This is a genomic window from Streptomyces sp. NPDC049040 (assembly GCF_043197715.1).
GTDB lineage: Bacteria > Actinomycetota > Actinomycetes > Streptomycetales > Streptomycetaceae > Actinacidiphila.
The window spans coordinates 1-57,671 of sequence record NZ_JBICTO010000030.1 but is presented as its reverse complement, the minus strand read 5'-3'; the positions used below and the strand labels follow the sequence as shown (position 1 = coordinate 57,671).

General features: G+C 72.3%; 43 protein-coding genes (1 of these 43 running past the window's edge). 24 read left to right on the top strand and 19 right to left on the bottom strand.

All coding sequences use genetic code 11. The features are described 5' to 3' along the window. Positions 1-105, top strand: partial view of a peptidoglycan-binding protein gene (locus ACGFMP_RS36000; protein WP_393678138.1) — the 3' portion only. Its footprint begins 1,026 nt before the window's first position; 105 of the gene's 1,131 nt are visible here — the last part of the coding sequence; the start codon falls outside the window, past its left edge; its stop codon occupies positions 103-105. A gap of 57 nt (positions 106-162) precedes the next feature. Here the strand turns inward: ACGFMP_RS36000 and ACGFMP_RS35995 are convergent, their stop codons facing one another. Together ACGFMP_RS35995 and ACGFMP_RS35990 are read right to left on the bottom strand one after the other, a co-directional pair. Then, complete coding sequence (locus ACGFMP_RS35995) at positions 163-2,610, bottom strand: polysaccharide lyase family 4 protein (protein ID WP_393678136.1); 2,448 nt, start codon at positions 2,608-2,610, stop codon at positions 163-165. A 430-nt stretch (positions 2,611-3,040) separates the two neighbouring features. Further along, entirely contained in the window at positions 3,041-3,886 is an 846-nt protein-coding gene (locus ACGFMP_RS35990; protein WP_393678134.1) for an NAD-dependent epimerase/dehydratase family protein, read from the bottom strand. A 658-nt stretch (positions 3,887-4,544) separates the two neighbouring features. Here ACGFMP_RS35990 and ACGFMP_RS35985 point away from each other — a divergent pair. The 6 genes from ACGFMP_RS35985 to ACGFMP_RS35960 all read left to right on the top strand — a co-directional run bounded on the left by ACGFMP_RS35985 (position 4,545) and on the right by ACGFMP_RS35960 (position 10,891). Then, entirely contained in the window at positions 4,545-5,690 is a 1,146-nt protein-coding gene (locus ACGFMP_RS35985; protein ID WP_393678132.1) for an enolase C-terminal domain-like protein, read from the top strand. A 178-nt stretch (positions 5,691-5,868) separates the two neighbouring features. Continuing rightward, positions 5,869-7,179 (top strand): ABC transporter substrate-binding protein, encoded by a 1,311-nt coding sequence (locus ACGFMP_RS35980; RefSeq protein ID WP_393678130.1) that lies wholly within the window; start codon positions 5,869-5,871, stop codon positions 7,177-7,179. A gap of 45 nt (positions 7,180-7,224) precedes the next feature. Next, positions 7,225-8,193 carry a carbohydrate ABC transporter permease gene (locus ACGFMP_RS35975; protein WP_393678128.1) on the top strand — a complete coding sequence of 323 codons (969 nt, stop codon included), beginning with the start codon at positions 7,225-7,227 and terminating at the stop codon, positions 8,191-8,193. Continuing rightward, positions 8,190-9,086: a carbohydrate ABC transporter permease gene (locus ACGFMP_RS35970; protein ID WP_393678126.1), complete on the top strand. Its 897-nt coding sequence runs from the start codon at positions 8,190-8,192 to the stop codon at positions 9,084-9,086. The genes ACGFMP_RS35975 and ACGFMP_RS35970 overlap by 4 nt, the downstream gene beginning before the upstream one ends. 4 nt (positions 9,087-9,090) lie before the next feature. Further along, positions 9,091-9,765, top strand: coding sequence for a DUF624 domain-containing protein (locus ACGFMP_RS35965; RefSeq protein ID WP_393678125.1), 675 nt, complete (start codon positions 9,091-9,093; stop codon positions 9,763-9,765). After that, positions 9,758-10,891: a Gfo/Idh/MocA family protein gene (locus tag ACGFMP_RS35960; RefSeq protein WP_393678123.1), complete on the top strand. Its 1,134-nt coding sequence runs from the start codon at positions 9,758-9,760 to the stop codon at positions 10,889-10,891. The genes ACGFMP_RS35965 and ACGFMP_RS35960 overlap by 8 nt, the downstream gene beginning before the upstream one ends. A 39-nt stretch (positions 10,892-10,930) precedes the next feature. Here the strand turns inward: ACGFMP_RS35960 and ACGFMP_RS35955 are convergent, their stop codons facing one another. Beyond that, a complete protein-coding gene (locus ACGFMP_RS35955; protein ID WP_393678121.1) occupies positions 10,931-11,548 on the bottom strand; it encodes a sigma-70 family RNA polymerase sigma factor in 618 nt (205 codons plus the stop codon). Positions 11,549-11,622: 74 nt separating this feature from the next. Here ACGFMP_RS35955 and ACGFMP_RS35950 point away from each other — a divergent pair, with 74 nt between their 5' ends. After that, entirely contained in the window at positions 11,623-12,456 is an 834-nt protein-coding gene (locus ACGFMP_RS35950; RefSeq protein WP_393678148.1) for an alpha/beta fold hydrolase, read from the top strand. A gap of 86 nt (positions 12,457-12,542) precedes the next feature. On the opposite strand, the gene ACGFMP_RS35945 is transcribed toward ACGFMP_RS35950, so the two are convergent. Further along, positions 12,543-16,631: a beta-galactosidase gene (locus ACGFMP_RS35945; protein ID WP_393678146.1), complete on the bottom strand. Its 4,089-nt coding sequence runs from the start codon at positions 16,629-16,631 to the stop codon at positions 12,543-12,545. A gap of 483 nt (positions 16,632-17,114) precedes the next feature. Here ACGFMP_RS35945 and ACGFMP_RS35940 point away from each other — a divergent pair, with 483 nt between their 5' ends. Beyond that, positions 17,115-19,136 (top strand): NPCBM/NEW2 domain-containing protein, encoded by a 2,022-nt coding sequence (locus tag ACGFMP_RS35940; protein WP_393678120.1) that lies wholly within the window; start codon positions 17,115-17,117, stop codon positions 19,134-19,136. Between the two features lie 142 nt (positions 19,137-19,278). Here ACGFMP_RS35940 and ACGFMP_RS35935 read toward each other — a convergent pair whose 3' ends face one another. The 5 genes from ACGFMP_RS35935 to ACGFMP_RS35915 all read right to left on the bottom strand — a co-directional run bounded on the left by ACGFMP_RS35935 (position 19,279) and on the right by ACGFMP_RS35915 (position 25,090). Continuing rightward, positions 19,279-21,093, bottom strand: coding sequence for a lamin tail domain-containing protein (locus ACGFMP_RS35935; RefSeq protein WP_393678118.1), 1,815 nt, complete (start codon positions 21,091-21,093; stop codon positions 19,279-19,281). A gap of 300 nt (positions 21,094-21,393) precedes the next feature. Next, on the bottom strand, positions 21,394-22,347 hold the full coding sequence (locus tag ACGFMP_RS35930; protein WP_393678145.1) for a DMT family transporter: 954 nt from the start codon (positions 22,345-22,347) through the stop codon (positions 21,394-21,396). Positions 22,348-22,454: 107 nt separating this feature from the next. Further along, complete coding sequence (locus ACGFMP_RS35925; protein WP_393678116.1) at positions 22,455-23,342, bottom strand: LysR family transcriptional regulator; 888 nt, start codon at positions 23,340-23,342, stop codon at positions 22,455-22,457. Positions 23,343-23,467: 125 nt separating this feature from the next. Beyond that, entirely contained in the window at positions 23,468-24,010 is a 543-nt protein-coding gene (locus tag ACGFMP_RS35920; RefSeq protein ID WP_393678114.1) for a hypothetical protein, read from the bottom strand. Positions 24,011-24,112: 102 nt separating this feature from the next. After that, the gene (locus ACGFMP_RS35915) at positions 24,113-25,090 is read right to left on the bottom strand and encodes a hypothetical protein (protein ID WP_393678112.1); all 978 of its coding nucleotides are present in this window, start codon (positions 25,088-25,090) and stop codon (positions 24,113-24,115) included. Between the two features lie 126 nt (positions 25,091-25,216). Between ACGFMP_RS35915 and ACGFMP_RS35910 the strand changes: the two genes are divergently transcribed. Beyond that, on the top strand, positions 25,217-25,765 hold the full coding sequence (locus ACGFMP_RS35910) for a phosphoribosyltransferase family protein (RefSeq protein ID WP_393678110.1): 549 nt from the start codon (positions 25,217-25,219) through the stop codon (positions 25,763-25,765). A gap of 87 nt (positions 25,766-25,852) precedes the next feature. Beyond that, positions 25,853-27,199 (top strand): BTAD domain-containing putative transcriptional regulator, encoded by a 1,347-nt coding sequence (locus tag ACGFMP_RS35905; RefSeq protein WP_393678108.1) that lies wholly within the window; start codon positions 25,853-25,855, stop codon positions 27,197-27,199. A 46-nt stretch (positions 27,200-27,245) separates the two neighbouring features. Here the strand turns inward: ACGFMP_RS35905 and ACGFMP_RS35900 are convergent, their stop codons facing one another. The 3 genes from ACGFMP_RS35900 to ACGFMP_RS35890 all read right to left on the bottom strand — a co-directional run bounded on the left by ACGFMP_RS35900 (position 27,246) and on the right by ACGFMP_RS35890 (position 30,333). After that, positions 27,246-27,809, bottom strand: coding sequence for a glycoside hydrolase family 76 protein (locus tag ACGFMP_RS35900; RefSeq protein ID WP_393678106.1), 564 nt, complete (start codon positions 27,807-27,809; stop codon positions 27,246-27,248). Between the two features lie 170 nt (positions 27,810-27,979). After that, a complete protein-coding gene (locus ACGFMP_RS35895) occupies positions 27,980-28,807 on the bottom strand; it encodes a glycoside hydrolase domain-containing protein (RefSeq protein WP_393678104.1) in 828 nt (275 codons plus the stop codon). Between the two features lie 221 nt (positions 28,808-29,028). Next, on the bottom strand, positions 29,029-30,333 hold the full coding sequence (locus ACGFMP_RS35890) for an MFS transporter (protein WP_393678102.1): 1,305 nt from the start codon (positions 30,331-30,333) through the stop codon (positions 29,029-29,031). A gap of 169 nt (positions 30,334-30,502) precedes the next feature. Here ACGFMP_RS35890 and ACGFMP_RS35885 point away from each other — a divergent pair, with 169 nt between their 5' ends. After that, positions 30,503-31,042, top strand: coding sequence for an ArsR/SmtB family transcription factor (locus ACGFMP_RS35885; RefSeq protein WP_393678100.1), 540 nt, complete (start codon positions 30,503-30,505; stop codon positions 31,040-31,042). Between the two features lie 17 nt (positions 31,043-31,059). Further along, on the top strand, positions 31,060-32,361 hold the full coding sequence (locus ACGFMP_RS35880; RefSeq protein ID WP_393678143.1) for an MFS transporter: 1,302 nt from the start codon (positions 31,060-31,062) through the stop codon (positions 32,359-32,361). Between the two features lie 126 nt (positions 32,362-32,487). Here the strand turns inward: ACGFMP_RS35880 and ACGFMP_RS35875 are convergent, their stop codons facing one another. Then, positions 32,488-33,363: an SGNH/GDSL hydrolase family protein gene (locus ACGFMP_RS35875; RefSeq protein WP_393678098.1), complete on the bottom strand. Its 876-nt coding sequence runs from the start codon at positions 33,361-33,363 to the stop codon at positions 32,488-32,490. A 347-nt stretch (positions 33,364-33,710) separates the two neighbouring features. Further along, positions 33,711-33,908 carry a hypothetical protein gene (locus ACGFMP_RS35870; RefSeq protein WP_393678096.1) on the bottom strand — a complete coding sequence of 66 codons (198 nt, stop codon included), beginning with the start codon at positions 33,906-33,908 and terminating at the stop codon, positions 33,711-33,713. Positions 33,909-34,071: 163 nt separating this feature from the next. On the opposite strand from ACGFMP_RS35870, the gene ACGFMP_RS35865 reads away from it, so the two are divergent. The 3 genes from ACGFMP_RS35865 to ACGFMP_RS35855 all read left to right on the top strand — a co-directional run bounded on the left by ACGFMP_RS35865 (position 34,072) and on the right by ACGFMP_RS35855 (position 36,630). Next, positions 34,072-34,332: a hypothetical protein gene (locus tag ACGFMP_RS35865; RefSeq protein ID WP_393678094.1), complete on the top strand. Its 261-nt coding sequence runs from the start codon at positions 34,072-34,074 to the stop codon at positions 34,330-34,332. Positions 34,333-34,868: 536 nt separating this feature from the next. Next, positions 34,869-35,963, top strand: a complete 1,095-nt coding sequence (gene rsgA / locus ACGFMP_RS35860) for a ribosome small subunit-dependent GTPase A (protein ID WP_393678092.1) — start codon at positions 34,869-34,871, stop codon at positions 35,961-35,963. Positions 35,964-35,982: 19 nt separating this feature from the next. Next, positions 35,983-36,630, top strand: a complete 648-nt coding sequence (locus ACGFMP_RS35855) for a 4'-phosphopantetheinyl transferase (RefSeq protein ID WP_393678090.1) — start codon at positions 35,983-35,985, stop codon at positions 36,628-36,630. Between the two features lie 101 nt (positions 36,631-36,731). Here ACGFMP_RS35855 and ACGFMP_RS35850 read toward each other — a convergent pair whose 3' ends face one another. The 4 genes from ACGFMP_RS35850 to ACGFMP_RS35835 are packed head-to-tail and all read right to left on the bottom strand — an operon-like array spanning position 36,732 to position 39,862. Then, positions 36,732-37,943: a cytochrome P450 gene (locus ACGFMP_RS35850; RefSeq protein WP_393678088.1), complete on the bottom strand. Its 1,212-nt coding sequence runs from the start codon at positions 37,941-37,943 to the stop codon at positions 36,732-36,734. Next, the gene (locus tag ACGFMP_RS35845) at positions 37,940-38,827 is read right to left on the bottom strand and encodes a diiron oxygenase (protein WP_393678086.1); all 888 of its coding nucleotides are present in this window, start codon (positions 38,825-38,827) and stop codon (positions 37,940-37,942) included. The genes ACGFMP_RS35850 and ACGFMP_RS35845 overlap by 4 nt, the downstream gene beginning before the upstream one ends. A gap of 34 nt (positions 38,828-38,861) precedes the next feature. Beyond that, a complete protein-coding gene (locus ACGFMP_RS35840; RefSeq protein WP_393678084.1) occupies positions 38,862-39,599 on the bottom strand; it encodes a hypothetical protein in 738 nt (245 codons plus the stop codon). Continuing rightward, positions 39,596-39,862: a hypothetical protein gene (locus tag ACGFMP_RS35835; RefSeq protein WP_393678082.1), complete on the bottom strand. Its 267-nt coding sequence runs from the start codon at positions 39,860-39,862 to the stop codon at positions 39,596-39,598. The genes ACGFMP_RS35840 and ACGFMP_RS35835 overlap by 4 nt, the downstream gene beginning before the upstream one ends. Positions 39,863-40,662: 800 nt before the next feature. On the opposite strand from ACGFMP_RS35835, the gene ACGFMP_RS35830 reads away from it, so the two are divergent. From ACGFMP_RS35830 to ACGFMP_RS35795, 8 genes are read left to right on the top strand one after another with little or no spacing between them, the layout of a single operon-like run. Continuing rightward, on the top strand, positions 40,663-41,376 hold the full coding sequence (locus ACGFMP_RS35830; RefSeq protein WP_393678080.1) for a hypothetical protein: 714 nt from the start codon (positions 40,663-40,665) through the stop codon (positions 41,374-41,376). A 43-nt stretch (positions 41,377-41,419) separates the two neighbouring features. Further along, positions 41,420-45,850, top strand: a complete 4,431-nt coding sequence (locus ACGFMP_RS35825) for an amino acid adenylation domain-containing protein (protein WP_393678078.1) — start codon at positions 41,420-41,422, stop codon at positions 45,848-45,850. Continuing rightward, positions 45,847-50,439: a condensation domain-containing protein gene (locus ACGFMP_RS35820; protein ID WP_393678076.1), complete on the top strand. Its 4,593-nt coding sequence runs from the start codon at positions 45,847-45,849 to the stop codon at positions 50,437-50,439. The genes ACGFMP_RS35825 and ACGFMP_RS35820 overlap by 4 nt, the downstream gene beginning before the upstream one ends. A 15-nt stretch (positions 50,440-50,454) precedes the next feature. Continuing rightward, entirely contained in the window at positions 50,455-52,035 is a 1,581-nt protein-coding gene (locus tag ACGFMP_RS35815; protein WP_393678074.1) for a GNAT family N-acetyltransferase, read from the top strand. Further along, positions 52,032-53,450, top strand: coding sequence for an MFS transporter (locus ACGFMP_RS35810; protein WP_393678072.1), 1,419 nt, complete (start codon positions 52,032-52,034; stop codon positions 53,448-53,450). The genes ACGFMP_RS35815 and ACGFMP_RS35810 overlap by 4 nt, the downstream gene beginning before the upstream one ends. Before the next feature lie 35 nt (positions 53,451-53,485). Continuing rightward, the gene (locus ACGFMP_RS35805; RefSeq protein WP_393678070.1) at positions 53,486-54,514 is read left to right on the top strand and encodes a 3-oxoacyl-ACP synthase III family protein; all 1,029 of its coding nucleotides are present in this window, start codon (positions 53,486-53,488) and stop codon (positions 54,512-54,514) included. Further along, positions 54,511-56,391 carry an HAD-IIIC family phosphatase gene (locus ACGFMP_RS35800; RefSeq protein ID WP_393678068.1) on the top strand — a complete coding sequence of 627 codons (1,881 nt, stop codon included), beginning with the start codon at positions 54,511-54,513 and terminating at the stop codon, positions 56,389-56,391. Before ACGFMP_RS35805 ends, ACGFMP_RS35800 begins: the two co-directional genes overlap by 4 nt. Next, entirely contained in the window at positions 56,384-56,641 is a 258-nt protein-coding gene (locus tag ACGFMP_RS35795) for an acyl carrier protein (RefSeq protein WP_393678066.1), read from the top strand. The genes ACGFMP_RS35800 and ACGFMP_RS35795 overlap by 8 nt, the downstream gene beginning before the upstream one ends. 18 nt (positions 56,642-56,659) lie before the next feature. On the opposite strand, the gene ACGFMP_RS35790 is transcribed toward ACGFMP_RS35795, so the two are convergent. After that, on the bottom strand, positions 56,660-57,487 hold the full coding sequence (locus ACGFMP_RS35790) for a GNAT family N-acetyltransferase (protein ID WP_393678064.1): 828 nt from the start codon (positions 57,485-57,487) through the stop codon (positions 56,660-56,662). Between the last annotated feature and the right edge of the window lie 184 nt (positions 57,488-57,671).

The following is a 57,671-nucleotide window of genomic DNA, read 5'->3' as shown; positions in this document are numbered from 1 at the left end:
CAGTCCATGCAGCACCTGCACGGCCTCACCCCTGACGGCAAGGTCGATCTCAGCACCTGGTGCGCCGTGGTCGGCGGCTCGGTGCGGGAGGCGTTCTGCCGCTGAGCGGGTGGCCGCCGGGTGGCCCCGTCAGGTCCTGACGGGGCCACCCGGCGGCGCGGCTCAGTGCCCAGGCCGGCCGGCCGCGGTGGTGCGGGTGCGGCCGCCGTCGGCGGTGATGCCGAACTCCAGCGCCCCTGAGCCGCCTGGCGGGCGGCTGCCGTGCGTCCGCACGGTCACCGACGCGGATCCGCCGGGCGGGATGGAGGCGGCCACCGGCACCGGGAAGGCATTGGGGTCGGCCCCGTCCACCGCGGGGCGCTCGTCCGCCCCGTGCCGCCCGCCGGACCAGTCGACCGCGTCGAGGCGCACGTCATGGGCGGGGCCCGAGCCGTGGTTGGCGACCTCCACCCGCCAGCTGCTGGTGCCGCGCGACGTGCCAAGACCGGTCACCTTGCCGGTCAGCCGGGCCGGCCTGGCCGGCTGCGTGCCGTCCACCTCGAGGACGATGGTGTCCCACCCGAATCCGCCGGACGGCGGGTTCGGCTGCGGGGTGCCGGACGCGCCGCCGTCGCCGGTGGTGAAGGTGATGGTGTTGTCCCCCGCGGTCAGCAGCGAGGCGGGGAAGGTCAGCACCGCGAGCCGCGGGTAGCCGCTGCGGTCGGCCTGCCGGGCGATGGTGGAGTCGTTGTGGTTCGGCAGCGAGCCGACGACGCCTGCGGCTGTGCCGTTGACCGTGACCACGGGCGGCTTGCCCGACTGCATGGAGGAGGACACCGTCAGGTGGGCGGTGCCGTCCAGCGGCGCGTCCAGCGGGAAGTGCACGGTCCAGACCCCTGAGCCGACCTGGGCGTAGTACCAGCTCTCGGGCTCCCAGTCCTTGCCGATGGTGAAGGAGAGGTTCAGCGGGATCTGTCCCGGCTTGAAGTAGTCGCGCGGGCTGGGCCTGACCGGCGACTTGGTGGCGAGCGCGAACTCCCCGCCGGTGCGGTCGGCCCTGCCGATCTGCCACAGGAAGGTGGAGTGCCCGACCGGGGACCAGGTGATCGTGCCGAGGTTCTGCTTGCGCCCGCGCACCGAGACACCGGTCTGCTTGTACTGGTCGGTGATCGAGCCGTCGGCGGCGAAGACGTAGAGGGTGTACGTGCCGGCCTCGGTGGTACCCGGCTGCCAGGCGGGCGGCACGCCGGGGATGGTGAAGTTGCCGTTCTCGTCGGTCTTCACGAAGTACGTCGCCTCGTGGATGGTGTAGACGTCGTCGACGTCCTGCGTGCTGAGCAGCGCCCACAGGCCGGCGGCCGGGCGGCCGTCGGCGATGCGGATCCTGCCGGTGACGGTGGTCCGCTGCTCCGGGGCCGGGTACAGCGGGTCGCTGACCCACGCGGATCCGGCGCGGTTCTCCTCGATCTCCTGCCGGGCGACGCGGGCGGCCTCGTCGATCACGTCGTCCGGCCTGTCCGGGTCGCCGACCGTGACGTAGTTGAACCACGGCCCGTACAGCCGCCGGTAGCCCGCGGGCAGGTTGTAGCCGGGCAGGCCGTAGTGGTTGGGCGAGAAGTAGTTGAGGATCAGCGCGTCCTGGTGGATCGCCAGGTCCTGGCGCTGCGGCCCGACGCCGTAGAAGCCCGCGAGGGTCTGGTCGGACACTCCGCCCAGCGGGGTGAACCACACGCCGAAGCCGTTGCCGAAGTGGCCGAACATCGGGTTCTCGTAGTGGTAGAGGCTCCAGTCGTACTTCGTGTAGACGTCGCCCGCCTTCGTGCCGCCCGCGTTGCTCTCAGGGGACGGCAGGTCGGGGTTGTTGACGCCGTCCACCAGCCAGGTCTCGTCCCCGACGCTCTTCTGGGTGGCGAGATAGGCGTACGTGGGCTGCTGGCCCTTGCCGCGCTCCCAGTTGTAGCAGTGGTCGAGGAGGCTGCGGTCCCAGCGGGTGTTCATCCGGATCTCGTTGATCGCGGTCGCCGCGGTGGCGCTGAGGATGTTGTAGCCGTACAGGCCGCGCTTGCCGGTCCGCATGACCAGGTGGTGCTCGTGGCGCAGCGGCGCGCTCGTCAGGTCGACGAACGCGACCTCCACCAGGTCGCGGGTCACCCGCACGACCCTGACCTCGCCGCAGACGAGGCGGGACTTGCCGCCCCCGGCGTCCACGTAGAAGGAGTGCTGCCGGTCGGGGTCGCGGGGGTCGACGCCGTTGAGGTTGTGCGCCAGTTCGGTGCCGTCGACCACCACGGAGGTGGCCGTGATCGACGTGTCGGTCCAGCCGGTGACGACTCCCCCGGCCGCGTCGTCCCGGCCGAAGGTGAAGCGCACCAGGCCGTTGTCCAGGACGACCTCCTCGGCCTCGGCCGGGAAGGCGTAGCTGCCGACCTCGGCGGGCTTGCCGTTGACCAGCAGCGTCACCCGGTCACCGTGCCCGGCGCCGTGGCCCGCGTTGTGTGCCGCGGCGGCCGCCGCCTGCCCGGCGGGCTCCGCGGACGCGGTGCCCTCGCCGGCCAGGACGGTCGCGGCGGCGCCTGCACCGATGAGACCGAGCGTGGATCGACGAGTCAGTTGGCTTTCTTGCCAGGACATCAAGGCTCCTCATGCTGCAAGGACGATGGGAACTCGAAGGGCAGGGCGTCGACCCCGGTAGGGGCGCACGGCGGCGCGGGGCACGGCTCTGCCACGATCGCCGGATTCGGCGATTGAAACGTAGCAAGCGCTTTCAGGCGACCAAGCTAGCGAGTGGGTCCACGGAAGGGAAGAGGCGTGCCGCAAGATCGATCGACCGGCGCGGCCCGGCACCTCCGCGGACGACGCCGGCGGCGGGGTCGCGGCAGGCAGCCGACCACGGTCGCCCCAAAGCCCAGGTCAGATGGCCTTCTTGCGCGCCGCACCGCGCGCCCGCGCGAGCGGAGGGGGTGAATCCGCTCCGCGCCCGGCACGGCGGCAGCCGCGCTCGCAGCGATGCGGAGCGGACCCGAGGGACCTGAAATTTATTGAATCGGTTGAAGTCCGCGGTCTACCGCGGACCCTCCGCGGTGCACGGCGTCCCCGCAGCGGGCGCGGCGGGGAAGGAGCCGCCGACGGTCTCGCCGCGCGGATCGGGCGCCGCATCGGCTCCGGCGAGGGCCGGGGCGAACACCTCGGCGTCGTCGCGGGGGTGGTAGCCGAGCGCGTCACCGCCCTCGGCCGACCACCAGCGCCGGGTGTTCGCCGACACGCCCCACACCGGCCTGCAGCCGGTGACCGGTGCCCGCAGCGTGGCCTCCACCAGCCGGCAGAAGTCGGCGGGCGACAGCCAGGTCGAGAGCATCCGGGGCGAGGTCGGCCGCTCGAAGCAGGAACCGATCCGCAGCAGCACCACCTCGATCCCGTACCGGTCGGCGTAGAAGCCGCCGAGCGCCTCCATCGCCGCCTTGGTCACCCCGTACAGCGAGTCGGGGCGGCATTCGACGTCGTCGGGCAGCAGCCCCGCGGGAGGCCTGGGGTGGAAGCCCACCGCGTGGTTGCTGCCGGCGAGCAGGACCCGGCGGACTCCTGCTCCTGCGGCGGCGTCCAGCAGGTTCCTGGTGCCGCCGACGTTGACCGGGATCAGCAGGTCGCGGGTCGCGGCGACGTTGTTGGAGACGCCGCCCAGGTGGAGGATCGCGTCCACGCCTTCGCAGGCGGCGGCGGTCGCCGCCGGATCGGTGACGTCCAGCTCCCGCCGTTCGGTGCCGGGCGCCTCCCCCGGCCCCCGGCCGGCGCCCGCGGCGGGCGGCACCGTGACGTCCGTCAGCCGCAGCGTCCAGCCCTCGGGCGGGCGGCGCTGCAGGAATCCGCCCAGCAGCCCGGCGGCTCCGGTGACCAGCAGGGTGCGTCGCATGGTCCGACCTCTTTCTTGTGGTGCGGGTGTGGCGGTGGAGGCTGCCGGGTTTTCCTGACGGTCCGGACGCCGCCGGGCCGGCCGCCGCGGTCCCCCGGCGACGGTCCGTCACGGTCCGGCGCGCGCCCGGGTTCCCGGGAACCCGCCCCCGGCGGCGCCCCCGATGCCGCGCGTGGGCCGTACTCGGGCCGGGACGAACGCGCCCCGGACGGAGGGCCGGAAGCGGCGGACCAGCCACGACGGGGACGGCGGCACGCCGCCGGCGCGGGTGGCGGCGCCCCGGTTGCGGGGACCGGACCACCCGTCGGTGAACAGCCTCTGCATCGATTCATAGCGCATCGATACGTTCGCACACCGGTGGATCCGGTTCGCGTCGAGGTCCGGTCGGCGCGCGCCACCGCCCGGCAACCGCATCAACCCAGCCTGCGCGGCCTACGCCCCGGTCAGACGGCAGTCGGCGAGTACGGATACCAGACACCCGGATCCTGTCGCACCTCTCGACGTAAGGGGCTCGTCCGTTGCAAAATCGATTCAACGCAGCCTATTGACGTTGCCGACGGAGTCCCCGTAGCGTCCCAACGCATCTAGAGCGATGAACTACGTTCACATGGACGAAATGAGGGGCGCTATGGTGTCCGGTATAGCTCCCACCCAGGTCGTGGCTGTATCAGCCCAGCTGTTCCGTACGACGACCAAGTTGGCGATCGACTCCGATGGGCACGCTCACCCCGGTGACCAGCGGAGCGTGAACCGGGTCCTGCTCACCCTCACCGACAGCGAGGGGAACCAGGGCCGTTGCCTGGCCGACGCGGCCCACGTCGGCGAGGACCAGCTGGGCAGGCACGTACGCCCGGTGCTGCTCGGTCAGGACCCCTTCGACCGCGCCCGGCTGTGGCAGGAACTCGCGCGCCGGCAGCGCGGCAGCGCGGGCACGCTGAACGACCGCACGCTCGCCGCGGTGGAACAGGCCCTGTGGGACCTGGCGGGGCGCCGCCTCGGGCTCCCGGTGTGGAAGCTGCTCGGCGGCATGCGCGACCGGGTCCCCGCGTACGGCAGCACGATGTGCGGCGACGAGATCCCTGGCGGCCTGGCCACCCCCGAGGACTACGCCGCGTTCGCGGAGAAACTGGTCGCGGACGGCTACCACGCCATCAAGCTGCACACCTGGATGCCGCCGGTGTCCTTCGCGCCCAGCGTGGCGATGGACATCAGGGCCTGCGCCGCGGTCCGCGAGGCGGTCGGCCCGGACGTGCCGCTGATGCTCGACGCGAACCACTGGTACAGCAGGGCCGACGCGCTCGAACTGGGCCGCGCGCTCGACCGGCTGGGCTTCCACTGGTTCGAGGAGCCGATGGAGGAGCACTCCACCCAGTCCTACCGCTGGCTCGCCGAGCAGTTGGACACGCTCGTCATCGGCCCGGAGAGCATCGAGGGCAGGCTCCAGGCCAGAGCCGAGTGGATCATGGCCGGCGCCTGCGACATCCTCAGGATCGGGGTGCACACCGCGGGCGGGATCGGCCCCGCGCTCAAGACCGTGCAGCTCGCCGAGGCCTTCGGCATGGACTGCGAGATGCACGGCGGCGGCGCGGGCACGCTCGCCGTGCTGGGCGCGGTGTCCAACAGCCGCTGGTACGAGCGCGGCCTGCTGCACCCCTTCCACGACTTCGACGAGGTGCCGCCGCACCTGACCCGGGCCACCGACCCGATCGACGCCGAGGGATACGTCCACCTCAGCGAGGAACCCGGCCTCGGCGAAAGCCTCGACCTCGACTACATCGAGGCGGAAACGGTCAGGGCGTGGTGACCATCCCCTGCTGAACCCGCACGGCCGCCGGTGCGGCCGATCCCACCGCCGCCCGCGGTGCAAGCGCTTACCACCACTGCACGGCACCGCCGCCGCGAACCGACCGCGGGACCTACGGCAGTGGTACCCCCGATCGACTCGTATCCGTCATCCCAGCATTTCGAGAAAGGCACCTCCCATGAGATCCCGTACCGCCGCCGCGCGCCTCCGCCCGGTCCAGATCACCGCCGTCGCCGCCGCAGTGGTCGCCTCGCTGTCGCTCACCGCGTGCGGTGGTGGTTCCGGCGGCTCGGACGGCTCCGGCGGCAAGGTCAAGCTCTCCTTCTCCTGGTGGGGCGACGCCTCCCGCGCCAAGGCCACGCAGGACGCCATCGCGGCCTTCGAGAAGGCCAACCCGACCATCACCGTCAGCACCCAGTACGCCACCTTCGGGCCGTACAACCAGAAGCTCGCCACCCAGATCGCCGGCGGCGGGGCGCCCGACCTCATGCAGATCGACTGGGGCAACCAGAGCCAGTACGCGCAGAGCAACACCCTGCTCGACCTGGCCACCGGCCCCGGCACCACCGACATCTCCGGGCTCGACCCGAAGTTCGCCGGCAGCGGCAAGGACGGGGCCAAGCAGGTCGCGATCCCGTTCGGCCAGGCCACCCAGAGCATCGTCGTGGACGTCACCAAGCTCGAAGCGCTCGGCGTGGCCGTGCCGAAGGCCGGCTGGACGTGGGACGACGTGGCCGCGTACGGCGCCGAGGTGCACGACAAGTCCAAGGGGAAGCTGTACGGCATCACCGACCCCGGCACCACCTGGGCGGCCTTCCAGTCCTGGCTGCTCCAGAACGGCAAGCAGCTCTACACCCCTGACGGGAAGCTCGGGTTCACCAAGGACGACCTCACGACCTTCTGGACGTACTGCGACAACCTGCGCAAGTCCGGTGCTGCGACGGCGGCGAACCTGACCGCCACGCTCACCAACGGACCCGCCGAGGACCCGCTGGCCAAGGGCACCGCGGCCGCCGAGTGGGACTACGACAGCATCTACGCCAGCCACGCGGCGGCGACCAAGGACAAGCTGGCGCTGGTGCCGCTGCCCTCGGTGGGCGGCCAGACCGGGATGTACGCCAAGCCCTCGATGCTGCTGTCGGTCTACGCCAAGTCCAAGCACCCGAAGGAGGCCGCGAAGCTGCTCAGCTTCCTGGTCAACGACCCGGCGGCGGGCGCGGCGCTCGGCACCAGCCGCGGGCTCTTCCCGAACATCGCGGTGCGCAAGCAGCTGGCGGCCACCGCCACGGGCAACGACAAGGTCGTCGCCGACTTCGAGGCGGCCAACGCCTCGCAGCTGAGCGCCACCCCGACCGCCCCGCCGAAGGGCGACGGCCAGCTGATCACCCTGATGCAGCGGATCTACGGCGGTGTCAGCTTCGGCCAGCAGAGCCCGGCGGACGGCGCGGGGTCCTTCATGCAGCAGGCCGAGCAGATCCTCGGCAGCTGACGGCTCTCCGGCCAAGGCCCGAGTGGAACAAGGAGGAGGAAGCTGGTGAGTTCGACGGCCAGGCTTGACAGGCAGGCACCGGCGTCGCCGACGCCTGCGAGGGAACACCGCACGATACGGAAGCAGAGCTTCGCCGATCGAACCGCCGGTTATGTATTTCTGCTGCCCTGGCTCGCCGGGATCGCGATCTTCACTATCGGGCCGCTGGTGTATTCGCTGTACCTTTCGTTCACCGACTACGACCTGCTGCAGTCGCCGAAGTGGGTCGGCTTCGCGAACTACCATCAGATGTTCTCGGCCGACCCGCGGTTCATGCACTCGGTCCGCGTCACCCTGATCTACGTGGTCGTGGTGACGCCGGTGAAGCTGGCGCTCGCGTTGGCCGTGGCGATGCTGCTGAACCGCAAGCGGCGCGGTATCGGCATGTACCGCTCGCTGTTCTACCTGCCCTCGCTGCTCGGCACGAGCGTGGCCGTGGCCCTGGTGTGGCGCTCGCTGTTCTCGCAGGGCGGCGCCGTGAGCAACGGTCTGGCCTCGCTCGGCCTGCCGAAGACCGACTTCATCAACGACCCGAGCTGGGCTCTGCCCGCGATCATCCTGCTGGCCTGCTGGCAGTTCGGGGCGCCGATGGTGATCTTCCTGGCCGGTCTCAAGCAGATCCCGTCCGAGCTGTACGACGCGGTGGACGTCGACGGCGCGAACAAGTGGGAGCGGTTCCGGCACATCACGCTGCCGATGCTGTCGCCGGTCATCTTCTTCAACGTGCTGCTGGAGACGATCAACTCGTTCCAGGCGTTCACCCCGGCGTTCGTGATCAGCGGCGGTACCGGCGGACCGGCGGACTCGACGCTCTTCTACACGCTGTACCTGTACCAGAAGGGCTTCACCGACTTCCAGTTCGGCTATGCGTCCGCCATGGCCTGGGTCCTGCTGGCGGCGGTCGCGGTACTGACCGCGCTGATGTTCAAGGTCTCCCGGGTCTGGGTCTTCTACGGGGATGGAGGAAACCGATGAGTGCTCGTACCGCAGCGGCGCTGCCCGGCAAGCCGGCCGCCGCACGCCGCGACCCGCGGCGGCGCACCGGCCGTACCGTGCTGTGGCACGTGGGGGTCGTCGCCATCGTCCTCGTGGTGATCTATCCCGTGCTCTGGATGCTGGGCACGTCCTTCAAGCCGGCCACGGAGATCGTGACGTCCAACCGGCCCTGGCCGCTGCACTGGACGCTGTCGAACTTCCCCGACGGCTGGCACGCCAACCCCGGTGTCACCTTCGGGAAGTTCTTCCTCAACTCCCTTTTCATATCGGTGCTCGCGGTGGTGGGCACCCTGGTGTCCTGCTCGTTCGCCGCGTACGCGTTCAGCAGGCTCGAATTCCGCGGGCGCTCCGTCCTGTTCGCCGGGATGGTGGTGACCATCCTGCTGCCCTACCACGTGCTGATCGTCCCGCAGTACGCGATCTTCAAGCAGTTCGGCTGGATCAACACCGATCTGCCGATCGTCGCGCCGAAGTTCCTCGCCACCGAGGCCTTCTTCATCTTCCTCATGGTCCAGTTCATGCGCGGGATCCCGCGGGAGATCGACGAGGCGGCCAGGATCGACGGCTGCGGACCGTACCGCACCTTCCTCTACATCCTGCTGCCGCTGACCCGGCCGGCGCTGATCACCAGCGCGATCTTCAGCTTCATCTGGACGTGGAACGACTTCTTCACGCAGCTGGTGTACCTCAACGACACGGACAAGTTCACCGTGCCGATCGGCCTGTCGCTCTTCGTCGACCAGACGGGTGCCACCTCCTACGGTCCGATGATGGCCATGTCGATCCTGGCGCTGCTGCCGGTGTTCCTGTTCTTCCTCGCCTTCCAGCGGCTGCTGGTCGACGGGGCCACGTCGAGCGGTCTGAAGGGATGAGGCGATGAAGCCGATGGCCGTCCAACGAACGGCGCAGGCGCGCCGCAGGGCCCAGCGGCCGGGCTGGGCGCTGAGTCCGGAAAGAGGCGAGCAGGTCAGGACGGCGGCCGAGACGATGGCCGTCGGGGCGCTCTTCCTGCTGTTCTCGCTGCCGGTCGTCACGGCCGGCGCCGCCTGGTGCGCGGCCGCCGAGGTGGTCGCGGGCTGGCACCGCAAGCGCGAGCTGCCGCTGCTGCGCACGTTCGCCGCCGTGGTGCGCCGCGACCTTGCGGCGGGCCTCGTGGTGGAGGGCGCGCTGCTCGCGGTGGGCGCGCTGACCTGGTTCGAGGTCCATGTGGTGCTGGGCGCCCGGATGCCCGGATACCCGGTCGAGGCGGCGGCGCTGGCGCTGCTCGGCGGGCTCGCCGGCGGCTCCGTGCTGCTGGTGGTCGCCTGCCGGGCCGGCGCGGAGCGGTCCTGGCGGGACGCGGTCCGCGACGCCGCGGGCCACGCCAGGTCGATGCCGTCGACCCTGCCCCTGGTGGTGACCGCGATGGCCTTCACCGCGGTGCTCATCGCGATCGTCCCGGCCTTCGCCGGCTTCATGGCGGGACCGCTGGCCTTCGCCGTCTCGGCCGTCGTCACCCGCAACCGCAACGCGGGCCTGCCCGCCGGCCACCCGGAGGCGTCCGATGCCTGAGTCAGCCACCCGCGACCTGCGGGACCGGCCGGTGCGGGTCGCGATCGCCGGCACCGGCGCCATCGCGCGGGAGGCCCACCTCCCGGCGTACCGGGCGCTGGGCGGCGAGGTGGAGGTGGTCGCGGCCTTCGACATCGACGAGGCGGCCTGCCGCTCCTTCTGCGCCGACGGTGCGGTGCCGTACGCGTACACCGACCTCGGCAAGCTGCTCGCCGAGCAGCGGCCCGACCTGGTGAGCATCTGCACGCCGCCGGCGGTCCACCGCGAGCAGACCGTGGCGGCGCTGGGCGCGGGGGCCTGGGTGTGGTGCGAGAAGCCGCCGTGCCGCTCGCTCGAGGAGTACGCGGCGATGGAGGCGGCCGAGGGCGGTGACGGGGGCGACCACGGGGGCCCGTTCGCCTCGATCGTCTTCCAGCACCGGTTCGGCTCTGGTGCCGACCGCATCCGCGCGCTGATCGCCGACCGGGCGATGGGCCGGCCGCTGGTCGCGCACTGCCAGACGACCTGGTTCCGCGGCGCCGACTACTACCAGGTGCCCTGGCGCGGCAACTGGGCCGCCGAGGGCGGTGGCCCCACCATGGGCCACGGCATCCACCAGATGGACCTGCTGCTCGACCTGCTCGGGCCCTGGTCGCAGGTGCGTGCCATGACCGGCCGGTTGGTCCACGACGTGGAGACCGAGGACGTGTCCACCGCGCTGGTCCGCTTCGAGAGCGGCGCGATGGCCACCGTGGTGAACAGCGTGGTCAGCCCGCACCAGCTGAGCCGGATCCGGATCGACTGCGAGCGGGCCACCGTCGAGCTCAGCCACCTCTACCAGCACGCCAACGACGACTGGCGCATCACCCCCGCGCCCGGCGTCGCGCTCGACGAGCTGGCCGGGTGGCGCGACATGGGCGAGAACGTGCCCAGCTCCCATCTGGCGCAGCTGCGGCCGCTGATCGCGGACCTGCGGGCCGGGCGGCGGCCGCGGGCCAGCGGGGCCGACGGGCGCACCAGCCTCGAACTCGTGGCGGCGCTCTACAAGTCCGCCTTCACCGACACCACGGTCATGGCCGGCGAGATCGGTCCCGGTGACCCTTTCCATGCCGCCATGAACGGCGGCGCGGCCGGCCGGGGTCTGTGAGGAAACCGGGCGCGGCGCGGCGGGCCGCCGCGCTCCCCGCTACCGGCGGTGCGGATCCCGGCCCGGCTCGGCGAGCCGGTCGCGCTGGATCTGGCGGGCCAGGGCGCGGCGCACCGAGGCCGGTGCGGCGGGGGCGGCAGGAGGAGCTGCGGGGTCGTCGAGGCCGCGGCTGATCGCGTCGTACGCGGCCCGGTGGGCGCCGGTCAGTTCGGCGCGCCGCAGCCGCAGGTCCTCCTCGACGAGGCGGCGCAACTCGTCGACATGGCGCGGGGTGAAGTGCTTCCGTCCCCGGGCGAGTTCATCGACGTACCGCGCGCAGGCGGCACCCTCGCAGGTGCCGGCGATCTCCTCGGCGAGCGCCCACAGCCGCCCTTCGAGCCAGGGCGCGTCGGGCTGGTCGAGGTCGAGCACCACCGGGGGCAGCGGCTCCTCCGTCCTGTGCTTGGCCACCTGCTTGGACACGGCGGGCTGGCTCATGTCGGTGAGCCGGGCGATCCGGTCCTGGGTCCAGCCGAAGCCGGTGAAGACCCGGATCATCTCGGTCCGCAGCTTCCGCATCTCCTCGCCCGCCCGGATGACGTCGTTCATGTCGGCGAGCATCCGGGCGGCCTGCTCCTCGGTCAGCGTCTCGGGTGTCCGGTGCATGTCCTCTGCCATAGCTCGGTTGTATACCCCAGCAGCTGACTATAACTGGGTTGTACAACCTGGTTATGAATGCCAGACTGCGGGCCATGCCCACCTTCTCCGCGCCCGACGGGACCCGGCTCGCCTACCGCGTGACCGGCGAGGGGACCCCCCTCGTCTGCTTCCCCGGCGGTCCCACCGACGCCGGCTACCTCGGTGACCTCGGCGGCCTCTCGGCCCACCACCGGCTGATCCTCCTCGACCCGCGCGGCACCGGCGGGTCCGCCGTCCCCGAGGACACCTCCTCCTACCGCAGCGACCGCCAGGTCGAGGACATCGAGGCGCTGCGCACCCATCTCGGCCTGCCGGCCATGGACCTGCTGGCGCACTCGGCCGGCACGAACACCGCGATCCAGTACGCGGCCCGCCACCCCGACCGGCTCCGCAGGCTCGCCCTGATCGGCCCCAGCACCAGGGCCGTCGGCATCCCCGTCCCCGGGGGGACGCGGCGGGACCTCGCCCGGCTCCGCGCGCACGAGCCCTGGTTCGCGGCGGCGTTCGGCGCGCTGGAGGCGCTCACCGAGGGGACGGGCACCGACGCCGACGCCGCGGCCGTCGCCCCCTTCTTCCACGGCCGCTGGGACGCCGCCGCCCGCCGGCACCACGAGGCGAGCCGCCCGGCGAACCAGGAGGCCGTCGCCCTCTTCGGCGCCGGGGACGCCTTCACCCCGCACGCCACCCGCGCCGCCCTGGCCGCCTTCCCCTCCCCCGCGCTGCTGCTGACGGGCGAGTACGACCTGAACAGCCCCCCGCAGCCGACCGCGGAGATCGCCGCCCTCTTCCCCCGCGCCACCCTGGCCGTCCAGGCGGGCGCCGGGCACCATCCCTGGATCGACGACCCGGCCCGCTTCACCGCGGAGGTCGCGGCCTTCCTCGCCTGAGCACAGGCGGAACGCCGACGGGCCGGCAGGGAAGTCCTCCCCTGCCGGCCCGTCGTCTGATGCGGAGCCGTTCGGTGCGGAGCCGGTCAGCCCTGACCGCAGGTCAGGGTCGGCGCCCCCCAGTCGCCGTGGTCGTTGCCGTTGCCGTCGCCCGCGTCGCCGACCTTGAGGTCGAGCACCTGCGCGCCGGTGACGTCGACGTCGATCGGCACAGCCGCCTGCTTGCCGCGGATCGTCTGGGTGGTGACCAGGGTCCTGCCGTCGGCGACCACGGAGAAGGTGACCGTCCCGGCGCCGCCGGTCTCGTCGTCGACACCCACGTGGGCGGTCAGCCGGGTGCAGGTTCCCCCGAGGTAGAGCTGCACGTCGCTGACCGAGTTGGTGCCCAGGCCCTTGGCGTATCCGGTACCGGCGATGCTGATCGCACGGCCGTCACCCGCCGCCTGGTTCCCGACGCTGGCGTCGCGCTCCACCGGGCCCCATCCGTTGGTGGACGACAGGAACGGCAGGTCGCTCACCGCGTTGTCACCCGCTGCCGGTGCCGGTGGGATCGCCCCGACGACGCGCTCGTCGGCGGCGGTGGCCTTGTGGCCGCGCTGCACGTAGTGCGCCGTGGCGGTCAGGACAGAGGCCGAGGCGAGCGTCCCGGAGGGCGGCTGGACCGTCCAGTGGAATTCGGCCGAACCGCCGGGCCGTATGCGGTCCACGGAACGCGGCTGCGCGGCGGTCGCGGTCCAGCCCTCCGGCAGCGCGAGCGAAGCCGACACCGCGGTGGCCTGCGGCCGGCCCGCGGGGACGCTGACGGTCGCCGAGGCCGTGAAGGCCTTGCCGGACTGCACCGTGCCGGGCACGTCGAGGGTGACGCCGGCGTCCGGCGCGGCCGGCATCGCGTAGGTCTTGCGGTCGTAGCCGGGGCTGGTGTTCTGCGCGACCTGCAGCGACGAGGCGTAGCTGCCGTAGTTCGTCAGTTCCACCTTGCCGAGCCCGCCGGTGCTGCCGTCCAGATTCCACACGGCGATGGCGACGGTGTTGTGCCCGTTGGGGTCGAGGATGCCGTTCGGCACCGGGAAGGTGTGCTGCGGGCCCAGGTAGTTGACGTAGTTGCCGACCTGCCAGCCGTTCACGAAGATCGTGGCGCGGTACTTGCGCGACGGGTCGTCGGTGAACGTCAGGCCGAGCGAGGTGTCCTGGCCGCGCGGCAGGTCGAGTTTGACGTCGGTGCGGTACCAGGACACGCCGGGCCGGGTGTCGTCGGTCGGCAGGGACACCTTGTCCCAGCCGCCGTCGGGGTAGCCGGGCAGGTCCCAGCCGGCCCGCTCACCGTAGAGGCCGCCGTTCGCGAGCGGGCCGCGGACGGTGTCGAGCAGGTCCTCGCCGCCGCGGACGCCCTGGAGCCGCCAGGTGACCGGGGTGAGCGGCGCTCCGACGAGCGACGCGCTGGTCAGCCCGCGTGCGGTCTTGTTGCCGTTCGAGGAGTTGTAGTCCTCCTCGTGGCCCATGTTGACGGTGAGGACGGACACCACGTTGTCGCCGGTCGGCTTCACCGAGCCCGCCGGGAAGGTGAAGTCGGCGCTGCCGGTGGTGGAGCTGCCCAGGAAGGTGCCGTTGAGCCAGGCGGAGAAGGCCTGCGCCTTGCCGCCCGAGTCCGAGACCAGGTGGATGCCGGTCGCGCCGCCGTCGGCGCGGAAGCGGCCGCGGTACCAGGTGTTGCCGGTGTGGAAGCCGTAGTCGTCGGCGTAGAGCACCGGCAGCGAGTTGACGCCGGAGGAGCTGTTGGTGGTCGACTTGTCGGCAACCTGCCAGGCGGAGTCGTCGAAGCCGGCCGCGGCCTCAGGGGACTCCTCCTGGTGCTTCCAGTTCGTCAGCGCCGGCAGCTTCACGGGGGCGGCGACGGGTATCCGGCCGGTGAGGCTGCCGGTCGCGGAGGACTTGGTGTCCAGCGTGCGGCCGTTCCAGCTGACGCGGTCGGCGGAGGTGAACACCTCGATGCCGTTGTCGTCGGCGTTGTCGCCGGTGAGTGCCACGGTACGGCCGTGGTCCTGGCTGGTCGCGGTCCGCAGCAGGTGGGTGCCGCGCACCAGGACAGGACCGGTCGATGTGTCCTGCCGCCAGAAGGTCTCGGCCGTCGCCTTGTCACCGACGAGCAGCAGCTGCGGGCGTGAGCCGCCGCCGCTGACGGCGATCCGGATCAGGCCCTGGTGCTTGTAGTTCAGCCGCAGGTCGCCGGTGGCCGCGTCCCAGGTCGTGTCGACCTGCCCGCCGCTGCTGGTGACGGTCGGCTGGGTGGCGTAGTGCAGGACGGTCTCGCCGTCGCTGCCGGCGTCGCCGTAGAGCACGGAGACGTCCCGCTTGCCGATGGTCGCGGTGGTCATGATCTCGGAGGTGGAGTACTGGAGCTGGGAGTCCCCGAGCTTGTAGTTCGCCACGATGACGTGCGAGTCGCGCCCGTCGAGGGTGATCGCGGTGCCCGGCTGCTGCGGCACGACGGGGTAGGTCGCCGTCGCGGTCTCGGCCGTCGGCACATCGATGGCGTCGATGGAGACGAAGTTGTCCGTGGACGCCGAGCTGTGGGTGCCGGTGACGACGATCTTCAGGGTGTGCGCACCGGGTGCGAGGCCGGTCTTCTGGAAGACCACCGCCTGGCTCTCGCCGCCGGAGTCGTCGACCGTGGCGACCTTGGCGCCGTCGAGGTAGACGTCGGCGTAGCCGTGGTTGTTTGTCTTCGGGCCGATCCAGCGGATCGCGGTGCCGTCGAAGGGGACGGTGACGGAGTCGCCGGCGACGTTGGAGAACGACTCGTTCTTCTTGTAGTCCCCGCCGGTGTAGCTCTGGCCCGACACGTGCGACCAGGCGCCGGTGTACTGGAGCGTGGCGTCGGCGTCGTCCCAGGTGTAGCTGGCGTCACCGGCCGGCTGCGCGTTGAAGTCCAGCGCGATGTGGGTCTTGTCGACCGCCGTGGAGGTGGAGTTGCCGTGCCGCAGGACGTGGAACTGCGTCTTGGTGTCGGGATTCATCCGCGCGGTGTCGACCACGGCGCTGTCGTCCGGCGCCGCCGCCTTGATCGCGTCGGTCTTGGTCAGCGGGGCGACCGACTGGGTGAAGTACCCGATCAGCTTGTCCTCGTCGTACTTCGGGTCGAGCTCGCGATTCTCGCGGATCGCGGCCCCGTAGTCGTAGGAGGTGTAGTTCTCCGGCATGCCGAGCCAGCCCCAGTTGGTGCCGCCGTAGGTCATGTAGAAGCTCTGGGCGGTGGCGCCGACGGCGATGTTCTGCTTGTAGAAGACGTCGGCGAACTGGTCGTTGATCAGCTGCGCGCACTTGTCGTATCCCGGGCCGCCCCAGGGGTCGAAGGCGCCGCCCTGGAACTCCGGTGTGTAGAGCGGCTTTCCCGCCGGGTGGTCGTAGCTGATGTCGGGGACGCCGTTCCACTGCGTGGGGTTCGAGCAGTTGAACCCCTGCGGGTAGGAGTCCGGCCCGTCCACGGCGAGTGCCCCGTCACCGGAGTTGAAGGTGCCGTTGTTGTTGCCGGTGAGCGGGACAGTGATGCCGTCGGCGGTGGCCTTGTCCTCCAGGTGCTTCATGTAGGCGCGGGCGGAGGCCGAGCCGTTGTAGTACTCGTTCTCGACCTGGTAGGCGATCACCGAGCCGGTGCCGTTGGTCACCTGGTGGCGCGCGATGATCCGGTCGATCTGCGTCAGCCACTCGTCGGCGTACTTCAGGAACTTCGGGTCGTCGGTGCGGTTCTTCTCGTCCTTGGTGGTCAGCCACCCGGGCAGGCCGCCGCTGTCGACCTCGGCGTTGATGTACGGCGCGGGGCGGGCGATCACGTACAGCCCGGCCTGCTCGGCCATGTCGAGCAGCTTGTCCACGTCGCGGACGCCGCTGAAGTCGTAGACCCCCGGCGCCGGCGAGTGGTAGTCCCAGTCGAAGTAGAGGGAGGTGGCGTTGAAGCCGGCCGCCTTCATCTTCTGGAAGATGTCCAGCCACAGGTCGGGGCTGGGGAGCCGGAAGTAGTGGAACTCGCCGGACCACAGGTAGGTGCGCTGCCCGTCGACGAGGAACGAGTAGCCGTCGAAGGTCACCGTCCGCGGCTTGTGGGCGGCCGCGGGCGCCGCTGCCGAGGACACCGCAGCGGTGTCCACCGTGCGGGCGGCCGCCACCGCGGGCGCGGTCATGCCCGCGGAAAGGGCGATGGCCATGCCCGCGGCGACGCCGGCCCCCCACCATCGCCGTCGGCGGCCGGCCCCCGCCGCCGCGGAACCGTTCTGATGTCTTTGCACTGCCGCCTCCACACTGCCCCGATGAGCCAACTACTCCAAACAGATTCAATCGGAGTCGAACAATAGGAGGGGGCGGGGAGTCACACAATAGTGCGGACGAAGATCACCGCAACCATGTCCCGGAATGATTCATTCCGCCGATGGAGCCGGTCGACGAGTCGCCACAAGCACACCCATTCGCCACCTCTGCACCGCTTTGCGCTCGATATTCCGACCGGACCCGGCCGGCGCATCGGCGCGGGACGGATCAGGGGAGGCCTGCTTGGAACGGTTCATGTCAGAGCCCTTGACACGCCGGGGCGTTGAGGTCTGTCATGTGCCCAACTGTTGAATTGCGTCGGATTCTGTTCCGAGCAAACGGCTGACGATGGGACTCGTATGCCGATCACCCGCAGGATTCTCGCCTGCGTCACCGCCGGAGCCTTGTGGACCGGCGGCCTGGGCCTGGCCGCCGTCACGACGGGGGTCGCCACGGCGCCCCCGGCCGCGGCACTGGACAACGGCCTGGCCATCACCCCGCCGATGGGCTTCAACGACTGGAACTCCTTCGGCTGCAACGTCAACGAGCAGCTGATCAAGGACACCGCCGACTACTTCGTCAGCTCCGGCCTCAAGGCGGCCGGCTACCAGTACGTCAACATCGACGACTGCTGGCTGACCCACTCCCGCGACGCCGAAGGGCGCCTGGTCCCCGACCCGGTGAAATTCCCCGACGGCATCAAGGGCACCGCGGACTACGTCCACAGCAAGGGCCTGAAGATCGGCATCTACGAGGACGCGGGCACCGCGACCTGCGCCGGCTACCCCGGCAGCCTGGGCCACGAGACCACGGACGCCCAGAGCTTCGCCGACTGGGGCGTGGACTACCTCAAGTACGACAACTGCAACAACAACAGCGACGGCACCCGCGAGGACTTCGTCCGCCGCTACACCGCCATGGGCGACGCGCTCAAGGCGACCGGCCGCCCGATCGTCTACTCGCTGTGCGAGTGGGGGCAGCAGCAGCCCTGGGAGTGGGCGGGCGACGTCGGCAACCTGTGGCGCACCACGGGCGACATCAGCGACAACTGGGCCAGCCTGAAGTCCATCACCGCCGCGAACCTGCCGCTGGCCGCCGCCGCGGGCCCCGGCCACTGGAACGACCCCGACATGCTCGAGGTCGGCAACGGGGGCATGACCGACACCGAGTACCGCACCCACTTCTCCCTGTGGTCGATGATGGACGCGCCGCTGCTCATCGGCACCGACCTGCGCAAGGCCACCCCGGAGACGATGTCCATCCTGCTCAACAAGGAGGTCATCGCCCTGGACCAGGACTCGCTCGGCAAGCAGGCCACCGTGCTGTCCTCCGCCGGCGGCGCCTCGGTGATCGTCAAGCAGCTGGCGAACGGCGACCGGGCGATCGCCCTCTACAACGAGTCCGACGCACCGCAGCACATCTCCACCACCGCGGCCGCCGCCGGCCTGTCCCGTTCCGCGCTCGGCTACCGGGTGCGCGACCTGTGGCAGCACACCGACTACCAGTCGGCGGGCACCATCGCCGCGACCGTGCCCCCGCACGGCACCACCTTGCTGCGGGTGAGCCGGCCGGGTCACCTGCTGCAGGACCCCGCGCTGGTCGACGCCGGAGTCGACGGCACCACCGTCCACATCCAGCCGGGCCACAGCGCGGACGTGACCACCTACGCCACCAATCTCGGCACCGCGCCCGCTCTCGACGTCAAGGTGCGGCTGACCGCGCCCGACGGATGGACCGTCAAGCCCAAGGGCAGGACCGGCACCGTGGCACTGCCCGGCGGCAAGACCCTCGCCACCACCTGGCACGTCACCGTGCCCGCCGGCACCGACACGGCCACCTACGCGCTCACCGGCACCGCCGGATACCGCGGCCTTGTCGGAGGCGGCACCGTGAGCGTGCCGCTGACCGGCCAGATCGCGGTCGCCGTACCGCCGCCTGCCGGCACCTCCTACCTCAGCGACCTGCCGTGGGAGTCGGCGAGCAACGGCTGGGGCCCGGTGGAGCGGGACTCCAGCAACGGCGAGACGGCAGCCGGTGACGGCGGCCCGATCACCCTTCAGGGCACCGTGTACGCCAAGGGCCTGGGCGTGCACGCCCCGAGCACCGTGGCGTACTACACCGCGGGCGGCTGCACCTCGCTGACCGCCACCGTCGGAGTGGACGACGAGAAGAAGAACAGCAAGGGCTCGGTGGAGTTCGAGGTCCTGGCCGACGGCAAGACGGTCGCGGACAGCGGAGTGCTCACCAACGCCGGTGGCAGCAAGCTGCTGACCGCCGACGTGACCGGCGCCCAGGAGGTCCAGCTGGTCGTCACCGACGGTGGCGACGGCAACGACAGCGACCACGCCGACTGGGCGGGTGCCTCGATCACCTGCTCCTGACCCGGCTGACACCCGCCGCGGGGGGGGGGGGGGGGGGGGCCCCCCCCCCCCCCCCCCCCCCCCCCCCCCCCCCCCCCCCCCCCCCCCCTCCCGCCCCCGTCGGGAGGCGGCCCGGGCGGGCCGCCTCCTCCGGTCGGGGGAATCAGCAGGGGAAGGTGCCGCTGTAGACGGCGTGTCCGCTGGACGAGGTCTTGGAGCCGAAGCCGTAGACGCCGTCGTCCGACCAGACCGCTTCGCGGAAGCCGTTGGAGCAGGTCGAGGCCGGCGCGATCGCGAAGCCCTCCAGGTTGTCGACCGGCATGACGGCCGGGTTCGTGTAGGTCACGTCAGGGACGATCGCACCGGCCGCGCTGACCTTCATGAAGGTGTGCGTCTCGCCGCAGGTGTTGTCGCAGCTCGCGATGAGGCGCTGGGTACCGGCGTCGAAGGTCACGTCCATCACGGAGGCCTTGCCCGTCGCGATCGTGCCGAAGGTGGTGAAGGTGCCGTCGGAGTTCAGGCCGTAGACGTGGAGGCTGCCGTCCCACTCCAGGCCGGCGAAGAAAAGGCCCGACCCGTGCAGCGGGTAGTTCGCCGGGTTGTAGGCGGCGCGGGTGAGCGGGTCGATCCAGCCGCCGGCGGTCAGCCAGCTGTCCGGCACGTAGCCGACGCCCTCGAAGCCCAGGTTGGCGTCGTCCTTGTCACCCGTGTTCAGCTGCGGGAACTGCGAGGTCATGTCCCACTGGCGGACCGGCGTGAGGGTGGATCCGGTCGCGGCCGGGTCGAACTCCATGATCGTGTCCTTGGGGACCGTGTTCTTGGTGTTGTCGCGCTCGGAACTCACGTAGACGTGGCCGTTGGCGCCGACCGTCAGGCCCTCGGAGTCCGGCTCGCCTGAGCCGCCCGCGAAGCGGATCTGCTTGCCGGTCGCGCTCCACGACGCGTCAGGGATCCACTTGCCGTTGCTCTTGACCAGCTTGTACAGCCAGTTCTTGTTCTTGGCGGCCCACAGCACCGACGGGTTCGCCGGGTCGAAGGCCAGGCCGCTCACGTCCCGGCCCTCGGGGCCGGTGGAAGTGGTGAACGCGCAGACGTTGTCGGCGATCGTGACGTCGAGCCCGCCCGGCCACGCCAGGGTGCCTGACGGGGTGGAACCCGTGCCGCTGGGCGCCTCGGGGGTGCAGCCGCTGGTGAGCGAGCCGCCTCCGCCGAGCAGTTGGCCGGTCTGGCCGCCGCCGGTGCCGCCGGTGGAGCCACCCGTGGAACCGCCGGTGGAGCCACCCGTCGTGCCGCCGCTGGTACCGCCGCCGCTGCCCGTGCAGGAGTTCGCGCTGCCGAGCGTCGCGGTCGCGGCGGTCCGGAAGCTTCCGGTGCCGTTGGCACAGCGCTCGACCGACGGCTTGGCCCCGTCGGTCGCCCAGGTCACCGAGTCGACGGTGTTGCCGCTGCCGTCGACGAGGAAGGCCGAGTCGTTGTCGCCGAGGCCGATGGTGGAGTCGAACGTGACGTAGCCCCCCGGCGGGATGCTGGTCGCGCTCGGCGACGAGGACGAGATCGAGGCGGCGGAGTGGCCGGTGTCGCCGTCGAGGTACTTCCACGACCCGACGCTGACCGCGCTCGTCCCGCCGTTGTACAGCTCCACGGTGTCGGAGCCGTTCGAGGTGACCTCGTTGACCCGCACCTTGCTCGCCGCCGGTGTCGACGAGGGGCAGCCCGGGGCGTTCGATGCGCCGAACGTGGCCGCGGAGGTCGCGGTCACCCACGCCCCGGTGCCGTCGCCGCCGCAACGCGCCATCGCCGGCTTCGCCTTGTCGGTGGCCCAGTCGACGCGGTCGACGACCGTACCGCCGGACGTGTAGATCACCAGCTTGTCCGAATCTCCCAGTCCCTTGGGCGAGTTGAAGGTGACGAAGCCGCCGGCCGCGATCGTGCCGGAGGACGGGCTGAACGACTGCGCCGAGAAGCTGTCGTCGGACATCTTCCAGCCGCTACGGTGTCGTTGTTCGACGAGGTGACCTCGTTGATCCGAACGTTCTGATAGCCGGCCGGGTCGGCCGCCGCAGCAGGCTGCGCGGCAAGTACGCCGGTGACGAGTAGACCTGAGAACGTCAAGGCCGCGGCGCATGCTGAGGCGAGGCCCGCACGCGAGTGAGTTGTAGGCACGAGGCCGAACTCTGCTGACAGAAGCTTGAAACGGCGTGAACTCCGGCTGAATGGCGCCTGCTGGCAACCGGAACGCTGCCCGCCGCATCGGCGCAGCCTTCTACCGGGCGGGTGTTCACGTCGCTGCCGGTGCGTGCCCCGCACTCGCGCACGGAGCGGAGCCGCCGCCCGAGGGGGACTCGGTGGCCGTCCCTGGCGCCGTGCGGCGGGACAGGGCGACGGCGGCAAGGACCACCGCCATGCCCGTCGCGATACGCGCCCCGATGTGCTCGCCGAGCGCCGCGGCTCCGAGGGCGACGGAGACGACCGGGAGCAGATAGCCGACCGCGGCGGCGTTCGTGGCGCCCTCGTCCGCGATGACGCGGAAGGTCAGATGGAAGGTGACCCCGGTCGCGAGGACGCCCAGGACGAGCACCGCAGGCAGCGCCGCCGCCACACCATGGACGGGGGTGAGGCCGCCGGCCGGCAGGGTCAGCGCGGTCAGGGCGGTGGCGGCGGTCATCTGGGCCGCCGACAGCGCGAGGGTTGGGTGGCCGCGCCCCACCAGGTGCCGTGCCATGAAGGCGAAGCCGACCGCGTACGACACGGCCGCGCCGACGATGGCGAGGGCGTTCCAGCCCACGCCGCCGCTCCGCTGCCAGGGGGCGAAGATCAGTACGGTCCCCGCGAAGCCGAGCAGCAGCCCCGTCCACCGCACCGCCGGCACTCGGCGTTCCGTACCCCCGGCGACGCCGATCAGCAGCGCCCACAGCGGGGTCGTCGCGTTGAGCACTCCCGCGACGCCCGAGTCGACGGTCTGCTCGGCGAAGCTGAACAGGGCGAAGGGCAGGGCGTTGCAGAAGAAGGCCGCCACGGCGATACGCGCCCACAGCGCACCGCCGCGGGGCAGCCGGTGGCCGGCCGCACGGCACAGGGCGAGCAGCGTCAGCGAGGCGAGCACGCAGCGCAGGAGGGTCACCTGCACCGGCGAGAAGCCGTCGAGCGCCACCTTGATCCACAGGAAGGTCGACCCCCACAGCAGCGCGAGCACGCCGATACGTGCCCATGCCGGCAGCCCGGTCCGAATCATGCTCCGCACGTGCGTCCTCCTGGTGGTGGGTCAGGTCGTCACCGTGAACGGTGCCGCCGGCAACCCGGAAGGACAAGCAAAAAGAACTACAGGACCATGCAGCGCTGCTACATGGTCGCGGCCCTGAGCGCGGCCAGCAGCCCCTCGACGGCGGGCTGCCCGAGGGACGCGTCCCGTACGGCGGCGTGCACGGCCCGTACCGGCTCCGGGTTGCGCACCCTGCGCACGACGGTGCCGGGGTGTCGGCCCGCAAGCCCCATCAGGGGGATCATGCTGACGCCCAGGCCCGCGGCGACGAAGCCCTGCGCGGTGGCGTAGTCGCCGCTCTCCACCGCGAAGTCGGGGCTGAAGCCGGCCGCCGCGCAGGCTTCGAGGACGGTGTCGAGGCACGGCCCCGGCGACTCGCTGCCGACCCAGCGCTCCCCGGCGAGCTCGGCCAGGTCGATCGCCCGCTTTGCGGCGAGCCGGTGGCCGGTGGGGAGAACCACACGGTAGGCGTCGTCGAGCAGGTGCACCAGGCGGACGCCGTCGTGGCGCTTGTCGCGCGGCCTGACCACGATCGCCAGGTCGGCGTGCCCCCGCGCCACCTCGGGCAGCGGGTCGTCGGGGTCGGTCATCCGCAAGTCGACCCGCAGGCCGGGGAAGTCCGCACGGATCCGGGCCAGCGCCGGCGCGACCAGGGTGGAGCCTGCGGTGGCGAAGTACCGGACGGCCAGCCGGCCGGTCCTGCCCTCCCGCAGGTCGGCCAGGGCCGCCTCCGCTGCGGCGAGCTGGCGGCCGATGGCGGCGGCGTGCTCGGTGAGCAGCCGCCCGGCCGCGGTGGGCCGCACCCCTCGCCCCACCCGCTCCAGCAGCGCCACGCCCGCCTGCTTCTCCAGGGCCGCGACCTGCTGGCTGATCGCGGACGGCGTGTAACCGAGATGCGCCGCGGCGGCGGTCACCGAACCACTGGTCACCACCGCCCGCAACACCTGGAGCCGCCGCACGTCGAGCATCCCCCGACCCTAACGCCCGGCGGTCCCGCGGCCTGACCGGGCAAGGAGCGCGTGACCGGCGGGAGCGCCTGACCGGCCGGTAGCGGCGCCGGCCCCGGCGGCGGACCGGATCCGGCGGAAGCGGCTCAGCCGATACGCGCGCAGAGCTCGTCCGTCGAACCGTGCAGCATGGTGAGCGTCTTGTATCCGGTCGGGCCGAAGTGCAGCGTGTACGCCCCGTCGATGGTGTAGAAGCCCCGTGGGAGATTGCCGCTGTTCGCGGCGAAGCCGATCAGTACGGGCCCCAGCACGTACCAGGTCTGTGCGCCGTCGGTGCCGTAGTCGACGACGGCCGTCCCACCGGCGTCCGCGTCGTGGAAGGCACCGGTGTCGGTGTCGGTGAGCCGGACGACCAGGTCGCCCTTGTACACCACCCGCTTCGCGGTGCCGTCCGGGTACGTCTCGAGGACGCGCTGCACGACCTTGTCGACGATCGGCTCGCCGTGGACGGGGAAGTCGCACCGCGATCCGGCCGCCACGTCCCAGGGCTCCGACGGCGCCGGGACCCAGCCTGCCGAGGTGCCCGTGGACGTGGCGGCGGTGGCGGCGGGTGCGGACGCCTGCGCGGCCGGGGCCGCGCCGACGACGACAGCGGCGATCACCGACAGGGCGAGGGCGGTTCTGCGCATGCTTTCCTCCGGGTGGGGTGGTGGGGATCAGGGCCACAGCCTCACCCAGGGCGCTGACCGGATTCTCACCACGGGACGGCCCATGAGGTGCCGGTCAGCCGGTCAGCCGGTCTCCGCCTCCGCGATCAGCGCGTCGAGCGCCGCACGCAGCGCGGCCACTTCGGCCGGGGTGGGATCGGCCGGCTCGTGCGGGACCAGCGCGGCGGGGGCGACCGCGGTGACGGTGCCCTCGGGACCCGGCGCGGCCGCGGCGCGGGCAAGGAGCGGGCCGGTGTCCGGGGGCGGGGTGCCGAGGCCGTCGCCGAACTCACGCAGCGCGCCGGTGAGCCGGGGCCGCGGGAAGGGGAAGTCCGCGGGGAGCAGCCCGGCCTGCCGGGTGTGGTCGTCGCCGCGGAAGTCCAGCGCCCAGCCCTCCCAGCGCGGCAGCGGCCAGTCGTGGATGCCCGCCGCGGTCTGCACCGCCCAGAGCGAGACCGTGCGAGCCTGCGGGTCGAAATGGACGCCGCCGTCCGGCATGTCGGTGAGCACGGGGGTGGGCGGCGCCGCGACGATCCGGTCGATCAGCTCGGGCCCTGAGGCGAGTTGCTCGACGGGCTCCCAGTTGCTGCCCCACGCACGAACGGCTCCGTCGGGCAGGCGCACGGAGACGACGGATGCGGGATCGGTGTACTCGCTGTCCGCGAACCCGACCGGCTCGAAGATCTCGAACCACCCCGGCTTGCGGGTCACGTCCCTGCCGAGGCCCAGATGGTGCGTCAGATCACCCATGCCGTCGTGTGCGAAGCGGACCTCCCAGCCGGGCCATGTCCTGGCCAGTACGGCGCGCGCGGCCGTGTGGCCGGTCCAGCCGTCCGCGTAACCGAACCAGAGCAGGATCCTGCGGTCGTGGTCGACGAGTGCGGCGCCCTCGCACCACACGTCGTCCAGCCATTCGTCGATCTCCCGGTTCGCGCGGAAGCAGCGGGTCGCCGCGGCAGGACCCGGCAGCAGATCGTCTACCACCCGGCCCGCGGCCCAGTGCGAGTAATACCGCTGCCAGGCGCCGTCCTCGACCACCACGTACTGCGCTCGTGCTCCCATGATCAGCGAGGCTAGCGCCGCCTGACGACGGGCGGCGAAGGCTTTTCCCGCGACCGGCCCGCCCCGGTCGCAGGGTTCCGCCGCAACCGGTTGTCGCGCCGCCCGGTGGTCGGCAGACTTCGGCCCATGGCCGATCCCGTGCCCGCTTCCGCGCGTGACCTCGTACTCGAACACTTCAAGTGGATCGGTGGACATGCCGACGTGTGGGCGGTGTTCCGTGATGCCGAGGCCCTGGCCGCGGTGGTCACCGGTCTCGTCGAACCGCTCAGGGGCGAGGGGATCACGGCAGTGTGCGGCATCGAGTCGCGGGGATTCCTGCTGGGCGCCGCCGCTGCCGTCGAACTCGGCGTCGGCTTCGTGCCGGTACGGAAAGGCGAGGGCCTCTTCCCGGGCGACAAGGTCGTCCGCCGATCGGCCCCCGACTACCGGCGCCTTCGGCACACGCTGCGACTTCAGCGGTCCTCGCTGGGGCCGGCCGACCGTGTGGTCCTGGTCGACGACTGGATCGAGACCGGAAGCCAGGCCGCGGCCGTCCGGGACATGGCCGCGGAATGCGGGTCCGCATGGGCCGGGTGCAGCGTCATCGTCGATCAGCTCAGCGGCGCGGCACCGCACACCCTCGGCGCCGTCCGGGGCATCCTGACCGGGCGGGACCTCCCGCCGGACGGGTCCTGAAGCCCGCGCCCCGACGTCGGACCGGCCGGGGAACGCCCTGCGGCGGACGACGCCACCTTGCGGCAACGCCCTAGGATGAGGGCGGTCATGGACTTCCGTTTGCTGGGCCCGTTCGAAGCCCGCCACGAAGGCGAACGCGTCACGCTCGGCGGGCGCCGGCAGGAGCGCTGCCTGCTGGCGATCCTGCTGCTGGAAGCAGGCCGGGTGGTGACGACCGCGCGCCTGATCGACCTGCTGTGGGGCGACGCTCCGCCCGGCTCCGCCCGCGGCACCGTGCACACCTACATCGGCAGGCTGCGCGCCCGCCTCAGGCCGTACGGGCTGCACGTCGAGACCCGCCATGACGGCTACATGGCCGACCCCGGCCTCCACACCACCGACGCGCGGGAGTTCCTCGACCTCGTCGCGGAGGCGGCGGTGGCCGGCGATCCCGGGGAGCAGGTGCGCTGCCACGACAAGGCGCTGGCACTGTGGCGCGGCCCGCTGCTCGCCGATGTCATCGACGAGAGGCTCCGCGGCCGGCTGGGCGGCCGGCTCGCCGAACTGCGCCTGTCCGCACTGGAGCAACGGGCCGAGAACCAGCTCGCCATGGGCCTGCACGAGCGGGTCCTGGCGGATCTGACGCCGCTGGCCGGTGAAGTCCCCTCGCGGGAGAGGCTCGTCGCGGCCCAGATGACCGCGCTGTACCGGAGCGGCCGCCAGGCGGACGCCCTCGAGCTCTACCGGCACACGCGGCATGTCCTGGTGACCGAGTTGGGCATCGAGCCGGGCCCTGCGCTGGCCACCCTGCACGACCGCATACTGCGGGCGGACCGCCGGCTGGACCGTCCGCCGGCCCCGCTGTACGCGGTGCGGGTGCGTGAGGAGTGGCTGCCGTGGAGCACCAGCGGGCATCCGGCGCTGGAGTTCTGCAACACCTACGCAGGCTGGGGCGCCCCCGGGCTGCCGGGCGCGGAGTGGCTGCGCCACTACTCGACCCTCGCGGTGTGGGCAGGCCACATGGACCTGGCGGACGACCCGCTCGTCGACCGGCTGCTCCAGCAGGCGCGGGAGCGGCCCGACGAGGCAGCGGCCGCGCTGGAGGAGGCCCGCGGCTTCAGGGCGCGGCTCCACGCCTGTTTCACCGAACCGCAGGACGCCGGCGCCTTCAACGCGGTCGCCGCCGTGGTGCAGGACGCGGCAGGATCCGCCGTCTTCACCCGGGGAGACGACGGCCTCGGCCGCTGGCGGCTGCCGCCGGGTGCGGGACTGCGGCTGCCCCTGCTGGCCACCGCCCGCAGCGCGGCCGAACTCCTCGCGGACCCGCGCCGCTTCACGATCCGCGCCTGCCCGAGCGACGACTGCGGCTGGCTCTTCCTCGACCACAGCGGCCGCCGCCGCTGGTGCAGCCTGGCGACCTGCGGCAGCCGGCGGGCGCCGGCGGAGGCCGGCTGATCGCGGGGCGGCGACCGGCGGCCACGCCTCGCGCTGGGCTCCGGGGTCAGCCCGCGGCGAGGAGCGCGCTGAGGGCGGAGGCCTGGGTGCGCCAGTCGCGGGCGTTGGGGTGAGCTGTGGTGCCGCCGCCCGACCAGCGTTGGCCGATGCGGTCGAGGCTGTCGCGGTCGTGGTTCCATACGGTGTCCGACTGGGTGCGGGCGAAGGTCAGGTAGGCGTTTCCTGTGACGCTGTCCAGGTCCTGGAGGTAGCGCGTGAACACGCCTTTGAACTGCTTGGCGTTGTCGTCGCAGTCGGCGCTGGGGGCGTCGCAGGACTCGGTGAGCACGCCCGCGGTGACCAGCGAGGGGGAGGCGACGGCCGCGTCGGCGAGCCGGCGGGCGGTGCTCAACGCCGTGGTGTCGCCGGTGGCGCGGTAGACCTCCACACCGGCACCGATGGCGAGGCCCTGGTTGTAACTCCACACGGTCTGGCCGTTGTTGCCGCAGGCCGAGGTGAGGCCGTCGTTGACCAGGCCTGCGGAGTCGTTCTCGCGGCCGGGTGGAGCGGCGCACGCGCCCCGGCGAGGCGGAGGTGCGTCGAACAGGTGCGGCTCGGCGGGGCTCTGCAACGTTGGAGAAGCCAGGTTTCAATGAGCATGACAACATGTCGATGCGGCGGTGTCCAGGCATCGGGCACGAAGGAGCGGGGCGCGCCGCGTCCCGGAGGTGCCCGCGGCAGTCGATGCGGGGCGGCCGGGAACCGGAGTCCCGCCCGCCCCGCCCGGCTCGGGCCTGCCGGTCAGCCGACGATGGCGACCGGGCCGTCCCAGGCGTCACGGTCGACCGTGAGGGTGTAACCCTTGCGGCTTTCCTTGCTGTTGACCGTGTACTGGTGGCCCCTGCTGTGGTCGGTGAACAGCTTGGGGTCCCAGGGCCAGTCCGTCGTGGTCGCCTTGCCGTCGAGGAGGGCGTACCAGAGGTTGCCGGGGAGGTCGGTCCTGTCGGCCGCGGTGGCGATCGCCTTGGCGCTCGACGTGGCGAAGCCGTAGTAGCCGGCGCGGTAGGTCTTCGCGCGCAGCGTCCTGGTGAACGAACGCACGTAGGTGAGCACCGCGTTGTTGCAGGCCGTGTCCGTGACGGAGTACGACTCCATGTCGAGGTAGATCGGCGAGCCGGCCTTCATCCCGAGAGCCGCGGCCTTGGCGACCGCGTCCTTGCCGTCGCTCGCGCCGAGCGAGGCGGCCGTGGCGGCGGTGAGCTTCTCCGACCTGGTACCGGTCTGGCACGGCGGCTGGGCGCCGACGTAGATCGGCACGAGCTTCCAGCCCTCGGCGTTGACCGTCTTCACCCAGGACGCGGTGAGGTTCGGCTGCGCGCAGCCGCGGTTCCTGCCGCCGACGTAGACCGCGGCGGCGCCGTAGTAGCCGTCGGCCTTCCATGCCTTCATGGCGGCCGGCGAAGGCGCCGTGCAGGTGTCGAACGCCCGCCCCGTGAAGGTCTTCTGCGCGGGCCAAGCGGTCGCGGCCATCGACGACTGCGCCATGACCACACCCCCGGCCACCACCGCCGCACCAGCCGCTGACCAGGCGATGTACCGGCCCTTCTTGGACAGTCGGTGCTTGGACAATCCCCACCCTCATTCCTCCGGCGGCCTCGCCGCCGGTGCTTCCCAGTCGTCCGGCCGCGCCGAACGGCATGATCGTAGAGGGTCCCGGGCACTCCCTTTCGCCACCGGCCGCGCAGGCCGCGACGCCCCGGCCGCGGAGCGGTCCGCCGCGCCCGGCGACTTCCGGAAGGGGCCCTTCGAGCGCCGTGCGGCGCCGGCCGGCGGGTCGGCTCCCGCTCCGGTCAGGCCGCCGGCGCCTCCCGCGCCGCGCTGAGGTCCGCGGCCGGCACGGCCTGCGGCACGCGCCTGGCGTCGTACCGGGTCAGGGCGGGCAGTGACGCGGCCAGCAGCCCGACCGCGGCCACGCACGCGACACCGCCCGACCACACCGACGTGCGGGCGGAGGCGAGGGCGGCCACCGCGCCGGAGCGGACCTGGCCGAGCTGCGGGCCCACCGCGTACGAGAGCAGCTCGATGCCGGCGAGCCGGCCGCGCAGGCTGTCGGGGATGGTCTGATTCCACATGGTGCTGCGCCCGATGCCGCTGATCATGTCGAGACCGCCCGCCGCCGCCAGGCAGAGCAGCACCAGCCAGATGTTCCCGGTCAGCCCCGTACAGGCCATCGCCGCGCCCCACCCCGTCGCCGCGAGCACCACCATCAGCCCGTGCCGGTGCACCCGTACCGCCCACCCGCTGGTCAGGCTGACCAGCAGCGAACCCACCGACCCCGCCGCGTACATCAGGCCGAGCGACCAGGGGGCGTGCAGGTCGTCGGCGAGGAAGGGGAAGATCGCCGCCGGGTACGCGAAGAACATCGCGGCCAGGTCGATCACATAGGTACCCAGCAGTTCCTTGCGGCTCCAGGCGTAGCGCGCACCCTCGGCGATGCCGCGCAGCGAGGGCGGGGCGGCGTCGTGCGCGGCGGGCGAGCGGGCCAGCCCCAGGCCGAGGCAGACCGAGACCGCGAAGGTCACGGCGTCCGCACCGTACGCCCAGCCCGTCCCCGCCCAGGCGATCACCAGGCCCGCGAGCGAGGGGCCCGCGATGGCGCCGACCTGGTAGCGCAGCGCGTTGAGCGACGCGGCCGCGGCGAACTGGTCGCGTGGCACGATGCGTTGCACGATCGCGTCCAGGGCCGGGCGCTGCAGTCCGGTCAGCGCGCTGGACAGCGCGGCGACCAGGTAGAGCAGCCACACCGCGGGGTGCGGCAGCAGCGAATTCACCAGCAGGGCCGCGGCCAGCAGCCCCTGTGCGGCCTCCGTGGCGTTGATCAGCAGCTTGCGGTCCATCGCGTCGGCGAGCGCCCCGCCGTACAACCCGAAGACGATGAGCGGCACCAGCTCCACCGCCCCGATCGCGCCGACCGCCGCGGCCGAGCCGGTCAGCTCCTTGAGCTGCACGGGCAGGGCCACCAGGGTCAGGAAACTGCCGAAGGTCGTGATCACCCCGGCCGTCCACATCAGGCGGAAATCGCGCGAGGTGCGCCAGGGCGTCAGGTCGGGCAGCAGCCCGCGGGGCCGCCCGGAGGCGGGGGATTCGTCCGTCACGGGGACGCATGGTCCCTGATCGGGACCGGCCGGGACAATCCGTTTTCCGCTCGCCCGCGGCCGCGGGAGGAGCGCTGGTCCGCAGGCCGGCGGGGTGCGGACCGGGTCGCGGAACAAGCTCGACCGCAACCCCTTGACCAATGGTCAAGAAACGTTGACCATTGGGGCCATGACAAGTGACGAACTTCCCGAGGCCTTCCACGTCACCACCGACGAGCAGCTGCGCGCCGTTTCCAATCTCACGCGTCACCGGATCATGGCCGTGCTCCGCTTCGAGCCCGCGACGATCACCCAGATCGCCGAAAGGGTGGGCCTCGCCAAGGGGAGTTCCAGCTACCACGTACGGCTGCTCGAACGGGCCGGCCTGGTGAAGGTGGTGCGGACGCGCAAGGTCCGAGGGGTCACCGAGCGCTACTACGCGATGGCCGCGCGGTCGATCGAGCTGCCGGACCGCGGCGAGGGCGGCCCCGATGTGCTGATGCGGCATGCCGTGGCCGACCTGGAGGCAGCGCCCGTGGACGGCGAGCGGCACATACGGATGGCGCATCTGCGGCTCACCGACGAGCAGTTCGCGGAGCTGGGGGCACGGCTCCAGGGACTGGCCGACGAGTACCGCGAGCTGTCCGATCCGTCGCTGCCGGACGCGTCACTCGTTTTCGCGCTGTTCCACCCGGCACCGCACCTGCAGACCAAGGGGGACGACAAGTGATCACGACATCGGGGAAGTTGCCGACCGGATTCGGACGGCTGTGGACCGCGCAGACCGTGTCCTCGCTCGGCGACGGGGTGTCGCACGCCGCACTGCCGCTGCTCGCACTGACGTTGACACGGGATCCGATGGCGCTCGCCGTCGTCACGGCCGCAGGAACACTGCCGTGGCTGCTCTTCGGGGTGCTCGGCGGTGCGCTCGTGGACCGCTGGGACCGCCGGCGCACCATGTGGGTCACGGACACGGTCCGGGCGGTGCTGCTCGCGATACCGGCGGCAGCGGCCGCGCTCGACATGCTGAGCATTCCGCTGCTCGCTGCCCTCGCCTTCCTGCTCGGCCTCGGCGGACTCTTCTTCGACACCGCCGCCACGGCCTACCTGCCGGATCTGCTCGGCCGCGACCCCGCGCTCCTGGAGCGCGCCAACTCCCGCCTGCGCGGCAGCCAGACCGCCGCGTCCGGCTTCGCGGGGCCGCCCGCGGGCAGTGCCCTGCTCGCGCTCGGCCGGGCGGTTCCGCTGCTCACCGACGCGGTGTCGTTCGCGGTCTCCGCGGTGCTCGTACGGTCGCTGCCCGCCGCGCCCCGGCCGGAACCCCAGGCCCATGAGTCGCTGCTCCGGCAGGCGCGGGAAGGCGCCTCGTACGTCTTCAGGGACCGGCTGCTGCTCGGGCTCGCGCTGCGTCCGGCGGTCGGGAACATCGCCTTCATCGCCGTGGAGACCGTCCTCGCCCTCTTCGCGCACGACCGCCTCGGCATCGACACCTACGGCTTCGGCCTGCTCCTCACCGCGGAGGCCACCGGCGGTCTGCTCGGCGCGGGCATCGCCTCCTTCCTCGGCCGGCGACTGGGCACCGGCACCGCACTGACCTGCACGGCCGCAGTCGAGGGACTCGCCATACTGGGCCTGGCCGCCGCCCCGAACCCCTACGCCGCCGGCCTCGCGCTCGCCGTGTGCGGGGCGGGCATGGGCGCCACGATGGTGCTCGGCCCTTCCCTGCGGCAGGCGATCGTCCCGCCCCACCTGATGGGCCGGGTCGCCTCCACCTCCCGCATGCTCGCCATGTGCGCCGCCCCGTTCGGCGCCTTCCTCGGCGGCTGGCTGGCCACCACCTACGATGTGCGCACCCCGCTCTTCGCCGCCGCCGGCCTCCTGCTGACCATGACCGCCGTCACCTCGACGATGACGGGCAACCGCCAGGTCGAGGCGGCGCTGCGTGCCGCCGCCCCGGCGGCCGATGAACCGGCCCTGCCGGAGTCCCGGGACGCGATCGGGGAGGACGCCGTCCTGGAGGACGCCGCCCAGGGTTCGCCGGTCCGTTGAGCCGGTTCGTTGAGCCGGTCCGTTGAGCGGGTACGGCCCGGTGCTCCCGGCCTCGGCCCCGGAGCGCCGGGCACCTGGCTTCCACCGGCCGGCCAGGTGCCCGCACCGACGGCCGGGCCCGGGCACTCACGCCGCGTGGGAGAGCCCCTGTGCCTGCCTGACGGCCGCGGTGAGTGCGGCGCCGACGGCGGCGGATCCCTTGGCGTTGGGGTGCAGGGGCGCGGCCGGAGAGGTGGGGACGAACCCCTCGATGTACCGGTCGGCGGGGGCCGCGCAGCTGTCGTGGCCGGCGGTGGGAGGCGTGGCGCTGACGAAGGTGTCACCGTGCGACTGTGCGGTCTGCCGGATGGTCGCGGCGAGGTGGTCGATCTCGCCCTGGAGGTAGGTGGCGTCCCTGCCCCAGACGGGTTGGGTGGGGAAGCATCCGCCGGGGCGGATGTAACTGCCGCCGGCCACGACGAACACCTTGGCCTGCGAGGCCCGCCGGTGGATCTCGTCCAGGGCGGCCGCGAACTTCGGCGCCCACGCGTCGATCCTCGCCGCGACGGCGTCGGTGCCGCCCAGCGTGTTCTTCTCCGCGCAGCTGGTCCCCAGCGGCTCGGGCAGGACGTTGGTACAGCCGAGCGCCACGGCGACGAGGCCCGTGTCGTTTCCGCCGATGGTGAGGCTGACGATGTCGGTGTCGGGCTTGAGCGCCGAATACTGGGCGGGAGTGCCGATCGTCTGGGGGGAAGCGAAGTCCTCGACGGTGGCGCCGGAGCAGCTGACGTCGGTGAGCCGGGCGCCCAGCGCCTCCGCCGTGACGTGCGGGTAGTCGACCAGGGAGCGCAGGCACGCGGGGTTGCCGGGGTCGACGGGGGTGACCAGGGGCGCGGAAGCGAAGGAGTCGCCCATCGCCACGTAGGTCACCGGGTCGCCCGCCGCCGACGCGGCGGGAAGGGCGAGGAGCAGTGCGCCCACCGCGAGGGCGGCGGCCAGGGTCGTGCGCACGCTGTGCTTCACGAGGAGTCTCCGATCAGTGCTGCAGCCGTGGTGTTGCCCGCCCCGTGGCAGTGGCCCCGCTCCGGGGCCCCGGTCCCCGGCGGATGCGGCACTCCCGCGACGGTCGAGTCTTTCTGCGTGAGTTCTTACCGCTGATTCCGCGGTACGAAGGGCGTTCGCCGTGAGTGTCACGGAGGTGGCCCGCATTGCCACGGCAGTTGTCACCGATCTGGACGATCGCAGCGGTGGGTTCGGGAGCACAGGAGCGGTCCCGACGGCGACGGTGCGAGACCGGGCGTAATTCAATAACAGGCCCAAGGCGCACTCGCTGCCGCGCAACGGAGAACGACGCGGCAGCGGGCGGTCGATCAGCGGCCGTGGCGCTGCTCGGTGGTTCTGCGGAGCTGTTCGAGCTTGGGCGGGAGGAGGTCGCCCAGGCCGTATCGGCGGCGGCCGGTGGCGTAGGTGCGGGCGAAGCCGCGTTCTTCGAGCGGGAGTCCGGGTGGGCGCATGGTGGCGTTGCCCTCGTCGTCGAGCAGGCCGCTGTGGTTGGACCGCAGGCTCACCCACAGCGCGGTCGCAGCGCCTTCCAGGGGGGGCCGTCAGTCGCTGCCGGGCGGGGAGCCACTGGCCCAGAGCCGCGGTGGTCAGTGCCGACAGGGGCACCGTGTCCGGTGCGGTGTCCGCCGTCGCGGCGGTGCCGTGCTGGGGGTTGCGGCGTACGGTCACATGGGCCAGGTCCTCGTCCAGGTCGGCCAGCCGCTGCCCGGCCAGCTCCCCGGTGCGCGCGCCGGTGTCCAGCACGACGGCGAGCATGGCGGTGAACCGGGCGCGGCCAGGGCCGAGGGGTGCCGACAGCGCATCGGCCAGCCGCCGCCGCAGCGCGGCCAGTTCTGCGGTGTCCGGCGTCGGCCGCAGTACGACGGCCGGTCGGGTGTCGGCCTGCCGGCCCCAGGGCTGGGAGATCGCCTGGAGCCGTGGCTTGCCTGAGGCGGTGAGGAGCAGGTCGACACAGTCCCGGCGGGCCTGGTTGGTGGCCGGGCTGGTGGGCGGTCGGCTGCCCCGGACGAGCCGGACCCGCAGCTCGCCGGTCTCCGCCGTCTCGAAGTAGCGTTGCAGCACCGCGCTGTCGAGCAGTGCGCCGAGGGAGCCGCGGGCCGGGCGGAAGTCATCGAGGGCCAGTGCCCTGCACAGCTCCCCGCGGAACGCGCCGAGTTGGCGGCGGCGCGAGCTGCCCACCCGCAGGGAGGCGAGCAGCTCGTCGAGCGCGCGGATCGAGGCGTACACCCCGCGATTGTCCCGCACCCCGCAAGCCGTGCGGGTGCCACACGCCGGGACGGGCGGGTGCCGAACCGCCTCGACGTGTCAGCGGCGTACGGTTCGAGAGGCGGACGAGCCCCGCTGGGCTGTCCGTTGATCGCTCTGCCGCCCGGGTACGGCCTGCGCTACGCTTGCCGACGCGAGACCGAAGCAAGGTCGTCCGTCTCGGAGCGCCGGTCACGGCGTCCGCCTTGAAAGGCCCACGCGTGTCATCACACGAAGACCTCCAAGGAATCGACCACCCGCTGGCCGCTTACGGCTGGACCCCGGAGCTGGAAGCGGACTTCGCGCCGCTCGCAGAGGCAGGCCTCGTCCCCGGGCGCGTGGCGCGGGTCGATCTGGGACGGTGCGACGTCGTCATCGCGGATGCCTCCGGCGCCGGCGTGCGGACCGTCCGGGCCGACACCGCGCCGGTTCTCGACCCGGATCCGGTCAACTGCCCCTGCACCGGCGACTGGGCGGCGGTCGATCTCGGCGCGCCGGGCATGGCCGCGCTCGCCGGGCTGCTGCCGCGCACCACCGCCGTGGTGCGGAACAGCGCCGGGGCGGGCTCTGACGGGCAGGCGCTGGCTGTCAATGTCGATGCCGTGCTGATCGCCTCGCCGCTCGCGGCGAAGCTTGATCTCGGCCGCATCGAGCGCTATCTGGCGCTGGCGTGGGAGAGCGGGGCGCAGCCGATCGTCGTGCTGACCAAGGCCGACGTGGCCGGGGGCGAGGTGGATGTCGACGAGGTCGAGGCTGTCGCACCGGGTGCGACGGTCCTCGTCGTCAGCGCGGTCAGCGGGGAGGGGATGGATGTCCTCCGTGCGTGCCTGCCCGCGACCACCGCGCTGATCGGCCCGTCCGGCGCGGGGAAGTCGACGCTGACCAACGCCCTGGCGGGCGCCGAGGTGATGGCGGTGGGGGAGACCCGGCAGCGGGACGAGAAGGGGCGCCACACCACGACGACGCGTGAGTTGATCCCCATCCCGGGCGGCGTCCTCATCGATACGCCGGGGCTGCGCGGCGTCGGCCTGTACGGCGGCGATGGGGTGGAGCGGGCGTTCTCCGACATCGAGGAGCTCGCGGCGGACTGCCGCTTCCACGACTGCGCGCACGACGCCGAGCCGGGCTGCGCGGTGAAGGACGCCATCGAGGAGGGCCGGATTCCCGCGCGGCGCCTGGTGAGTTACCAGAAGCTGCTGCGGGAGAACGAGCGGATCGCGGCCCGCAGTGACGCCCGGCTCGCCGCCGAGCGCGCGCGCCAGGGGAAGCACCAGTGGAAGCTCATGATGGCGGAGTCGGGCAAGCCGCGTCCCTGAGACCGCGTCCGCCACCGCCGTGATCGAGGAGCTGCTCCCGGAGGCCGTCGCCGTCGCCGAGTCGTGGGCCGGCCCGGTCGCCGGTGAACTGCATCCCGAGGAGGAGCGCTTCGCCGTCGACGCCCTGGGCAGGCGGAGCGGCGATTTCGTGATCGGACGGCATTGCGCGCACACCGCGCTGCGGCGCCTCGGCGTGCCGCCGTCCCCGATCCTGTCCGGCGAGTCGGGGGCGCCGCTGTGGCCGCGGGGTGTGGTGGGCAGTATCACCCACTGCCCGGGGTACGGCGCCGCCGCGGTGGTGCGGGCCGGCGACGTCGTCACGGTCGGCATCGATGCGGAGCCCTGCGAGGCGCTGCCCGGGGGAGTGCTGAAGCTGGTGTCCCTTCCCCGGGAGCGCGAAGACCTGGCGCGGCTGTCCGGGCTGGTGCCCTGGGACAAGCTGCTGTTCTCCGCGAAGGAGTCGGTCTACAAGGCGTGGTTCCCGCTCACGGGCAAGTGGCTGGGCTTCAGGGACGCGCAGGTCACCTTCGACGCCGACGGCGGTGCCTTCGACGCGCGGCTGCTGGTGCCGGGGCCGACGGTCGCCGGGCGCAGGCTCACCGGCTTCACCGGGCGGTGGCTGGTCCGCGACGGCTTGCTGGCGACGGCTGTCGCGCTGCCCGCGTGAAGCAGGCGTGACGGCTGGGGCTGCCGGCCCCGGCGGCGTCTGCCTGAGGCCGGTGGCGCGGAGCCGCCCTCGGACGCCTCCGCCGGTCACGCGGGCGCGGATCAGGTCCAGGACGCGAGTACCGCCCGCGGCCCGCGGTACCACCAGCCGCGGTATTCGGGGGTGGAGTGCGGCCGTACGGCTGGATCGGACGCCACGGCCAGGACCATCGCGTCGGCGAGGCGGCGGCTGAGTGCGGCGCCGACGCAGCCGTGCATGCCGGCCCCGAACGACAGGTGCGCCCGGTCGCCGCGGTCCGCCATGAAGGTGTCGCCGTCCGGCCAGCGCCTCGGGTCCCGGTTGGCGCTCGGCAGCACTCCGATGATCCGGGTGCCGCGCTCGATCGCGACGCCGGAGAGTGCGGTGTCGACGCGCGCCTCGCGGGTGATGCCGCCGATCGGCGACTCCCAGCGCAGTGCCTCGTCCACGAAGCTCTGCCGCAGGGCAGGTGAGTCCGCCAGCCGGCCGCGTACCCCGCTGTCGGCGGTGAGCGCGCACGCCACGACGGTGGCCAGCCCTTCCCGTGGCCCGGCGTCCGCACCGATGATCATGAATTCGACCATCCGGCGCGTCTCGTCCAGCGTGCTCGACGCTTGTGCCATGCAGCCCAGCACCGTGTCGGGGGCCGCCTGCCGCCTGCCGCCGACGTACTGCGCCACCATCGCCGAGATCTCGGCGCGAGCGGCGTCGACATCGTCGCGGGCGGCGCCGAACTCGTGGAAGTCGAAGGCGCCTTGGCTCACCAGCGGGCCCCAGCGGTCCATCTGCTCCGGTGTCACGGCGTCCTCGCAGCCGAGCAGGTTGACGGTGGCCTGTGCCACCAGCGGGACGCAGAAGTCCTTCGCCAGATCGCAGGGCGTGGTGCCGTCGTGCGACGCGCGCAGCTCCCTGTACCGCCTGCCGACCTCGGCCGGCATCCTGGGGTCTGTGGCCCGGAAGGCAGGCAGGACCGCAGTGCGCGCGGTGTGGTGCTCCCGCCCTTCGCTGTGGAGCATGTTGGGTCCGACGAACCGGGTCAGATGGCTGTCGGGCTGGTCGGAGCGGAACAGCTCGGACCTGGAGATCACGGTCTGCACGTCGGCCCAGCGCAGCGCGAGCAGCGCCTCGAGTTCGGCGCACACCGCCACCGGGCTCTCCTCGCGCAGGCGCCGCAGCACGGCATTGGTGTCTGCTTCGAGTTCGGCGAGGGTGATCTCCGCCGGTGCGTGCCGTTCGCCGAGCCGTTGGCGGATCCCGGCGAACGGCACCGCCGTCCGCTCCGGTGCAGGGGTCACAGCCCGGGGATCGTGTCGTCGGTGAAGATGCCCTGCTTGACGAAGAAGCCCATCGGCTTGCGCACCGCTTTCCGTACCGCGTCCTTGCGCCCGGGGTGGGCGAGAACCCGGTCGCGCAGCCCGGTGATGCCGCCGAGCCCCGCGTCGCGATAGACCACCGAACTGCAGAAGGAGTTGAGGATCACGGCTATGTAGTCCTTGAGGTAGGACTCGACCTCGCCGCGCTGCTGATCCGTCATCGCCGGGCGGGCCCTGGCGTAGAGCATGCTCACCAGCTCGCGGCCGAAGGCGATGTGCCGGGACTCGTCACGGTGGTGGACCCGGTTGATCTCGCGGATGGTCTCGTGCAGCAGCTCGTCGCCCGCCATGGTCATGTTGTAGTGGTCCACCAGCTCCTCGAAGAGCAGGATGCGGCTGAACACGAGGAAGTTGGCCAGGTCCGTCTCCTCCTGCGACCCGCCCTTGAGGCGGAGCGTGGAGTAGAGCTTCTGCCCGTAGCGCAGGCAGAATTCGGCGAAGAACCACATGTGCTCGTTCTCTTCGCCGATGAAGTGGTGGAAGAACTCGGAGGCCTCTTCGAAGCCGCGCGTGTGGATCCGGTCGATGACTTCGGTGAGAAGTTCGCGGATGCCGTGCACGTTCATGCTGTAGAAGTTGATGCTCTCCCACTTGCTGAGCGCCATCTTCTGTGACTCGGTGAGCTCGGACTCGAGCTCGGTCCCGTGGATGCTCAGCAGCGACGGCGACATCCAGTAGGCCTCGTCCGGCAGGGAGTCCGGCCAGTCGAAGTGGGTGTACGGGTTGTAGTGGTCGGTGACGGACTTCTCTGTCAGCCGCTTGAGCACTGCGGCGAAGCGGTCCGGCGGGGTGGTCGTTGTGGTCATCTGCCGCCTGTCTCCTTGCCTGCACCGACTCGTGTCAGCCGCGGGTCAGTGTGTCGACCCAGCGTTCCAATCCGAAGGCGACGCAGCCGGTGAAGGCATGCGTGCCGTCGGCGAGCTTGATGTCGCAGCGCTCACCGAAGAAGTTGCGATGCGAGTTCACCGAGGCGACGGCCAGGCCGCTCGCATCGGTGAACTCCTGCTTCGTGGGGAAGAGCTTCTGGTGCAGCAGCCGCTGGTCGTCCTTCTTGAAGAACGGGTCGGCGGCGACCAGGAACTCTCCCGCGGCCCCGAGTGACGCGGCGATGGCGCGGATCGCCTCCCGGCCTTCGTCCAGGAACTCCTGGACCTCGGCCCGGCCGCCGATCATCACCACTTCCCGCATCTGGAACTCCCGCTGCCTGCGCAGCGGGGTGTACTCCGCCTCCCGCCGCCGGCATGTCTGCCGCACGGTGAGCAGCGTGCGGTCCCCGACGGTGGAGCCGGCGCGGGAGAAGTAGGCGCCATAGCAGGCCGCAGAGGTGAGGACGAGTTCGTCGTCGCCCGGCTCGTCGAGCCAGGGTGTGACGCGGTGTGCGAGCTGCGGGAAGCTGTCGAAGTAGTCGACGCGGGACAGGTCTTCGACAGTGAGCAGTTCGGCGTGGCGCTCGGCGGGCGCGCCGATCCGCGCGGCCCAATCCAGCACCTGCGCGTCCACGGCCTCGACGATCCGGAATTGCTCGGCGGACAGCGAGGCAAGCCCACGCCCGGCGGCGACCGCCTGCCCGGACGTCATTGCGCTGCCTGCCCTGCGGGCGCGTCCGAGCCGAAGAAGATCTCGACGAGCCCTTGAATGGTCCTGAGCTTGGCGATCGGGACGGCGTCGAGGTCGGGTTCGCGGCCCGAGACGTCGATGAGTTTCTGCATGAATGAGATGAACGCGAGCGAGTTGATCAGCCGGGAATCGATCAGATCGACGTCGGCCGGGAGTTTCAGGAGATCCTCATGGAACGTGGACAGCACTTCGCGGACTTGGGCTTCCCCGTTGCCGTTACTCATCGACCAATAGATCCTTGCCTGGAGTGCCTTGTGGGCGGCGGAAATATGTCAACGTGCTCAAGCCGACTGGAAGACGCCGTGCACCGGGATCCTGCCGCGGCCTTAGCCGGCGGTCACGAGTGACTTCACATGGGCATCGCCGGGCCTCTCGGGCCCACGGCGCGCAGCAGCCACCATTGATCGTCCTCCCCCGCTTGGGACCAATCGTGCGGCGGAGCTTATGTCAATCTCGGCCAAAGGTGAAGTGCCTTCTTTTCGGCGGTGGTTCGGCGCCGCCGCACCGGAGCCAGGACAGGGCGCGGCGCGGATCGGTGTCTTCGCAGCTCAGAGCCTGGTGCGATCGAAGATCGGGCGACGGTGGACCATGGAAGACGGTCGGGGAAGGCCGGTAGCGGAGGAGTCGATTTCGCCCTCATGCGACGGGTTTCGGTCACCGAGGGGACGATGCCGGGATTTGTTCCGAGTGCAGGTCATAAACCTCCGATCCCGTCGTGCCTGCAACTGATCACTCGACCGACTACCGAGTGATATTTGAGCCGGTGTTGAGCCTGGCATGCGCGTCCCGGCTGACCTGCCTCTATTTCAAAAAGCTTTCTTTTTCGGCCAGGATTGACATAAGCTCCCGCCGCAAGTTTGGTCCGCAAGCGGGGGAGGACTGGCTGGTGGTTGCTGCACGCGGTAAAACCGGGAGACCGGGCGAAGCACGAGCGGTACTCAACCCGGACGAACCGGATCGTCTCCTTCGATTCGAGTATGACCGGGACAGCGACTACGAAGCCGAGATCGGCATCACGCTGGCCTTGCAGGCCCTTGTCCCGCAGTCGAAACTCCTCAACGCGGACCACCGCATGTTCCAAGTGGTCCATCTGGTCAGTGAATACGCGTGGTGCTCCATGCACCACGAGCTCTGCCGGGTCTGCGCCGTCCTGGACGACGACGACTTCGCCCTGGCAGGACGGCTGCTCGGCAGGACCGTCAGGCTCGGCGAATTCCCCGTGCAGACGGTGCGGCTGCTCCAGGAATCCTTCTCGCAGGCGAGCTTCCTGAGCATGCGCGACCAGCTCATGGCCAACTCCACCGGCCTCGACTCGCCGGGGCGCCGCAATCTGCGCAGGGTCTGCACCGCCGTGTGGCGAGCCTTCGAAGCCGCGCTTGAACGGCACGGCGTCAGCCATCGCGACCTGGTCGAGGAGTCCGGCCGGCTGGACGGGCCGGCGCCCGGCGACCGGCTGGCCGCGCTCGCGGAGGTCAGGAACGGCATCCACCTGCTCGACTGCAAGAGCATGGAGTGGAATCAGCTGCATCTGACACTGGTCCGCAGCCACCTCGGCGGCCACCCGGCGGCCCGTGGCGGCGAGGGATCCGCGAAGGCCGCGGAACCGCTCAGCATGCGGGGTACGCCGATCAGCGCACTGGAGCGGCTGGCGGAGCACTCGCTCTTCCCCGCACTGTGGCGCAGCGTCGACGAGACCTTCCAACGGGCCTCCCGGCCGGCCGCGGAGGGCGAGAAATGACGCGACTGCATCCGACGGCCCCGCGGCGATCCGGCGCCAGGACATGACCGGCGGCACCCGCGTCGCCACATCGGAACAGCTCGACCTGTGGCTGGCCGCCGGCCAGGACCCCGAGTCCCCGCGCTACAACGTCCCGACCGCCCTCGAATTCCACGCCAGGCCCGACGAACGCGCGATCCGCGAGGCCCTGCACGCACTGTCCGCACGCCACCCGGCCCTGCGCTCGTCCTTCCGGCTCGACGCGTCCGGGCAGCTGCACCAGAAGATCCCCGACGCCGCCAGGCTCCCGCTGCGCGTGGTCCGCGTGCAGGAGGAGTGGGATCACCAGGCATGCGCCGCGTGGGCCGCTCAGGTCGGCCTGCGGCCGATCGCCCTGGGGGCCGCCGGTGTCGCGCGGGCCGATCTGCTGCTGCACCGCGAAGGCGCCGTGCTGGTGCTGACCGTCCACCACATCGCCATCGACGGCTGGTCCGTCGAGCTGGCGGTCGACGAATTCCTGGCGCTCTACGACGCGGCGGCCGCAGGGCAGGGCCCTGCGCCTGCCGACGCCGAGGAGCCGGAGGGGTCCGAGACCGCCGACCCCGAGAACGTCGCCTACTGGCTGGACCTTCTCGGCCGTGAACCCGAGACCCTGGAACCGATCGCCGACCTGGTCCGCGGGACGCGGCCGTCCCGTGCGGCACGCGACGAGGTGACCGTCGAGGGCGCGGAACTCGCCGCCCTGCGGGCGATGGTCGAGCGGGCCCGGGTGTCGATGTCCACGGCGGGCCTGGCCGGCTGGTCGGTGGTGCTGCACCAGTGGAGCGGCCTGGACGAGGGCCTGCTGGCGACCCCGTTCAGCGCCCGCGTCGACCCCGGCACGCACCGCACGGTCGGCATGCTCAGCCGGGTGCTGCCGATCCGCTCGGCCTACGACCCCGCGACACCGTGGAGCGACCACCTGGACGCGCTCCACCTCCAGGTACTCGAGTCGTTCGAACGCTCCGCGGTCGACACCGGGGTCCTGCGTGCGGCGCTCGCCGCGAGCGGCCGCCGCTACCCGGCCTTCCGCAGCGTGTACACCCACCTGAGCGAGCCCGGCCCGCTGCACGTGCTGCCGGACACGGTGGTCTCCCGTATCGACATCGACCTCGGGGCCGTCAAGTACGACCTCGCGGCCGCTGTCGTCGAAGGACCCGGCAAGCTGGTCCTGCAACTGGAGTACGACGCCGGCCTCTACCGTCCGGCGACCGTGCGCGCCATGCTCGGGCAGCTGCGGGGACTGCTGTCGGCCGCCGCGGCTGACCCCGGCGCCGCGCTGGGCGACCTGCTGCGCGAAGCCGACGGGGACACGGCCCCGACCGGCACCTGGGACGGCACGCCCGCCGACGTCTCGGTACCGCCGCCGCGCCTGGTCGTCGAGGCGGCCAGGTCCCACCCCGAGCGGACAGCCGTCGTCCACGGCGAGCGGGAACTGACCTACGCCCAGCTGGTCGCCGCCGCCGCGCGCGTGGCGAACTGGCTGCTCGCGGCGGACGGCGACGAGCCGGCCCCGACGGTCGGCGTGCTCATGCCCGGCGGCATCGACGCCGTCGTCGCCTTCCTCGGGATCGCCCTGGCCGGCAAGGCCTACGTGCCGATGGATCCCGGCCACCCCGCCGTCCGGCTCGCCGGCATCGTCGAGGACGCGGGCATCCGCCGGATCCTCACCACGGCGGACCTCGCCGGCGGCGCCGCGCGCCTCGGCTGCACCGCCCACACGCTCGACGAGGTCAGCGCCGCAGCCGAGGGCGACACGCCGCCGGATGTGCCCCTGACCCCCGACACGCTGCTGAACGTCCTCTACACATCCGGCTCGACCGGGCGTCCCAAGGGCGTCCTGCTCCCGCACCGCGGCGTCGCCCGGCTGATGCGCAACGGCGGCCGCCTGCGGATCGACGAGAACGACCGGGTCGCGCAGCTGTGCCCGCTGAACTTCGACGGCGCCACCTTCGAGATCTGGGGCGCGCTGACGCAGGGCGCGCGGCTCGTCGTCCTCGACAGGACCGTGGTGCTCGCGCCGACCGAACTGCGCGACGCCGTCGACCGGTTCGGGGTGACGGTGCTGATCATCACCACCCCCGTCCTGCACTCGGTCGTCACCGAGGCGCCCGAACTCCTGCAGTCCCTCACCCTGCTGTCCCTGGGCGGCGACACCGCCTCGGTCCCGCACGTGGCGCGGGCGCTCGCCTGGTGCGGGCCGGGCGTGCTGGTGCACACCTACGGGCCGACAGAGAACTCCTTCACCTCGGTGCTCGCGCCGATCGACCATGTCGACGGGGACAGCCGGGTGCTCCCGCTCGGGCGCTGCGTGCCCGGTACCGAGGCCTACGTGGTGCGCGCGGGCACGTACGATCCCGCGCCCGTCGGCGCCCCCGGCGAACTGCTGCTCGGCGGCCTGGGCCTGGCCGCCGGCTACCTGGGCGACCCGCGCCGGACGGCCGCGAGCTTCGTGCCCGACCCGTTCAGCGGAAGGCCGGGCGCCGTGCTCTACCGCACCGGCGACCGGGTGCGCCGGCTCCCGGGCGGCGAGCTGGAGTTCCTGGGCCGCACGGACGACCAGCTGAAGATCCGCAGCCAGCGGATCGAGCTCGGCGAGGTCCGCTCCGCGCTGCTCGCCGACGAAGCCGTCCGCGAGGGCCATGTCGCGGGCCTGCGCAACGCGCGGGACGAGAAGGAGATCGCCGCCTACGTGGTCCTCGCGCCGGGCGCCACACCTGCCCAGGTGCGCGACCGCCTGGCCCGCGTCCTGCCCGCCGCCGCGCTTCCGACCCGCTGGGCGCGGGTCGACGCGCTCCCGCTCAACGCCAACGGCAAGGTGGATCCGGGGCGGTTGCCGCTTCCGGCGCTCCTGGGCGCGGACACCGCGGACGGCACGGACGCCGGGGGCGCATCGGCACCCACCCCTTCCCGGGCGGCCGCCACGCCGGGCGCACTCGACGCGGTGCGAGCCGCCTGGCGCGAGGTGCTCGACGACGCCCCGCCCGGCGACGACGTCAACTTCTTCGACGCCGGCGGCCATTCGCTGCTGCTGGCACGGCTGCAATCCGCTCTGCGGCGGCACGCGGGCGCGGAGATCCGCGTCAGCGACCTCTTCCGCTTCCCGTCCATCAGGGCGCAGGCGGAATTCCTGGCAGCGTCGGGCGACGGGCCGCGGGCCGCCGAGGCCCCGGCCGCGGCGGCGGGCGAGCCCATCGCCGTCATCGGCGCGGCCGGCCGCTTCGCAGGAGCCGCCGATGTCCGCGCCTTCTGGCGGAACCTGTCCGCCGACTGCGTGGCCGGCGCGCAGGAGGAGATCGTCGAGGTCGGCGGCGGGCGCCGCCGCATCGCCCGGTGGGGCCGGCTCGACGCTCCGCGGGCCTTCGACGCCGAGCTGTTCGGCCTGACCCCGGACGAGGCACGGGTCACCGACCCGCAGCACGGGATGCTCCACGAATGCCTCTGGTCGGCCATGGAGGACGCGGCGGTGACGCTCGACCGGCTGCGCGACCGCACCAGCATTTACGTCGGCTGCGCGAACCCCGCCCAGCCCGCCGCCACGGCGGGCCTGGAGGAGGACCTGACCGCGGCCTTCATGTCGCAACCGTCCTTCGCCGCCTCGCGCTACGCCTACCGGCACGACCTGCGCGGCGAGAGCGTCATGGTCGACACCGCCTGCTCGACGTCACTGGTCGCCGTCCACCTGGCGTGCGCCAGCCTGCGGTCGGGCGGCAGCGACTACGCCTTCGCCGGCGGCGTCTCCGTGGCCGATCCCGCCGACGGCGGCTACGTCTACGAGCCCGGCATGATCTACGCGGACGACGGCGTGTGCCGGCCCTTCGACGAGGCGGCCACCGGCACCGTCGGCGGCGACGGCGCCGGCGTCGTCCTGCTGCGCCGGCTCTCGGACGCGCTCCGCGACGGCGACCCGGTGCACGCCGTCATCCTCGGCTCTGCGGTGAACAACGACGGCCGCGCCAGGGCCGGTTACGCCGCCCCGGGATTCGACGGCCAGGTGTCCGTCATCCGGCGGGCGCTGGCGTCGGCGAGGGTCGAGGGCCGCGACATCGGCTTCGTCGAGACCCACGGGACCGGCACCCGGCTGGGCGACGCGGTCGAGGCCGCGGCGCTCGCGGAGGCCGTCGGCGCGCGGGACGCGCCGCTGCCGATCAGCTCGGTCAAGGCGTCGATCGGGCACTGCAACACCGCGGCCGGCATCGCCGGGCTGCTCAAAGCGGTGCACGCGGTCCGCGACCACGTCCTGCCCGGCACGGCCAACTCGGTCACGCCGATCGAGGAGATCGCCTCGGGCGATCGGCTGCGCCTGCTCACCCAGACCGAGACGTGGGCCGGTACCGGCCGCGCCCGGCTCGCCGGGGTGAGCTCCTTCGGCGTCGGAGGCACCAACGCCCACGTCGTGGTCGGGGAGTTCACCGAGCGCGACGATTCCCTCCAGCGGGCGGAGGCCGGCCGGTGACAGGCAACGACATGGCGGACGACATGGCGGACGACGACATGACGGGCAACGACATACCGACCGACGCGGTGCGGCCGCCGCGGATCCTCGCGCTCTCGGCGCGGAGCGAGACGGCACTCGGCCCCACCGCCGGCGCCCTCGCGGCCTTCCTGGACGACCACCGGGACCTGTCGCTCGACGACGCCGCGACCACGCTCGCGCACGGCCGCGAGCGGTTCGAACGGCGCCTCGCCGTGCTCGCACGCGACCCCGCCGCCGCCGCGCGCGCCCTGCGCGAGCCGGCCGGCAGCCTGACGCACCGCCGCGGCACCGCGCCCCCGGGCAGCGCACGGACGGTCATGGTCTTCACCGGCCAGGGCAGCCAGTACACCGGCATGGCCGCGGGCGCCTACCGGGCCTACCCCGAGTTCCGGGACTGGCTCGACCAGGCCGACGCCATGCTCAGGGACGACCTGCCGGCCGGACTGCTCGAATGCCTCTTCACGCCGGACCTGGCGGAGGCGCTCGACCGGACCGACATGGCCGCGGCGGCCGTCGTCGCCGTGCAGCTGGGTCTGCTGCGCGTGCTCAGGCGCTACGGCATCACCCCCGACATTGTGCTCGGGCACAGCGTCGGCGAGTTCAGCGCGGCCGCCGCCGCGGGCGCGGTCTCGGACGAGGACGCCCTGCGGCTGGTGGCGCGGCGGGGCGTGCTCATGGTGGAGCGGACACGGCCGGGGTCCATGCTCGCCGTCCGCTGCTCCGCCGACGCGGCGGACGGCTGGGACGCCGACGCGGTGGCCGCCCTGGTCGACCGGACGCCGGGCGTGTGCGTCGCGGTCCACAACAGCCCGCGCGACCTGGTGCTGAGCGGGGAGTCCCTGGCAGGACTCGAATCCCGCCTGACGGCGGCCGGCCTGGAGTGCCGCCGGCTGCGCACCTCGCACGCCTTCCACAGCGAACTCCTCGCCCCCATGGCCGACGACTTCGCCGCGGCCGCGGACCTCGTCAGCTGGTCTGCACCCACCGGGCCGCAGTGGATCAGCTGCTCGCACGGGCCGATGACCGTCGCGCCCGACGCCCGCTACTGGCGCGACCACCTGACCGGGCCGGTGCGCTTCTGGGACGCGCTCGCCCTGGCCTGCGCCGGCGACGGTCCTGCCGTGCTGATGGAGGTCGGGCCGCACCCGGTACTGCTGCCCCTGGCCGCCCGGCTGCCCGCGCCACCGGCCCTCGTCCCGGTGCTGGCCCGCGACCAGGACGCCGCCGTCGCCGTGGCCGGCGCCGCCGCCGAGGCCTGGTGCAACGGCGTCCCCGCCGACCTGACCGGGGGCGTACCGGGGCGGCGCAGGCACCTGCCGGGGTACGGCTTCGACCGCCGCGTGCACTCCGTACGCCCCGAGCCCGCCCAGCCCGCTGCCGCAGCCGCGGTTCCCAGCGACGCCGCCACGCTCGACCCGGCAGGACCTGCCAGGCCGCCGCGCGAGGTGCTGGCCGAGCTGTGGAAGGACCTGCTGGGCGCCGCACCGGAACCGCAGTCCGACTTCCTCCAGTCCGGTGGCGATTCGCTGATCCTGCTCCGCTTCCAGCAGCGGATGCAGCCGCTGCTCGGCACCGCGCCCAGCCTCGCGGACCTGCTCGACGCGGGCACCTTCGAGGCGATGGCGGGCCTCCTGCCGACGCCCGCGGACGTACCGCCGGTCGCCGCGGGCATACCGCCGGCCGCCGTCGACGCACCGCCGGCCGCGGCGGTCGCGGAGCCGGCAGAACCGGTCACCACCTACCAGGTCTCGGCCGTCCAGCAGGGCATGCTGATGATCGACCTGATGCAGCCGGACTCGAATCAGCACAATGTCACCCTCGCGTTCGAGGTACCCGGGCGGGTGGACGAGTCGGCCATGGCCGCGGCGTTCCGCGACGCCCAGGTCCGGCACAGCGCGCTGCGCACCGTGTTCACCCGCGACGGCGGCCGCTTCGTACCCGAGATCCGCCCGGAGCCGGGCGCCACCCTGGAAGTGGTCGAGGCCGGTGATGCGGGCGGCGGCCCGCTCGCCGACGCCTCCGACGTCCGGGAGTGGGCCCGCAAGGTCTCAGGGCCGCCGGTGCGGTGCCTCGCGACCACCACCCCGGTGCGCGGCACCCTGGTGCGCGGCCCCGAGCGGAGCCTGCTCGTGTTCACGGCGCACCACGCGGTCTGCGACGCGACGTCGATGGGCGTGATGGTGGACGAACTCGCCGAGGACTACCGCAGGCACCGCGCCGGGCTCCCCGCCCTGCCGGCACCGGCGCCGGTCCAATACCACCACCTGCTCGCCGCGGGCACGGACGACCCGGCCGCCCGCGCCTACTGGCTGGACCGGCTCGACGGGGCGCAGGACATGGTGCCGCTGCCCACCGACCGGCCGCGCCCCGAGGTGCGCGACGGCTCGGGTGCCCAGTGGACCTGGACCCTCGGGCCCGAGCAGTCCGCCCAGGCCAGGGAGTTGGCGGCCAGGCTCAACACCACCCTTTTCAGCACGATGCTCGCGGCCTACGCGGCCCTGCTGCGGCTGCGCAGCGGCGCAGGCGACCTGTCGATCGCCACCCCGGCCACCGGGCGTACGTCCGAACGTGCGGGCCGCGTCTTCGGACCGCTCCTGAACACTCTCGTGCTCCGGGTGCGCATCACCCCCGGGCAGGCGTTCGACGCCCTCGCCCGGGACGTGCAGACCACCGTGCTCGACGCCATGCGGTACTCCGACTTCCCCTTCGACCGGCTGGTCGCCGCGCTCAACCCGCGGCGCGCCCCGGGCAGCACCCCGCTGTTCTCGGTCATGTTCACCATGCCGGACCAGTTCGCGCTGCCCGATTTCGACGGGCAGCCGGGCAGGCCCGTCGAACTGCCGGGGCTCGGCGCGAAGTACGACCTCACGCTGTACGTCACGCCCGCCGACCACGGGCGCCTGCGCCTCGACCTCGAATACGACCCCGCGCTGTTCGACGAGTCGACCGTGCGCGGACTCGCGGCCGACTACGACGCGCTGCTCGCCGCCCTCGCGGCCGCCCCTGACGCCGCCGTCCCCGAACCGGGCGCGGCGGGCGGCGACCGGTCGGCCGATCAGAGCGGGCCCGACGCGGGCGCGGAATCCCAGGAGGGCGTCATGACCGAGATGGAGCGCTACGTCGCGCGGATCTGGTCGGAGACCCTCGGGGTGGACGTCACCGGCGCCGGCGCCGACTTCTTCGACGCCGGCGGCCACTCCATGCTGGTCCTGGCCTGCCTGGCCGAGGTCCAGGACCGCTTCCCCGAAGCCACCATCCAGGACTTCTTCACCCACCGCACCGTCGGGGCCTTCGCCGCCCATCTGGACGTGCTCGCCGGTGACGGCGCCGCGGCCGGCGACCAGCCGCCGGCCGTGAGCGAGCCGGAGACCGAAAAGCCGCGCACCGCGGCGGTCGCGGGGCGGGCGACCGCCCCGTCCGGCGGTTCCCCCGCCGCCGGGAGCGACGTCCTGCTGACCGGGGCGGCCGGCTTCCTGGGCGCGCACCTGCTCGCCACGCTGCTGCGCGAACCCGGCGGCGCGGTCGTCTGCCCGATCCGGCCCCGCGACGGTGACGGGGGGACCGCCCGGCTCGAAGCGGCCGTCGCGCGCTACGCCCCCGACGTCCTGCCCCTGCTGCGCGACCGGGTCACCGTCGTCGAGGCCGACCTGCGCGAGCTGACAGCCGACGCGCTGGGCGGCTCGATCGCCGGGATCGGGACCGTCGTGCACTCCGCGGCCGAGTCGAGGATGTTCGGCCGGATCGAGGACCTGCGGGCCGCCAACGTGGTGCCCACCCGGCTGCTTGCCGACCTGGCGCTGTCCCGCGGCTGGCGGATGGCGCACGTGTCGACCGCCACCGCCGTCGGCGCCGCGCCGGGCGACGGCCCGGAAGTCACCATCCGCGAGGAGGACTTCGACCGCCGCGAGGAGTTCGACAACCCGTACTCGCGCTCGAAGTTCGAAGCCGAGCAGGTGATCAGGAGGGCCGTCAAGGACGGGCTCGACGCGACGGTGCACCGCGTCGGGGGCCTGATCGGCGACACCAGGACCGGGACCTTCCTCCCCGACCCCCGGGGGAACCTGCTCTACCAGCTGGTGCGGGCCATCATGCGGTGCGGGCTGGTGCCCGACCCGCCGGGCTTCACCGTGAACGTCACGCCGGTGGACTTCGCGGCCGCAGCCGTGCTCCGGCTGTCGCACGACCCGTCCCATTCCGGGCGCACCTTCCACGTCCTCAACCCCGAGCAGCTGACGATGCCCGCGCTCACCGGGATCCTGCGCGATCTGGGCTACCCGGCCATCCTCACGGACCCGCAGAGCGTCGCCTCCTGGCTCACGCGAGAGGGCGCCGACGAGGCGGACACGGAGGCGGCGCCCTTCCTGAGGCAGTTCACCGGGCCCGCGGGCACCGTCGTCAGCTACGACACCACCGCGACCACGGCCGCCCTGGCCGGCCTCCACTGCCCCGCCCCCGACCTCGCGCTGCTGCGGGTCGTGGTCGGCCACTGCGTCGACAGCGGTTTCTTCCCCAAGTCGCGCCTGTGGGACTTCCTGTCCCAGTCGGCGGCCCGCACCACCACCTCCTAGGAGAGAGCACCACCGATGCCCTACCAGGTAGTGACGAACGACAACGGCCACCACTCCACGTGGCCTGACCACAAGGAACTCCCCGCCGGCTGGGAGCCCACCGGTTTCCTGGGTTCCGAGGAGGAGTGCGCCGAGCACATCGCCGAGGTCTGGGACGGACCCGGTCCGCGCTCCGGGCGGGCTCCGGGCGCCGCCGCGACCAACGTGCTCACCACCGACCGTATCCGCCTGCGCGAGCTGGACCCGGCACAGGTGGCAGGACTGCTGGAGGTGCTGGACGGCGCGGCGACGTCCGACGAGTACGTCGGGAACTACCCGCTGACCGGCACCGGTTTCGGGGCCAGGAACTTCCTGACGCGCACCCCCGAGGAGCTGCGCTTCGGGTTCGGCATGTACCTCGTGTCGGCGCAGCCCGACGGGCTCGCCTTCGGCGATCTCGGCTTCCACCGCCCGCCGAAGGACGGCGTCGCGGAGATCGGCTTCGGCCTGGCCGAGTCGGCCCGCGGCCAGGGCTACGCCACCGAGGCGGTCGCGGAACTGACCCGCTGGGCCTGCACCCAGTCCGGCGTGCGCCGCGTCGTCGCCAGGACCACGGCGGACAACGCCGGCGCGCAGGGCGTCCTCGGCCGCGCCGGCTTCCGGCTGGAGCGGACCGAAGGGGACATCCTCCACTACGCCTTCCGGCTCGCACCCGACCTGCCGGACTCCGAGCCGATGCGCGACGACGAGGAGGAGCGGGCCGCGCTCGCCAAACTCGGCAAGGTGCGCAAGGCAGGCGGCGACGACCTCGCCTTCAAGGCCGGCACCGACCCGCTGCGCCGTGTCGTACGCGACGGCAAGCGGCTCCTGGCCTACGCCCAGTCCGGTGACAAGGAAGGCGTGGAAGACCCCTCCAACCACCTGATGTTCATCGTCGTCCACCCGGCCGTCGCCCGCCGCGGCCTGGCCGAACGGCTCCTCGGCGAGGTCCGCGACCACGCCAGGGCGCACGGCAGGACCGGCATGGTGACCGGCACCCCGGACGAGGACCACCCGTCGGTCGCCTGGGTGCGCAAGCACGGCTTCCGGCCCATCGGCCACCATCTGATCACCCGGCGCGACAAAGGCGCGGCCGCGGTGGACACCCCCGAGGGCCTGGTGGTCGACGTCGTCGACCGCGCCGACGCCGCCGCGGCCGAGGAGTTCGTCCGGCTGGCGACCCGCACGGTCGCGGAGGCTGTCATGCCCGGCGGCGCCCGGATGACCTCCGACCCTGACGAGATCCGCAGGGATCTGATCGAGGAGCACACCGGTGCGCTGCTGGTGTGCCGGGCCCCGGACCGAGCCCTCGGCTGGCTGGCGCTGAGCCCGCTCGCCGACGGCGAGGAGGCATTCGTACTGGCCGCGCAGGTCCTGGCGGAGGCAGCGGGCCGTGGCGTCCCGGCGGCGCTGCTCGCCGCGGCGGCGGGCCTTGCCGACGAGGCCGGTGCGGCGTCGGTGACGGCCGTCGCCGAGGAGGAAGGCCAGCGCGAGCTCGCCGAGACGCTGCCCGGCTGCGGGTTCGCCCCGGTCGCGGGCCGCACCATCTGGTTCGCGGATGTGGAGCCGACCCGATGAGCGATTCCACGGACAACACCACGGGCCGCGAAGCGGAAAGCGGCGACAACGTACTGGCCGTACTCAAGCGGCTGCCCGGCCGGGCCCGGATCCTGCTCCTCGCCGACTTCGTCAACGCCTTCGGCGTCGGCATGGTGATGCCCTTCCTGCTCATCTACCTGAGCCAGGTCCGGCACATCAACATCCGGATAGCCGCGGCGGCGCTCGCCGTCTCGGCGATCGCCTCTTTCATGTCAGGGCTGGTCTGGGGCTCCCTGCTCGACAGGTACCGCCACCGGATCGTCATGCCCTCGGTGATGGTGCTGGCCGCCATCGGCACCAGCCTCTACGCGCTCGCCGACCGTGCGTGGATCGCGATCGGCGTCGCGACGCTCCTCGGACTCGCGCAGGGCGGTATCGGCCCCGTCGTCAGGACGATGTTCGCCACCGTGGTCCCGCCGAAGGAGCGAACCGTCTTCTTCGGGCTCCAATTCGGCATCTTCAACGGCGCCGTCGGGCTCGGCGTGCTCCTCGGCGGCCTGCTGGTGAACGGCTCCCTCGGGCGCTACCAGCTGCTCTACGTCGTCGACGGCATCACCTTCCTCTTCATGGCGGTGGTCCTGCTGGTCGCGCCGAGCAGCGCCGCGAAGGACGACGCGCAGGACGAGGACGAAGGGGACGCGGGGCAGAAACCGTCCTACCGCACGGTGCTGCGCAACCCCGTGGTGATGCTGATCATCGCGACCATGAGCCTGGCGGCGGTCTTCTACTACGGCCTGTTCGAGTCGGTCCTGCCGGGATACCTGACGATCAACCACGCGGTCTCCCCGCGCGGGGTCTCCGGCTGGTTCGTCGTCAACGTCGTGGTCGTGGTGCTGGCCCAGTTCGTGGTGATGCCCCGCCTCGGCCAGGTCCGGCGGACCACCTGGCTGACGGCGTCCGGGCTGCTGTGGGGCGCCAGCTGGCTCCTGGTGCTGCTCGCCGGCCGCTCCAGCGGGTCGACCGCGCTGGTCCTGCTCTTCGTGTCCAGCGTCCCCTTCGCGGTGGCCGAGGTCATGGTGACACCGGTCCTGGCCGCGCTGCTCAACGACGTCGTCGACGACCGGGTCAGGGGCCGGGCCAACGCCCTGTTCGCGTTCGCGATCACCGGCGGCTCGATCATCGGCCCCGCCATCGCCGCCGCCCTGCTGCCGGTCGGGAAGGGCGTACCGCTGGTCGCGGCCCTGGCGGTGGGCTGCCTGCTCATGCTGATCCCCACCGTGGTGCTGCGCAGGCGGCTCGGCAGCGACACGGACATGGCCCACGACGAGGAGCCGGAAGCCGCGGCCGCGGGCGCCGCCGAGGACGAGTCCGCGGACCCGGGTTCCGCGGAACCCGGCTCCGCCGAGGCGGGTTCCACGGAACCCGCGGCACCCGCACATCCCGCGTCCGCTTGAGCGGCCCCGTCCGCACCGAGTTCTAGGAGACTGAGATGTCGTACGGGATCGTCGCCATCGGCGAATCGCTCGGTGAGCGGGTGGAGGTCACCGACTCGGTGATCGGCGAATACACGACCAGCCACGAGACGGTGCGGTCGTGGGGCTACCGGCACTTCCACCGCGCCGACGACAGCACCCTGATCACCGACCTGGCCGTGCGGGCCTGCGAGGAGGCATTGAAGGCTGCCTCGGCGGACGCCTCCGAGGTCGACCTGGTGGTGCTGGCCATCGCGGACTTCGCCGAATACCTGTGCTGGGACGCCGCGGCCGCGGTGCAGGGCCGGATCGGGGCCGTCAACGCCGAGGCGATCCTCGTCAACCAGGCATGCTGCTCGGGGGTGATGGCCTTCGACACCGTCGCCGGCCGGCTCGCGACCCACCCCGACTATCGCAACGCGCTCATCGTCTCGTCCAACCGGATCTGCGACACGTACCAGAACCGGATGGAGACGAGTACGAGCGTCCTGTCGGACGGCGCCGTCGCGGCCCTGGTGCGGCGCGGCCACGAGCGGGGCCGGTGGCTCGCCACCGAGACGATCACCGACGGCAGGTACGCCAACTTCTTCCGGATGGACGTCGGCGGCACCGCGGAGCCGTTCGGCGTGTCCGGGGCTGCCGACAAGGACCTGCAGAAGCAGGCCAATCCGCTCGGCCGGGTCGCGGAGATCCTCGGGAACGACGCCCGCAGGATGCTGGAGTTCTTCAAGAAGTTCGGCGGGAACATGCGCGAGGCGGTCGACCGCGTCTGTGCCCGCGCCGGCATCGAGCCCGGCGAGATCAAGCGGTTCATCCACCTCAACGACAACCAGCAGGCGATGGCCGACATCTCCAGGGCCCTGGGCGTCCCCCTGGAGCGCTTCAACGGCGAACTGGCCCTTGACCTCGGCCACTTCGGCTCAGCCGACCAGATGCTCGCCCTGCACCGGATGATGCGGGCAGGCGAGCTGCGGGAAGGCGACGTGGTCGCCCTGACGACCCTCGGCGGCGGCATGCACTGGGCCGTCACCCTGATCCGGATATGAACGCCATACCCACCGCGGACCTGCTCGCCCGGCTGCGCCGCCTCCGCTCGGACGGCGCAGTCCCGGATCCCGAGCTGTGGCCCGCGATCCGGGAGCTGACGGGAGTGGCCGATCGGGCGAAGGCCGGCGGCCTGCTGGCCGGCCTCCCCACCCGGCTCGTCACCGGCGAGGACAGGCCGCTGCGGCCGCTGCGGGTCGGCCTCACCGGCACCTTCACCGCGGACGGCCTGCTCCCGCTGCTGCGCACCGCGCTGCTCGCGGCCGGGATCGACGCCGAGATCCAGCTCAGCGGCTACGGCCGGCTGGCGCTCGACCTCGGCGACCCCGCCTCGCCGCTGGCCGCCTTCGCGCCCGACGTCGTGCTCTGCCTCCTGCACGACGAAGCCCTGCTGCCCCCCGACCCGGCCCCCACCGACCTCGCCGCGCTGGACCGGCACATCACCGCCCAGGCCGAGGAGGTCGGCGAGCTGGCGCTGGGCTTCGCGGCGCGCACCGGCGCCACGATGCTGCTGCACACCGTGCCGCTGTCAGCGCTGGAATACCGGACGCTCGTCGCCCAGCGCAGCCGGGCCGCGCTCGGCCGGGCCTGGCGACGGGCGAACCTGGTGCTGCTCGACCTGCCGGAGACATCCCAGCAGGTACACGTACTCGACCTGGAGACACTCGTCGCCAACGAGCCCGTCGCGCTGCGCGACGAGCGCCGCTACCGCTTCGCCCGCATGGCGTGGTCGCCCGGTGTGGAAGACCTCTACGCGACGGAGGCGGCGGCCTTCTGCCGCGCCCTTGCCGGCCTGACCCGCAAAGTCCTCGTCCTCGACCTCGACCAGACCCTCTGGGGCGGCGTGGTCGGTGACGACGGGCCCACCGGGATCGACCTCGGCTCGCACTACCCGGGCAACGCCTACCTCGAACTCCAGCGGCGTGCCCTCATGCTCCGCCGGCAGGGCGTACTCCTCGCGGTGTGCAGCAAGAACAGCCCGGAACCCGTCGCGCAGGTCTTCGCCGAGCACCCGGCGATGGTGCTGCGCGCCGAGGACTTCGTGGCGCAGGCCGTGAACTGGTCACCCAAGGACGAGAATCTGCGGGAGCTGGCCCACACGCTCAACCTGGGCCTGGACAGCATGGTGTTCCTCGACGACAGCGCCTTCGAGTGCGAGCTGGTCCGCGCGTCGCTGCCCGATGTCGCCGTCGTGCGCGCCGACGGCGATCCGGCGGAGCACGCCGCCCGGCTGCTCGGCACCGGCCTCTTCGACGTCCTCCAGCTCACCGAGACCGACTTGGAGCGCACCGGGCGCTACCAGGCCGAGGCCCACCGCCGCGCCGGCTTCGCCGAGGCCGGCAGCACGCAGGCCTTCCTGGGAAGCCTGGGGCTACGGGTACGGGTCCGCGAGGCCGACGCGTACGCGGTACCGCGGGTCCACCAACTCCTCCAGCGCACCAACCAGTTCAACACCACCAACCTGCGCTGGACGGAGTCGCAGATCGGCGAGGCCCTGGCATCGGACCACCGCACGGTCCTCGTCTTCGACGTCACCGACCGCTTCGGCTCCGAGGACACCGTCGGAGCCGTCCTGCTCTCGGCGGCGCCTCAGCAGTGGACCGTCGACAACTTCGTCATGAGCTGCCGGGTGTTCTCCCGGGGCATCGAGTTCGCGGTCCTGCAACGGGTCGCCGAGCACGCGGCGCGCCACGGCGCACCGCGCCTGGTCGCCGACTTCGTCCCGACGACGCGCAACGCCCCCGCGGCGGCCTTCTACCAGGAGGCCGGCTTCACTCCCGCCGCCGGGCCTGGACACACCTACGAGCTCGCGCTCGAACCGATGCCCCGACTGACGCCCGCATGGATCGACCTGGAAGGCGAGACCGCCGATGTCTGACCTGACGACCCGGATCACCGGGATGATCGCGCCGATCACCGGCCTGGACCCGGCCGACCTGACCGCTGGGTCCAGGTTCGAGGACATCGACGAGTGGTCGAGCCTGAAGGCTCTGTCCCTGATGGTCGACCTGGAACAGGAACTGCCGATCAAGCTCGACCTGCGCCGCTTCATGTCCGTGCGCACCGTGGGCGAACTCGTCGCCCTGGTCGCCGAGGGCCTGGGGCAAGCGGCCGAAACGGCGGGATGAAGGATGCCGACGCCTCGGTCAGCCCGCGGGCTCGGCAGCGTGCGCGGTCCCGACCTGCCGGAAACCCACGCGTGCGTAGACGCGCGCGACCGCCTCGTCCTGGGCGGACAGCAGGACCGTACGCACCCCCGCCTCGTCGTGCGCGTGCCGTGCGAGCAGCGCGGTCAGCGCCCCTGCCAGCCCGCGGCGCCGGGCCGACGGCAGGGTCGCGACCGCCATGACCTCGGCGAACTCGCCCATCGGCTGGTAGCTGCCGACCGCGACGACACCCTGGGCGGGGTCCTCGGCGACGGCCGTGATGGTCAGCCCGCGCCGCGCGCGGTCGTTCAGGTGCGCGATCAGCTCGGGTTCGAGCTTGCCCAGGAAGGCGTCCCGCTCCGCGGCGCCCTCAGGTCCCGTCCCCGTACCCCCGGCGGTGAAGGCCACATCGGCCGTCGCCCGCCCGGCCAGCAGGGCCGGGTCGTCGGCCTCCACCACCCGGAGGGCGACCCCGTCGACCTCAGCGGCGGACACCTCCGCTGCCTCCGCCCGCATCAGGACGTGCGAGCTGAGGTCCAGGTCACGGGCCGCGACGAGCTCGGCGAGTTCCGGGTGGACCTCGTGCACCCACTCGATGCCGAGGTCGACGCCGTGCTCGGCACAGGCCGCCGCGAGCGCCTCGAGATCACCCGCGGTGATCGGCTCACGCCGGCCCACGGTCGGCCGCGCGTAATACGGCCACGGGGACCGCGACACGAACAGCGTGAACGGTCCGACTTCCACCGGGTCGCAGTCGGGACGCGGCGAGGCGTCGAGGTAGGCGTCGAGATCGGCCACCGCAGCCTGTATTTCCGGGACTTGAGTCATGGGCCGCGACTATACAAGACGCCCGCGGCCTGCCATGTCGGATGCGGATATCCCTTCTGGACCCCGCGCGCCCGGGTGTTGGCCGAGTTGTGGTTTTTCCGGTGTGGTCGGGTTGTCGGTTTGTTGAGGGTGAGGGTGGTGTGTGATGGGTGGTTTGGTTGTTCCGTCGTTGGTGGCGGGGTGG

What these genes read in the sequence shown, in the direction of transcription:
- ACGFMP_RS35795 (WP_393678066.1), top strand. Translation starts at nt 56,384, where the DNA reads ATGTCTGACCTGACGACCCGGATCACCGGGATGATCGCGCCGATCACC.
- ACGFMP_RS35990 (WP_393678134.1), bottom strand. Translation starts at nt 3,886, where the DNA reads ATGCGACGCACCCTGCTGGTCACCGGAGCCGCCGGGCTGCTGGGCGGA.
- ACGFMP_RS35840 (WP_393678084.1), bottom strand. Translation starts at nt 39,599, where the DNA reads ATGACGTCCGGGCAGGCGGTCGCCGCCGGGCGTGGGCTTGCCTCGCTG.
- ACGFMP_RS35980 (WP_393678130.1), top strand. Translation starts at nt 5,869, where the DNA reads ATGAGATCCCGTACCGCCGCCGCGCGCCTCCGCCCGGTCCAGATCACC.
- ACGFMP_RS35945 (WP_393678146.1), bottom strand. Translation starts at nt 16,631, where the DNA reads ATGACCGCGCCCGCGGTGGCGGCCGCCCGCACGGTGGACACCGCTGCG.
- ACGFMP_RS35845 (WP_393678086.1), bottom strand. Translation starts at nt 38,827, where the DNA reads ATGACCACAACGACCACCCCGCCGGACCGCTTCGCCGCAGTGCTCAAG.
- ACGFMP_RS35865 (WP_393678094.1), top strand. Translation starts at nt 34,072, where the DNA reads ATGGGCCAGGTCCTCGTCCAGGTCGGCCAGCCGCTGCCCGGCCAGCTC.
- ACGFMP_RS35935 (WP_393678118.1), bottom strand. Translation starts at nt 21,093, where the DNA reads ATGTCCGACGACAGCTTCTCGGCGCAGTCGTTCAGCCCGTCCTCCGGC.
- ACGFMP_RS35810 (WP_393678072.1), top strand. Translation starts at nt 52,032, where the DNA reads ATGAGCGATTCCACGGACAACACCACGGGCCGCGAAGCGGAAAGCGGC.
- ACGFMP_RS35930 (WP_393678145.1), bottom strand. Translation starts at nt 22,347, where the DNA reads ATGATTCGGACCGGGCTGCCGGCATGGGCACGTATCGGCGTGCTCGCG.
- ACGFMP_RS35815 (WP_393678074.1), top strand. Translation starts at nt 50,455, where the DNA reads ATGCCCTACCAGGTAGTGACGAACGACAACGGCCACCACTCCACGTGG.
- ACGFMP_RS35940 (WP_393678120.1), top strand. Translation starts at nt 17,115, where the DNA reads ATGCCGATCACCCGCAGGATTCTCGCCTGCGTCACCGCCGGAGCCTTG.
- ACGFMP_RS35960 (WP_393678123.1), top strand. Translation starts at nt 9,758, where the DNA reads ATGCCTGAGTCAGCCACCCGCGACCTGCGGGACCGGCCGGTGCGGGTC.
- ACGFMP_RS35920 (WP_393678114.1), bottom strand. Translation starts at nt 24,010, where the DNA reads ATGCGCAGAACCGCCCTCGCCCTGTCGGTGATCGCCGCTGTCGTCGTC.
- ACGFMP_RS35925 (WP_393678116.1), bottom strand. Translation starts at nt 23,342, where the DNA reads ATGCTCGACGTGCGGCGGCTCCAGGTGTTGCGGGCGGTGGTGACCAGT.
- ACGFMP_RS35915 (WP_393678112.1), bottom strand. Translation starts at nt 25,090, where the DNA reads ATGGGAGCACGAGCGCAGTACGTGGTGGTCGAGGACGGCGCCTGGCAG.
- ACGFMP_RS35835 (WP_393678082.1), bottom strand. Translation starts at nt 39,862, where the DNA reads ATGAGTAACGGCAACGGGGAAGCCCAAGTCCGCGAAGTGCTGTCCACG.
- ACGFMP_RS35970 (WP_393678126.1), top strand. Translation starts at nt 8,190, where the DNA reads ATGAGTGCTCGTACCGCAGCGGCGCTGCCCGGCAAGCCGGCCGCCGCA.
- ACGFMP_RS35905 (WP_393678108.1), top strand. Translation starts at nt 25,853, where the DNA reads ATGGACTTCCGTTTGCTGGGCCCGTTCGAAGCCCGCCACGAAGGCGAA.
- ACGFMP_RS35825 (WP_393678078.1), top strand. Translation starts at nt 41,420, where the DNA reads ATGACCGGCGGCACCCGCGTCGCCACATCGGAACAGCTCGACCTGTGG.
- ACGFMP_RS35910 (WP_393678110.1), top strand. Translation starts at nt 25,217, where the DNA reads ATGGCCGATCCCGTGCCCGCTTCCGCGCGTGACCTCGTACTCGAACAC.
- ACGFMP_RS35885 (WP_393678100.1), top strand. Translation starts at nt 30,503, where the DNA reads ATGACAAGTGACGAACTTCCCGAGGCCTTCCACGTCACCACCGACGAG.
- ACGFMP_RS35955 (WP_393678121.1), bottom strand. Translation starts at nt 11,548, where the DNA reads ATGGCAGAGGACATGCACCGGACACCCGAGACGCTGACCGAGGAGCAG.
- ACGFMP_RS35790 (WP_393678064.1), bottom strand. Translation starts at nt 57,487, where the DNA reads ATGACTCAAGTCCCGGAAATACAGGCTGCGGTGGCCGATCTCGACGCC.
- ACGFMP_RS35950 (WP_393678148.1), top strand. Translation starts at nt 11,623, where the DNA reads ATGCCCACCTTCTCCGCGCCCGACGGGACCCGGCTCGCCTACCGCGTG.
- ACGFMP_RS35995 (WP_393678136.1), bottom strand. Translation starts at nt 2,610, where the DNA reads ATGTCCTGGCAAGAAAGCCAACTGACTCGTCGATCCACGCTCGGTCTC.
- ACGFMP_RS35965 (WP_393678125.1), top strand. Translation starts at nt 9,091, where the DNA reads ATGAAGCCGATGGCCGTCCAACGAACGGCGCAGGCGCGCCGCAGGGCC.
- ACGFMP_RS35805 (WP_393678070.1), top strand. Translation starts at nt 53,486, where the DNA reads ATGTCGTACGGGATCGTCGCCATCGGCGAATCGCTCGGTGAGCGGGTG.
- ACGFMP_RS35800 (WP_393678068.1), top strand. Translation starts at nt 54,511, where the DNA reads ATGAACGCCATACCCACCGCGGACCTGCTCGCCCGGCTGCGCCGCCTC.